A 57,671-nucleotide genomic window follows, 5' to 3' on the forward strand; every position below is an offset into this window, starting at 1 on the left:
TGTAAAACCATCTTTCAATAAACTTTCTTCGAAAACAGAAATATCAACCTGGCGACCAGCATGCCAACCCGATTCTTTTAGAATGATCAACGTTTGTGGCGAAAACGAATACATATTGACAATACAACTTACAAGCTTGTTGCCAATAAATATATGTAGATCAGGAGTAATCTACTTAGCGAAAATAAAATGCGTAAACAGCTTATCTACCAGGATAAGCGAAGCCAGGATAAGCGCGCCGCCGGCAACCTCATTTAGTCGGTGTACAAATTTGGGCGATATGCGTGCGCGAAGTTTGTTGGCGTAGAAAGCTTTGGTGGTATCCATCCCAAATTGTACAATGAGGACGGTTAAGAACATCACCCCCAGTTTTAATCCACGGTTAGGGATACCCTGGTGATAGATGGTACTGGCGGTACCGATAACGGTGATCCAGTGGAAAAGGATGGTAGGATTGAAGATGCACATCACAAATCCCTTGAAAAAGAAACCTGCTTTTTTGATGCGCTTAGGGGTATGACTGCTAAAATCAACCTCTGATTTCTTAAAGATATAGTGAATCCCGATGCCGAATAAGATGGCGCTGCCGATGATGCCCCCAATGGTTTTGGTTTCTGGCGTAACATCAAAAAACTGCGAACCGAACAAGATGGCGCCTACAAAAACAATATCGCTGGTAACTACCCCAAGGGCCAGGGCTACACCCGCATGGAAACCTTTTTCTATACTGGTTTTAATCAGCGCAAAAAACACCGGGCCGGTAAGAAACGTCAAAACTAATCCAATACCAATACCCGATATAATGGCTTCTATCATTTATTTAAGCAGGCTTTTGTTCCAGTTTAAAGTATGCGAATATGCAACTTTATAAACTAAACAACGAAAGTAATTGGCGGATTTAATTTTTTAAATAATTAAGAAAAACAAAAATTTAACCTAACTTAGTGTAATTATAACACCAATTGTAAACTAACTTTATGGAGCAAACCAATAGCAAGAACTACGGCTCTGCGCTTTACACGCTTATTACGGTCTTTTTTTTCTGGGGCTTTGTGGCCGCCAGTAATGATATTCTGATCCCTGTTTTTAAGGAGAAATTACATCTTGAGCAATGGCAATCGCAAATGATCTCGTTTGCGTTTTATGTGGCCTATACTGTAGGATCTATTCTGTACACTGTGATCTCAAAAGGCATAGGCGACGATATTTTGAACAAGGTAGGCTATAAAAATGGAATTGCCATAGGCCTGGTAATTTCTGCACTGGGAACCTTATTATTTTACCCTGCAGCAGAAAGCGCGTCGTTCTTTATCATGATCTCCGGCTTATTTATTGTTGGTATTGGCTTTTCATTACAGCAAATTGCAGCCAATGCCTTGGCTGTTGCCCTGGGCGACCCCAAAACCGGCGCCCAGCGTCTAAGTCTGGCCGGCGGTGTAAACAATTTCGGTACTACTATTGGTCCGTTGCTGGTTAGCTTAGCCATCTTTGGTCAGGTATCGGCAAAAACCCAGGTGGCCAGTATTAGTGCAGTAAAATTCCCTTACCTTATTCTGGGCGCCTGCTTTATCCTGGTGGCCATCATCTTTAAATTTTCATCTATTCCCAATAAAATTGACACCAATAAAGAGGTAGAAGACTCGCCGGTACATTCCAACTCAACTACAGCTATATCAAAACGTAAAAACGCGCTGAGTTACCTGCAACTGTCGCTGGGTATGATAGGCATATTTGTTTACGTGGGTGTAGAAGTATCTACAGCCAGTAACCTGCCTGAGTTTATGAAAGAAAAACTGCACACCGCAACAAACCAGATAGCGCCATTCGTATCGCTGTATTGGGCAAGTTTGATGATAGGCCGTTGGACCAACTCCATCGGTGCCTTCAACATCAGCGGCGGTGCCAAAAAGATTCTTAACGTAACGATGCCTTACATCGCCTTCCTGGTATTTTTAGGCGTTAATAAATTGGCTCAGCACGATGTTACCCCATTTTATGTATATGCATTTGTAATTATTGCCATGATTGTAGGCAGCTTCCTGAGCAAAGGCAATCCTGCCCGTCAGCTATTAATCTTTTCGTTAATGGCCATAACAGCTCTTTTTATAGGTATGCTCTCGCATGGCATGGTAAGCGTTTTTGCTTTCATTAGCGTCGGCTTATTTTGCTCTACACTGTGGCCATGTATCTACACCCTATCTATCACAGGTCTGGGCGAACATGCCAACGAAGGTTCGGGCTACCTGATTATGATGATTATGGGCGGAGGCTTTATCAGCTTGCTGCAGGGTTGGTTAGCCGGCAGCAATTTACTAGGCATCCAGTGGTCATACCTGGTGGGGGTAGCTTGCTTTGTTTATTTAGCATTCTATGCCGTTGTAGCCAAAGCCGAACTAAAAAAACAGGGCATAGACTTTGACAATGTAGAAATGCAGGGCAGCCATTAATTGATCATCAGTATTGTTCTGGTACTCATATAAAAAGCAAAAAGCGGCATAAGCCGCTTTTTGCTTTTTACTCTATTTTTCGGGATGACAGATTGTTTACTGCTAATGATTAATGACTAATTTGTTTTAAAATTCTGTCATTAGTTTTTTAGCTTAGCAAACGTCCACAGTCCTAATGACTATTGACTAACGACCAATGATAACAAAGCCCGGCTTCAACGATATATTTATGAATCTGGCTACCGATCTGGCCAAACGCTCGCATTGCGTAAAAGCACAGGTTGGAGCAGTACTCACTAAAGATACCCGCATTATCTCTATCGGCTATAACGGGCCGCCGTCAGGCACGCACAATTGTGATGAAGAATGGCCGGAAACCGGTTGCGCGCGCGATTCTAAAGGCAGCTGCTCGCTTGCTTTACATGCCGAAGAGAATGCCATATTGTATGCCACCAAAAACGGCGCACGTTTGGAAGGCGCTACGCTCTATACCACGCTGTCGCCTTGCCTGCCTTGCGCAAGGCTCATCTACTCTGCCGGGGTAACCAAAGTTTACTACAAGCACTCATACGCCAAATACAAAGGCTTGCCTAGTGATGAGGGGGTGGATTTTCTGAGTCGCTTTGGGGTGGATGTCGTGTTGATGGAAGACCCCTCCTAACCTCCCCGAAGGGGAGGAACCAAATACACTGCAACATTATACTCCTCCCCTTCGGGGAGGCCGGGTGGGGTAATTATTTCTTTAAAAAAGGCGTAATCTTATCAATCGCAAACTGCAATTGTTCGTCAGGCGTCAGGTCGGTATTATCTAAGATGATGGCATCCTCCGCACGGGTAAGCGGGCTTTCCTCGCGGGTGGTGTCCTGATAATCGCGGTGGGCCAGGTTCTCAAAAACATCTTCCAGGCTGATGTCTGGATTGTTAGGTGACAATTCTTTATAGCGACGCTCGGCGCGTACATAAGGATCAGCCGTCATAAACAGTTTTACCTGGGCATGTGGGAACACTACCGTACCAATATCACGACCATCCATCACTATGTTTTTTGATTTGCCCATGCGCTGCTGCTGGCGCACCATCTCATGACGCACCTCGCGAATGGCCGAAACCGCGCTCACGTTTTCTGAAACCGGCATCAGCCTGATCTCGTCAGATACTTCTTCATCATTCAGGGTGATGTGTGTCTGATAATCGCGCGAGTGGAAGTTAAGGTGGATATTTTTCAAGGCATCCATAATAGCATCATGACTATGCAGATCGATCTTATTGCGCAAAAAATAAAGCGTAACGGCACGGTACATGGCTCCGCTGTCAACATAAATAAAATGCAGTTTCTTGGCCAACGCTTTAGCCAGCGTACTTTTTCCGCAAGATGAGTAGCCATCAATCGCTACGACAATATTATTGCTCATTGTGCCAAAATTACGAAAAACCACCGACCTTTAATCCCTCAATCGCCCCAAAGGGTGAACAGATTTATGATACCTGCAAAAAACGATCTACAAAAAGATATCACCTACAAAACATCGCGCAGTGGCGGTAAAGGCGGCCAGAATGTAAACAAAGTAGCCACCAAGGTTGAACTGTTGTTTGACCTGGCCGGCACCTCGCTTTTTACCGACGAAGAAAGGCAACGTCTTACCGAAAAACTCGGTTCGCGATTTAACAAAGATGGCCTGCTGCAAATAGTTTGCGATGAAGAACGCAGCCAGTTCCTCAACAAAGAGATTGCCTTAGAAAAATTAGTACAATTGCTTACCAAAGCGCTAGAACGCCCTAAAACCCGCAAGAAAACCAAAGTAAGCAAAGCCACCAAAGCCGCACGCTTGGACAATAAGAAACAGCACTCGGCTAAAAAAGCCACCAGGAAGAAGGACTTTGATTATTGACTCTTCACCCCTCCTAACCTCCCCGAAGGGGAGGAACTTTAAAATCAAAACCATAAAGCCCCTCCCCTTCGGGGAGGCCGGGTGGGGTAACTACCACCTGTACAATAACGTAACCGATCCCCACTGATGAGCCTTCACCATTTGCTTCACGTCTTTAGTATGAAAGATGACCGAAGCATCAATCACCCAACGACCAGGCGCATAAGACACACCCAGTTGATTACTGAAAACCAATCGATTGGGGGTTAATAATATTTCATTGGGGTATTGGGTATGATCGCCAAATAAACTTCCTTGCACCGTGGCATCATAAGCCACATAGTTTAACATCGGTTTATAATAAAAGAAAATTTCTTTGGGGTGCAATAACGAGTTCTTGTTTAACCTGCTAACGGTGCTTTGCGTGCTTACGGAGTTATAAAGTTGGTTAAAGTCTCCCAATCTCAACAGCGGACCAACGCCCAACCCGTCAAAACCATTACCCAGGTTTGCATAACTGTTAAGCGTCAGGTCAATGCCTTTGCCACGTGCAAGCAGGTGATTATATTCGGCAGAAAGATTGATCTCGATACCATCATGCACCTGGTACTCCCAACCCTGGGGCGGATAAAAGCCAAACCATTTGTGTATATCCTGCTGAATCTCGTATGCGCCAGACCCTGAACCCACCACGCCTAATTGCGCGCCCAGTTTAAGATTACTTTCATTCTGATACAACAGGTTAAGATTGGCGCCAACATACAGGTAGCCGGCAAATGGCCGATCCACGTACTTCATATCCGGAATAGAGGCCGATTGCGGATTGTACATCCGCTGTCCGGCTTCAAAACCCAGCACCTTGTTCTTCAGTTTAGAACTGTCGCTAAGCTTTAGCGCATGACGATAATAAACAAATATGCCGTTAGTATAATAACGGTCTGAGCCCTGGGCCAGATAAGAATCGTTCTCTGTCTGAAACCCGGCTTCGTTAACACGCGTTTGCGAGAAAGCCGAACCGGCAAATAAAAAACAGACCAGCAGGCTAATGTATAAAGTTTTCATTCAGTTGATTGAGACCCGAAGATAAAAAAAGGCCGGAAATGTTCCGGCCCTCTAATTTATCTTGTAAAGCTATAATGGTTGTTTTGTAAAACCATTATTGTCTGACCTGTAAAGTTGCTCTTATCAATCAAAATAATCACTCCCTAAAGGTGTCTTCCGACCAAAAAAGCCCTATACTCTTATTTTTCGGCCACTTTTTCTTCCCGAACGGTCAGATCCAGCGGGTCATCAACCTGTTCATTCAGCAGCGCCAGGTCAATTACCTCGTGCATTTGCTTTACATAGTGGAAAGTGAGGTCTTTGATGTAATCTTCCTTAATTTCCAGAATATCCTTGCGGTTGCTAGAGCACAAAATGATCTCTTTGATGTTTGCACGCTTGGCTGCCAGTATTTTTTCTTTAATACCCCCTACCGGCAATACGCGCCCGCGCAGGGTAATCTCTCCGGTCATAGCCAGGTGTGGTTTTATTTTACGCTGGGTGAATGCTGACGTTAATGCGGTAAGCATAGTTACCCCGGCAGACGGACCATCCTTTGGCGTAGCTCCCGCAGGCACGTGGATATGCACATCCCACTGATCAAACAGTTTTGGATCGATATTGAATTGTGTCGCATGTGCACGCAGATAGAACAGGGCAATAGTGGCCGATTCTTTCATCACGTCACCCAAACTACCGGTCAGCGTTAGCCTGCCTTTACCCGGGCTCAGGCTCGACTCGATAAACAGGATATCGCCGCCCACCTGTGTCCAGGCCAGGCCGGTTACTACACCTGCAATATCGTTGCCCTCGTACAAATCTTTGTCAAATATAGGCGCGCCCAAAAAACGCTCTACGTCTGTTTTATTGACGTTGGTGCTATATTCTTCTTTCAGAGCGATGCTTTTAGCTACGCCACGCACCACAGAACCAATCTGCTTATCCAGCGTACGTACGCCAGACTCGCGGGTGTACTCTTCCACAATCTTCTCGATCACATCGTTCTTTAACGATACGTCTTTGGCTTTTACGCCGTGGGCCTCGCGCTGTTTTGGCAATAAGTGCTGTTTGGCTATCTCTATCTTTTCTTCAATAGTATAACCGTTTACCTCGATGATCTCCATACGGTCAATCAACGCTGGCTGTATGGTGCTTAACGAGTTAGCGGTAGCAATGAACATTACGTTGCTCAGATCAAAATCCATCTCTACATAATGATCGTAAAAAGTACTGTTCTGCTCTGGGTCAAGTACCTCTAACAAAGCTGACGATGGATCGCCGCGGAAATCATTACCTACCTTATCAATCTCATCCAGAATAAATACCGGGTTAGCTGCACCGGCCTTTTTGATAGATTGAATGATACGGCCCGGCATGGCACCAATGTAAGTTTTACGGTGACCGCGAACTTCGGCCTCATCACGAATACCGCCTAGCGCCATACGCACATATTTGCGGCCCAATGCTTTAGCGATAGATTTACCCAGCGATGTTTTACCCACACCCGGAGGGCCAACCAAACACAGGATAGGCGCTTTCATGTTGTGTTTCAGCTTCAACACAGCCAGGTATTCAATAATACGCTGTTTTACTTTATCCAGACCGAAGTGATCTTTGTCCAGAATCTTCTGGGCACGTTTCAGGTCAAAGTTATCTTTGGTAAACTCGTTCCATGGCAAATCCAGCAGCAATTCAAGATAGTTGATCTGTACCGAGTAATCGGCTGCAGCGGGGTTCATCCGCACCAGTTTTTCTATCTCTTTGTTAAAGTGATCGTTTACTTCTTTGGCCCACTTCTTCTTAACAGCGCGGTCGCGCAGGCTTTCTACCTCCAGATCGGGCGTGTTGCCGCCCAGTTCTTCCTGGATGGTTTTAAGCTGTTGGTTCAGGAAGTAATCACGCTGCTGCTTGTCCAGATCGGTACGAACACGGTTCTGAATCTGGTTTTTCAGCTCCAGCATCTGTATCTCGGTAGTCAGGTGCTCCAGAACCATCTTGGCCCGTTCACGCAGATCAAACGTTTCCAGCATCTTTTGCTTCACGCTCATATCAGCATTCATGTTTGATGAGATGAAGTTGATGAGGAACGATGTGCTTTCGATGTTGCGGATAGCAATGCCGGCTTCGCTCGGAATGTTGGGCGATAGCTGAATAATGCTCATGGCCATGTCTTTAATAGACGATACCATGGCTTTAAACTCTTTATCTTCCTTCAGTTTAACTTCCTGAAAAGGTGTGATAGTGGCTTTTATGTAAGGCTCGCTTTGCACCTCTTCGCCCAATGTAAACCGCTTTTTACCCTGCAATATCACGGTGGTATTACCATCGGGCATTTGCAGCATCTTGATGATGAGAGCGGTTGTACCAATTTGGTTCAGTTGATCAAAACCAGGGTCTTCTATACTCACATCCTGTTGAGAAACTACCCCAATTATGCGGTCTTTTTTATTGGCATCGCGAATTAGTTTGATGGATTTATCGCGGCCAACCGTAATAGGCATTACTACGCCGGGGAATAAAACGGTATTACGTAGGGGTAGAATAGATAAAATGTCAGGTATCTGCTCATTATTCATCTCCTCCTCATCCTCAGACGACATCAGAGGGAAAAACTCAGAATCTTCATTGATGATAGGGAGAGCAGCGTTTATATCAAATGGATTGAAACTCATTAATTAAACCTTTCTGTGGTTAAACGTCAAAATGTCAGCCTGAGTGTGCGCAGGCTAACTAAAACTGCATTATACCGTGTGTACGGCTGCAATTACATTATGTTTCAATTGGTATGCCAAGTTGTGCAAATCACCGGCAATTTACGTTTTTAAAATACAAAACCCTGATGAAGTGCCTTTTACAGCAAACAACCTTGACAGTGTGAAAAATTTAACGCATAATTGACGTGCAAAAAAGTCAGTAGGATGTATTGAGGGGTATTTTAGAAGAATATCTGGTAAAAAATCCGGACTGCCACATAATAATTTGCAAATACAACAGTTAATATAATTGACTTTTGTTTAACACGTTGATCTAATTGATGAGGCTCTCAGTTGTACTTTCATGTCTGATCATTACCGCGGCTGCACACAACACAGTTGCCCAGAACGCCTATGTTAAATTAGGTCAGCAGGCTTTGATGAACGGCGATTTCCGAACGGCGGCCAATCATCTGGAAAAAGCCTGCGTGGTAGACTCTACCAATGCCAACGCCCTCTGGATGCTGGGCTACTCCTACTACCATAACGAAAACTATAAAAAAGCTGTTACTGCATATACCAAAGTAATTGCTATTAAGCCGGCAGACGGCACCGCCTACTACTATCGCGCACGAGCCAAAGCCTACCTGGGTAGAGACGCACAAGCATCAAACATTGATAAAGAAAAGTGGATGCTGGGCGCTATAGCCGATTTTACCCGATCTATAGAGATTGACCCGTCTGATATGAAATACTACCAGAACCGGGCCATTGCCTACCGCGATTACGGCGTATTTAAACTACAGGCGGGCAACAAACAGACCGATCAAACCCGCGGCATTAATGCCCTCAAAGCTTCTGTTGCCGATTTAATGAAAGTATTAGCCAGTGATCCGTCCCGCGCCGATATTGAGTCGCTCATAGCGGTATCTAAAGAAAAACTGGCCACTGCGCTTGGCCATCATTGAGGCGCCTGCGGCGTTAGTGATTAGTTAATCAGAGATTAGTTTTCCCAGAATATACGTAGAGCCACATAATTGTGGCTCCGGCATGCTTTATTCACAACCAGAATGAGCCACAATTATGTGGCTCTACGGCAACAATTTCTCTTACTTTACCACCTCTCCCCTAATCTCATACCTGTTCACACCCATCAACTTCACATGCTGCCATTTCTTGATCGTGTAAACGGAGTCTGGGTAGTAAGCCAAATCTTCATAGCTCTCAAACAGCAGGTTCTTGTCATGGTTATAAATATAAATCCACACCAGCTTGCCATCCTTCTGTTTGAGGATGATTTTTTGCGTTTTCAGCCCCGGGTTATTGGCTTTGTAAACCGTCAGACCTTTACCCTGGTTAACAACATAACTCTGGCGCCAGGCAGGCTTATTAATGTCTGACTTGATAAATTGTTCAAACTCACCCTCCCAATTGCCAATCTGCACCTTCCTGGTTTGCGATGCGCCGTTGTGTATAGCCGTTTTATTTACAAACGGATTTTGCTTGGTGAGCACCGCTGTCTGGCCTTTAAAATAGCCGGCTATATCAAAGTAAGCTGCTTTACCGGTTTCTTTAATATCAGGTTTGCAGCCAGTAGCTGCCATCAAGATACCGGCAATTAACAGCAATAAAAAGCCCCTCTTGTTAGCAGAGGGGCGTATGTTTAATATTTTATACCAGCACATTGCCTGTCATTTCTTCGGGGATGGCAACACCGAGCATTTTGAGCACGGTTGGGGCAACATCGCCCAGCTTACCATCCTTCACAGCGGTTACATCTTTATCAATCACAATACAAGGCACCAGGTTAGTGGTGTGTGCTGTGTTTGGCGAACCATCAGCATTAATCATAAAATCTGCATTACCGTGGTCAGCAAGGATGATGAATGAGTAGCCATTTTTCAGGCCTGTTTCAACCACTGCTTTGGTGCAAGCATCAACTGTTTCGGCAGCCTTTACTACAGCGCTGAACACGCCTGTGTGGCCAACCATATCGGTATTGGCAAAGTTAAGGCAGATAAAATCGGCCCAGTGGCTTTCCAGTTCAGGCAAAATCGCCTCTTTGATGCCTTCGGCGCTCATCTCTGGCTGTAAATCATAAGTAGCCACTTTTGGCGATGGCACCAACAGGCGCTTCTCATTAGCAAACTCTTTTTCGCGACCGCCCGAGAAGAAGAACGTTACGTGTGGATATTTCTCGGTCTCGGCAATGCGGATCTGGTTTTTACCGGCATCCTGCAAAATTTCGCCAAGGGTTTTGGTCAGGTCATCTTTGTGGAACACCACCTGCACGTTTTTAAACGTTTCATCATACGGTGTCATAGTGATATAACGCAGATCAAGCGGGTGCATGTTCTGCTCAGGAAACGCTTTCTGCGTTAAAGCTAATGAAATCTCGCGACCACGGTCTGTACGGAAGTTAAAGCACAACACCACATCTCCCGGTTTTATTACGGCTATGGGTTGATCATTTTCATCCACCCTAACAATCGGCTCCACAAACTCGTCGCTAACCTCGTGCGCGTATGATTCAACAATACCATCTGCAACCTTCTGTACATGCACGCCCTCGCCGTTCACCATCAGGTCATAGGCTTTGCGTACGCGCTCCCAGCGGTTATCGCGGTCCATTGCAAAATAGCGACCAATGGCCGAGGCTATTTTAACATTGGTGTCCTGAGTGTAATGCTCCAGATCGGTTATATATTTCAACCCGTTATAGGGGTCGGTATCGCGTCCATCTAAAAATGCGTGGATATAAACGTTGGGCAAAGCATAACGACCGGCAACATCGCACAAACCTTTCAGGTGTTTAATGTGCGAGTGTACGCCACCGTCAGACACAAGCCCGATAAAGTGTACATCTTTATTATTTTGTTTGGCATAATTAAAGGCGTCTTTAATTACCGGGTTTTCATCCAGCTCTTTATCTTCAACAGCTTTGTGGATGCGGCCCAGCTCCTGGTAAACCACACGGCCTGCACCCAGGTTCATGTGTCCTACCTCAGAGTTACCCATTTGTCCGTCGGGTAAACCAACGGCCATGCCCGATGCCTCAAGCTTTGAATTTGGATATTGCTCCAGCAGGGAGTTAAAAAATGGCGTTTTAGCGTTAAAGATAGCGTTTGATGCGTCGTGACGGCCGTAACCCCAGCCATCTAATATAAGTAATGCGACTTTTTTCTGTTGTTCCACGGCGCAAATATAAAAATTGCTTGTCGCGTTAGGGCCTTATATTACGTTAATTATATATATTTAACGTGGATCTAGAAAAGCGCTTTGATGAAACTGCTTTATTAGCCTCACCTAAATCCTCTCTCCTCCAACGGAGTCCTTCGGACAAAAGAGAGGATTTGAATTTATCCTTGTAACTCCTTCGCCTTTTGAGAAGAGTTGGGATGAGGCCAATTAAGAGGACTACGCAACGCTTAATATTTAACCAGCCACACTAATCACTTATCAATCTTATGAAGAAACTGTTACTCCTTCTATTTATCCTGCCCGCCACGCTTACCGCCCTTGCAGATCAGGTAGACCGCACTGCCGAACTGCTTAAAACCGGCAATTTTACTGAACTGGGCAAGCTGTTTGCTGGTAGTGTAGATGTAACGTTGATGGATGACGAAAACATGCTCTCAGGCACCAAGGCACTGGCATCGGTAGAAAGTTTCTTCAAAAAAAATCCTATTAAAACGGTCAAAGTACTTCACCGGATAGACTCTAACCCTAAAATTAAATTTGGAGTAATTTTAGTGGGATGCAGCACCGGCAACTACCGCGTATCGGTATCATTTAAACAAAGCGGTGCCCAGTTTTTGCTGGATGAATTTAGAGTTGAAACTGAAAAAGCATAATAAACTCCCAATTGTTGTTATTTTTGCGCCTTTAGCAAAACAACACCTTGGATAAGCAACTCATACACCAGTTCATTATAAACGCCCTGACTGAAGACGTGGGCGATGGCGATCATACCTCGCTTTCTACCATTCCGGCGGGCACTACTGGCAAAGCCAAACTTTTGGTAAAAGACAACGGCGTATTGGCCGGCGTTGAGCTGAGCATAGAGATCTTCGCTATTGTAGATCCTCAACTAAAGGTCAACGTCCTTATTAACGACGGCGCCCAGGTAAAAGTTGGCGACATTGTTTTAGAGGTAGAAGGCAGTACACACAGCATTCTGAAAGCCGAGCGATTAGTGCTCAACTGTATGCAGCGAATGAGCGGCATTGCCACCATTACCCACGAGGTGGTTGACGTGCTGAAAGGCACCAACACCAAAGTACTTGATACCCGCAAAACCACTCCGGGCCTGCGTTATCTTGAAAAATGGGCCGTTAAAATTGGCGGTGGCGTAAATCACCGTTTTGGTTTGTATGATATGATCCTGATTAAGGACAACCATGTAGACTATTCTGGCGGCATCGCTAATGCCATCAACAACGCTAAACAATACCTGGCAGATACCGGTCGCAAGCTTGATATTGAAATTGAGGTGCGTAACCTGGAAGAACTGGAACAGGTACTGAGCACCGGCGGCGTACAACGCATTTTGCTGGATAACTTTAAGTTTGATGTATTGAAACAGGCCGTAGCCATGATAGAAGGACGCTACATTACAGAGGCATCCGGCGGCATTACCATAGAAAACGTACGCGATTATGCCGACTGTGGTGTTGACTATGTATCTATGGGCGCTCTCACCCATTCGGTTAAAAGCCTCGATCTGAGCCTCAAAGCCGTTAAACAGTAATTATTAGTAGTTTTTGAGCGATCATTTTAGTAATATTGTGGTGAGATGATATCTGTCTACTCCGTTTCAGCACTTATTTTGGCTTATCTGTGCGGCTCTATCCCTACTGCGGTGTGGCTAGGCCAGGCTTTCTACGGCATAGACGTGCGCGAGTATGGCAGCGGCAATGCCGGGGCTACCAACACCTTCAGGGTGCTGGGCAAAAAAGCAGGCATTCCGGTAATGCTCATTGATATTCTTAAAGGCTTCACAGCCACCAATCTTGCTTTCTTTTTACCCCTGTCTGCCATTGGCAGCGTTCATTCCGTAGGGTTTACTAACTATCAGTTAGCTCTAGGTATAACTGCGGTAATGGGGCACCTCTTCCCAATATTTGCAGGTTTTAGAGGCGGCAAAGGTGTTGCTACCTTATGCGGCATGGTATTGGCTATACATTTACAAGCGGCGCTGCTATGCGTTGTGGTATTTATTATTGTATTGCTCATTACCCGCTATGTATCGCTGAGTTCTATTATAGCCGGCTTTACGTACCTGATAGGCGTTACGTTTGTTTTTCAGGTGCATGTGCGTTCGGTTATTATTTATGGCATGTGTATTTGCGTACTGATATTGGTTACGCATCAAAAAAATATCGAGCGTTTGCTCAAGGGCAAAGAGTCTAAAGTAAACCTGTTTAAAAAGAAAACTACAACAGTTTAAAGTTTAGCTTATGGAAAATCTGCGCAAGGTAATGGCTATGGCCATTGTTATGCTCTTCTTATACGCCTGCTCAACCGTACCGCTTACCGGCCGCAAACAGTTGAGCTTGATCTCAGACGATCAGGTAAATCAATCGGCAGCCCAAAGTTATACTCAGCTGCTGTCTGACCCCAAAACAACGGTTATCAAAAACACATCAGATGCCGAACGCGTAAAGCGTGTAGGCGCTCAATTAGCTGCGGCTATTGAACGTTACCTGCAGCAAACCGGTTACGGCAACAGGTACCAGTTTAAATGGGAGTTTAACCTGATTAAAAGTAACGAGGTAAACGCCTGGTGTATGCCCGGCGGCAAGGTAGCCGTATATAGCGGTATTATGCCGATAACTAAAGACGACGCCAGTTTGGCCACTGTAATGGGCCACGAGATTGGTCACGCTATTGCACGCCACTCTGCAGAGCGCATTTCACAGCAACTGGCTGTACAAGCAGGCGGCGGCATTGCCGGCGTAGCCACCAGCGGACAGTCATCAGCCACCCAAGCCATCGTTAGCCAGCTATACGGTGTAGGCGGTAATCTGGCACTGCTCAAATACTCCCGCAGTCAGGAGTCAGAAGCCGACCGCCTCGGACTAACCTTTATGGCCATGGCCGGGTATGATCCGCATAACGCCATTGCCTTCTGGCAACGCATGGCCGCCCTGGGCAAAAATGGCACTCCCGAGTTTCTGAGCACCCACCCTACAGATCAAACCCGTATTAATGACATTGAGGCGCACATGAGTGAGGCGATGAGGTATTATAAGAAGTAAGTCTGAACCAGGATTTATAAGATTTTTCGTATATCTAATTGTTTTTAATAGGTGCTCAAGAAGGCTCCGCCGTTTTTAGGATTGACAGGATTTAAACGCACAAAAGCGAGATCAGCAAGTTCTTGTTTTATTGGTAGATTCCTTACCTTTCGCCTTTAACCTTTCACCTCGTCAACATGCCTAAACGTCAATTTCTCAAAGCACAATGGCTTAATTTAGTGATGATCAACTACGAGGTTGATCCTGATATTTTAATGCCTTACTTACCTCCTGGTACCGAACTTGACTTTTGGCAGGGAAAAGCCTTGGTAAGCATGGTAGGTTTCCTATTTCATCAAACCAAGGTAATCAACGTAAGCTGGCCGTTGCATACTAATTTCGAGGAAGTCAATCTACGTTTCTACGTCAGATATTTTGACGGTACCGAATGGAAACGCGGCGCTGTATTTGTAAGCGAGATTGTCCCTAAACCGATGATTGCGCTCATTGCCAATAATCTATATAAGGAACATTACCGAGCGCTCCCTATGCGACATACGATTACCCCGACCGACGCCAACCATACTCAATACCTCTACGAGTGGAAACTAAACGGCCGTTGGAATAAACTTGGTGCCACCATTAACAACACGCGCAAACCTATCCAATCTGGTAGTGCCGAGGAATTCATTTTTGATCACTACTGGGGTTACAACAAATTGAGTGATAGCGAAACCATGGAGTATCAGGTAGAGCACATCAGCTGGAACACAGGTGATGCCACCGACTATATTTTCGATGCCGACGTAACCTCCCTGTACGGCCCAGCCTTTGAGCCATGGCTGAAGCGGGAGCCTGTGTCGGTCTTCTTTGCCGATGGTAGCGATATTGCTGTGAGGATGGGTGAGAAGATAGTCTTGAATCAGGAATGTCTGAGCCAGGATTTATGAGACTCTTTAGGGTTTTACGGGATGCCAGAAATCTCAACCACGTCATCGCGAGGAACGAAGCAATCTCTGTACAGGACATTAGAAATTGCATATCCGCTTAGCGTATGCAGAGATTACTTCGTTCCTCGCAATGACGAAAAGACAAGCATCCTCATAAATCCTGGTTCAAAAAAAATCCGGAGCAAGCCTCAGCCTACTCCGGATCATATGTTAAAACAATAAAGAACGGTTACAATTTTTCGCCGTGCTGGCTAAGATCCAGACCAAGTTTCTCGTCTTCAGCAGACACACGTAACGGGTGGATCATATCGGTAATCTTTAACAACAGTAAAGACCCGAAGAATGCAAAGATAGATACACCTACCAGAGCCACTAGCTGCACCATAAACAGGTGACCTTCACCAAAGAACAAACCGTTACCGGTTGTGTTACCTGGATTGATATTCTTGTGAGCAAAAACACCGGTTAATAACATACCGGTTAAACCGCCAACGCCATGACAAGGGAATACGTCAAGCGTATCGTCAATAGCAGTACGGGTGCGCCACTCAACCACCAGATTACTTACAATAGCCGAGATAATACCGATAGCCAACGAGTGTGGTACCGATACAAAACCCGCCGCCGGGGTAATAGCAACCAAACCAACTACTGCGCCAATACAAGTGCCCATAGCCGATGGTTTACGACCGCGTACAGCATCAAAGAAGATCCATGTGATACCTGCTGCCGCACTGGCAGACATACTGGTAGCCAAAGCAGTTACCGCTAACGTATTAGCGCCAAAGGCCGAACCTGCGTTAAAACCAAACCAGCCGAACCATAACAAACCGGTACCTATAATTACATAAGTAATACGGGCCGGTGTATGGGTCACCTCGCTTCTCTTTTTCAAGTACAGCGCCGATGCCAATGCAGCCCAACCGGCCGACATGTGTACAACGGTACCACCGGCAAAGTCAAGCACACCCATTTTGGCCAGCAGGCCGTCAGGATGCCAGGTACAATGCGCCAGCGGAGAGAAAATGAATATCGAGAACAGGACCAAAAAGATGACGTATGATTTAAAGTTGATACGCTCTGCAAACGCACCGGTAATCAGCGCAGGCGTTATAATGGCAAACTTAAGCTGATACATAGCAAACAGCAGGATTGGAATGGTAGGTGCCATTTTCCAAACATGGTTGCCCAGCATACCTCTCATCATAAAAAACGTACGCGGATCGCCAATAACGCCGTGGATGCTATCACCAAAAGCTAAACTAAAGCCAAAGATCATCCACATCACGGTAACAATCACCATACAGATCACGCTTTGCAGCATGGTACTGATCACGTTTTTCTTGTTCACCATACCGCCGTAAAAGAACGCCAGACCGGGTGTCATGATCAAAACCAGCGCTGTTGCGGTGATCATCCAGGCTGTATCGGCAGGATTGATGGTTGAGGTTGCAGAATTATGTACTTCTATGCCGGGAAAGCAGAAAGAAAGCACTAAAATGCATAGTACTAAAATAAACGGTATAAATCTTTTCATATATGTGGGGTATACGATAATTTGAAGCGCGAAAATTACGAAAGTTTTTGAAATTATATGATATAGATCATCATTTTATAAAATTTGATGCCTTTGAATTGAAATATGTAAATTTTAATTAACCAAACCCCGTTTTTTACAGTCAAAATTTCACTTTTCTTAATATTGACACCCCAAAGCACCAAACAGTCGGTAAAATGGTTCAGATATTGCTATTTCTGATATACTTAAGAAAACCAATAAGTTACATTGATTAATAAGCGAAGAAACCAGAATAACGGTTCGCCTACAAAGAGTATAAGAACGCTTAAATGCAACCGAAATAACCCAAATTGGCCATCGCTTGCCTAAAAAACGCCGAAATCATCTGCTTTTACAGATACTTAGTGATTAAATCGGGGAAAAGTCCGGCAAATACCAGGAAAACCGAGATCAGAATAGCAACAATCAGCAGACTCTGGTTCATGATCTGGTATTCGTGATTGTCTTCCGTCTTTCTTACAAAGAGGTTAAGAGGAATTTTAATGTAGTAGAATAAAGCAACTACGGTAGTAAGCGCGCCTGTACCCATCAGCGCCAGTAACCATGGGTTATGCTGCAACTGCCACGCACTATAGGTAGACTTAAACAACAGCAACTTGCCAATAAAACCGGCAGTACCCGGCAAACCGGTCAGCGATATCAGCACAATAACAAAACAAACCGACGCGGCAGGCAACTTAAAGCCGAGCCCTTTGTAATCTTCTGTCTGGTTTGCGCCTGTAATATTATGGAAGTATGAGGCCAGCATCAATGCTCCAATATTGGCTACACCATAAACCAGCAGGTAGTAAACTAAGCCGGTTACTTCTTCCTGCTTGAAAGTGACAATTGCCATCAAAGCAAAGCCGGTATGACCGATACTGGAATAGGCTAACATGCGCTTCACATTGCGCTGCATCACTGCTGCAAAGTTGCCGGCAATCATCGTTACTACACCAAGGACTGATAGCAGCAACATCATGTCAAAGCCCTGCCAATGGTAATAAATAAAAGGACGAAGAAAATTAATAAGCAACGCAAAGCCCGCTATTTTAGGCAAGGTTGATAAGTAAGCCGTCACCGGAGTAGCAGCGCCCTCGTATACGTCGGGCACCCAGAAATGCATTGGCACAAAAGAAAGCTTAAAGCCAATACCAGCCAGCACCAGCGCCAGGGCTAATCCTGCGCTAAGGGCGTTAATACCAGATAAGCCATTGAAGAACTCCACAGAGAGCACCTCTGCCGATCCGGTAAATCCGTACAACAGCGAGATGCCATACAGCATCACTGCCGAGGCTGCCGCCCCAAACAGCACATATTTTAAACCAGCGCCGGCGCTTACGCCATTCTCTGATTTATAACCAACCATCAGGTAGGAGGCCAGCGACACAAATTCTATCGACAGGAAGATGGACAACAGATGCGTAGCCATCGTCATTAAATGCAACCCAAGAACCGACGCTATAACGATGCTGTAAAGATCAGTCAGCCCTTTGCGGTGGGCTTTCAATTGCCTGTCCCATACAAAATAGAACAGCAGCAAAATGGTCAATATATCAATAATCAGCTTAAACCTTGTTGCTGCAAAACCCAATACCAGCATACCGCCAAACAGCAGGTGCATCTTTTGCTGAGGGATCTGCAGTTGCACTATATCCTGAGCCAAAACGGCCAGCATACCTAAAACAGCTATAATGCGACACAGACCGGGCAGGCGTTTCCAGTAAAGCAGGTCGGTTACCATTACCAGCAAAAACAGAACGCCCAGGTAAATCTCTGGCATGAAATAATGCAGACTGTCAACCGTAAAGTCGAGCTGATTGGTGATATATGGCAGCAGTTCGCGCATTATTATTTAATCAGGTGTTTGGTGATATCGGCCAGCGCCAACACAGTATCATTAACCTTGCTAAAAACCAGCGATGGCATAATGCCTAGCCCCAAGGCAATCAGGGCCATTGGCAGCAGGGCCAGGGTTTCGCGTACGTTCAGGTCGGTCAGGGCTATTTTCCAGACCTCCCCACCTTTTAATAATTCTTTACCAAAAAACATGCGCTGCAACGTCCACAAGAAATAAGCTGCACCCAGCAAAATGCCTACCGATCCACAGACGGCCATCCACTGCGGCACAAAACCATTATAACTGGCAGATTTAAACGCACCGGCCAGCGAGAAAGCCTCGGCCACAAAAGCCGAGAAACCCGGCAAACCCAAGGAGGCAAAGAAGGCGATCATTACAAAAACAGTATAACGCGGCATCAGCGTACTCAATCCACGGAAGTTGTAGATATCCCTATCGTGCACGCGGTTGTAAACCACACCCACCAGGAAGAACAGCATGGCTGATAAGAAACCATGGCTCACCATCTGCATCATCGCACCGCTCAAACCCTCAGGCGTAGCCGAGGCAATACCCAGCAGCACAAAACCCATGTGCGATACAGATGAATAAGCGATCATTCGTTTCAGATCGCGTTGCGCCAGGGCATTCAGCGCACCATATAATATAGATACCACGCCAATCAGTCCTATCCACCATGCACCTTGGGCAGCCACATCAGGGAACATACTTACGCAGATACGGATGATACCGTAACCACCAATCTTCAGCAACACCCCGGCAAGGATGATAGATACCGGGGTTGGCGCCTCCACGTGCGCATCCGGCAACCAGGTGTGCAGCGGTACAATTGGCACCTTGATAGCAAAGGCAATAAACAGGATGATAAAGCCTAAGGTGCGTGCCGGCACGCCGAACAGCGTATAATGCGTCAGCGTTGAGAAGATCGAACCCTGCTCATAATTAGCCGGATTCATCATCTGCAGCATATTAAAGGTATGGTGACCGGTAACCGGATCTTTTACTGATAGGTACAAACCAATCATCACCAGCAACATAAATACCGAGCCGAACAACGTATACAGGAAAAACTTAATGGCCGCATACTCACGCCGCACGCCGCCCCACATACCAATCAGGAAGTATAACGGCAACAGCATCAACTCGTAGAACAGGTAAAACAAAAAGAAATCCAGCGCGCAGAACACCCCCATCACGGCCATATCCAGTACCAGGAACAGCACAAAAAAGCCTTTCAGGTTACTCTTAATCTCCCAGCTTGAAAGGGCCGCAACCACCATCACCAGGGATGACATGACCAGCAGCACGATCGAGATGCCATCAACCCCAACAAAGTAATCTACCTGCAGGGCGCTATCGGCACCCAGTTTCAGGTTTATCCAGGGCAGTTTCTGCACAAACTGATAACCGGCCTCTTTGTCAACACCGGCAAACGCAGCACCTGTTTTAAACTGGGTGTACATCCACACGCTCAGTCCCAACTGCAGCAAAGTGGCCAGCAGGGCAATGTAACGGAAGCTGTTGCGCATGGTTGACGGCAAAACCGCTATCACCAGAGCAAACAGTATGGGCAGAAATATGAGTAAGGTTAATATGTTCATTAAATCACATCAATATCTTGTAAATAAAAAAGGCAGCTATTACAGCCAGCATGCTCAGCAGGTAGTATTGTACGCGCCCGTTTTGAAAGCTGCGCGCAAAGTTGCCAATGCTGCGCACCAAAAACGCCAGTAGGTGTAAGAAACCATCTATCAGGTGTTTATCTATCCAGGCGGTTACATCAGCTAAACTTAATATCAGTTTTTGCAGCAGACCGATAAATCCGTCAATCACGTTTCTGTCTACCCCATACAACCCGCCACCTAAGGCTAATACCGGGGCAACAACGGCCCTGCGGTAAAACCTGTCTATATACCACTCGTTATAAGAAAACCTGAACAGCGGATTATGCTGCGGGAATACCAGCTTACGCTGCTGTATATAAACGGCATAAGCCCAATAGATCAAAAACACACTAAACACCGTTACGGCCACCGGCACAATGGTATGATAAATATTCATACGCTCCATGTGTACGGCTTCGCCCAACCCTTTCATCAGCCAGGCATCCTCGTATAAAAATGGGTTGCCCGAAAAAACCGGAAACAAACAGCAGGCAGCCAGAAATACCAGCGGACCTTTATAAGCCCATCCCCCATCGCTAATATGTGGTTTGATGTGTGGATTGATGCGCACAATCTCCAGCTCGCCAAAGAAAACTTTAAAGAACAAACGTGCCACATAAAACGCCGTTAACGCTCCGCTGATTAACGCAAAAACCGGGATCAGCATAAAATATCCTTCTTTGCCTGCCGCCCACTCAAAGGCCTGCACAATGATACCGTCTTTAGAAAGATAGCCCGATGTAAACGGCAAGCCCACCAGCGCACCGGCAGCAATGGTAAACACCACAAAGGTTAGCGGCATCTTTTTACGCAGGCCGCCCATGTAGAGTAAATTCTGCGGATCGATATCCAAATCGTACTCGTCCTTAATATGCTGCATCTCGTGAATGATGACACCCGCACACAAGAACAACAGACACTTAAAGAAAGCGTGGGTAATTAAATGAAACAACGACGATGAGTAAGCGCCAATACCCATAGCCAGCACCATAAAGCCCAATTGAGAGATGGTTGAATAAGCCAGCACGCGTTTCAGATCGTCCTGCGTAAGTGCTATAGTCGCTGCCATAAATGCGGTAAAACAGCCAATGATGGCCAACGCATTCAGCTCATAAGTATTGAACAATGGATAAACTCGCCCCAACAGGAAAACACCAGCAGCCACCATGGTAGCGGCATGGATCAGTGCCGAAACTGAAGTTGGGCCTTCCATCGCATCAGGTAACCAGGTATGTAACGGGAATTGGGCCGATTTTGCAGCAACGGCCATGATGATACCAACCGCAGCCACATATTGCCAAACAGCAGGCATCGCGGCAGTATGGAATACCCAAACACCACCTTGCATCAGCGATTGCGAGATCAAACCGTTCTGACGGAACAGCTCCGTCATATCAAACGTGCGGAACTGTACAAAGATGATCAGGATACCCACCAGCAATCCTATATCGCCGATACGGTTAATAATGAATGCTTTTTTGTTGGCCTGCACCGCTTTATCGCGCGTGTTCCAGAAACCAATGAGCAGGTAGCTGGAGAAACCAACCAGTTCCCAGAAACCATACAACAGCACCAGGTTATCTACCACCACCAGCGCCAGCATGCTGAAACAGAAGAAACTGAGGTAGGTGAAGTATCGACCGTAGTTAGGCTCGCCCTTCATATAGGCGGTGCCATAAATATGCACCGGAACGGCAATCAGCGTAACTAAGGCCAGCATTACAGCCGACAGGTTATTGAGCCACAGCCCAGCATAAACATTGGTTTCGCCAATAGTGAACCAGATGGTTTTGATATGAATCTCCGGCCCGTTCCAAACTTTGCTAAACAGACTTATGGCACAAACACAGCTCAGTACAATGGCCAGTACAGACACCCACCCGGCGGCTTTGCTGCCTTTGCCCAGCAGCAAAAAGTTTATCAGAAAGGCAGCAAAAGGCATTACCACGGCCCCTAAGGCCAGGTAAATTAGCTGCGTATTTGCCGGTGATAGCGCTGTTACCAATTACTTTTTAGTTTCTATTTTAATTTTTGCAGAGTACTTGCTGCCCTCAGGCTCGTCTTGCACAAAGGTTACGTTCTCTATTTTGTCTTTATCTAAGTGATAAAGTTTAAGGATACCGTCATCTTTGGCATTCTGCACTTCTTCACCATCAACATAATAATGGAACTGCGCATCGTCGGCACCGTGACTGGTCAGCCAGCTTTCCAAATCATCAGAAAACAAGCGGAAAACTTCCTGATAATGTTTAACGGCATACGGCTTGGTAGTTATAATAACAACACCATTTGCGCCTCTTTCACCATATTTGGCCTTCGCCGATTCTTTTAAAACCTCTACTGTTAATACGTCATTCGGCGAAATAGCTTTCAATGCATCCTTCGTACCTTCCTTACCATCTACAATGTAAAGCACATTATCAGGTAACGAAACATTTGCATGCCCCTGATTAGTGCTCTGCGCCCGCAAAGCGAAAGGCAGGCATAGCAATAAGATCATCAATAACTTTCTCATATATATCAGTCTTTCAATTGGTTCAATTTATCCGGATCGATGGTTTTATAACGGCGATACACATTGAGGATAATCGCCAGCGCCACCGCCGTTGTAGCTGCGGCCAATACAATGGAAAATATAGCCATCAACTGTCCGCCATTATTCATCTTATCAAAACGACCGAAAGCTACCATGTTCAGGATAGCCGCGTTCAGCATCAATTCAATACCTATCAATATTTGTATGGCGTTCTTCTTGGTAACCACCATAAACAGACCAGTGCAAAATAACACGGCGCCGATCAACAGAAAGTGAGTTAGACCGATCATCATTGTACCTGCTCCTTTCTGGACAAATGGGCCGAGCCAATCAAAGCCATCAACAATAAAATTGAAACCGCCTCAAAAGGCAACAGGTAACGGGTCATGAGATTGATGCCGATGTTATCTGTAGTAATGTCAGTCGTAGCAATCACGTTGTGAGCTTGAATATTGCGGGTAATCCATGCCTGATTATCCACATTAGCCTTTAAGATCACATTGACCAGCACGATGAGGAACATTGCCGATACCAACAATGCTGGTATCTTTTTAAGATTGAATAATTTAACCGGCGATTGTTGCAAACGCTCCAAAGTTTCCCGGCCCGAGAGCATGAAGGCAAACAGAATCAATACCAGGATACCGCCCACATAGATCACGATCTGGGTGATGGCCACAAAATCTGCCATGGCATAAACGTACAGCCCAGCCAGACCGAACAGCGTAATGAAAAACATAAAGATGCTGCGTACCAGGTTACTGCTGTAAGCAATATACAGCGCAGGCACTATGGTGATTACCGCCATTACCCAGAACAAGATGATAAACATCGTCATCAGGCTTGTCCTCCCTTGTTTTGCTGGGCGGCCAATTTAGCGGCGGCTCGTTCGGCTTGTTGTTTGTCAAAAGCTTCGCGATGCTGGGCGGCTTCTTCAGGCGACATGTCTGAGAATTTATAATTCAGCATGTCCAGCAGCGGCACGCTGCGGTCATACTGGTTGGTCATGGTAATGCATTCGGTTGGGCATACAATGGTACACAGGCCACAATACATGCACTTGGCCATGTCAATATCAAACTTGGCGGCGTAAAGGCGTTTGGTAGTACCGTCAGATGTTTGACCGATGGACTCTGTAGCTTTGATGGACTCGATGCTGATACAATCAACCGGACAGATCTTGGCGCACAAATCGCACACTATGCAATCATCCATCTCCACATCCAGTTGATAACGCCCAACTTCCGGAACCGGCAGCTCCTGTTTTGGGTACTGGATGGTGTTGGTACCCTCTTCCAGTTTTTTGAAATAGTTATCGGCCGCAACGGTTTGTACCTGGCGCTTAGCCTTGGGCGCAAAAAGGTGCCTCAGGGTTAGTGTTAAACCCTGCCATGCAGTTGTAAATCCTTTTATTACGCTCATATTGAATGTTGAATGATTGAAGGAGTGAATGAGTGAGTATTTTCACTTCTACACCGACCGTTCAATATCCTGTTATTATTTAGTCTTTAAATTCACACCCATCTAAATTGAATGCCTGAGAGTTGATCACAAATATTCACTCATTCACAACTCACTCATTCACTAATTACATTAACCACACCCGCCAGATGCCCGATATCAGCATACATAAAAATGATAGCGGGGTCAGCACCTTCCAGCACAGGTTCATCAGTTGATCTACGCGGAAGCGTGGCAGCGTCCACCGTATCCACATTTGGGCAGCTACCAGCAGCAACGTTTTCATTGCGATCCAGAAAATGCCCCAGCCCGGACCGGTAGTCCAATCGGCCAGGCGAACTGAGCCAATGTTGGGCAATGGCGTGTTCCATGATCCCACAAAAACCACTATAGCTACCATGCTCACCAGGAACATCATCGAATACTCTGCCAAAAACACAAAGGCAAAACGCAAACCGGTAAACTCGGTGTGGAAACCGGCCACCAATTCAGACTCCGCCTCTGGAATATCAAAAGGCGCACGGTTACTCTCTGCCAGCGATGCGATGAAATAGATCACAAACGCAATCAACAGATGTGGTGCCCTGAAAATATTCCACGACAGGATACCGCCAATATGGGTTACATCCCAAAAGCCAAAGAATTTAATGGTCTCTTGAGCGGTAACGCCCTGCTGGGCAGAGATCACCTGCAGATCCAGCGACTGTGCAATCATCACCACAGAGATCAGCGCAAAACCGGCCGGAATCTCATAAGAAATAATCTGCGCTGCCGAACGCATGGCACCCAGGATTGAATACTTGTTGTTTGATCCCCAACCCGCCATCAAAATACCCAGCGTTTCTACCGAGATAATGGCCAGCACATAATACAAACCCAGGTTGATATGGGCAGGCACCAATCCCGGCCCCCAAGGCAGTGCAGCAAAGCCCAGGTAAACCGCCACAAAAATAATAGCCGGTGCGGCCATAAACAGCCACTTATCTGCTGCAGCAGGGATGATCAGCTCCTTTTGCAGCATTTTTAAAAAGTCTGCAAAGGTTTGGAGCAGGCCAAATTTACCTACCTCGGTCGGACCCAGGCGGTCTTGAATAAAAGCCGAAACTTTACGCTCCGCATATACGCCAAACAGCGTAAACAAGGCCGCAAAAACAAACAGCCCTATAGCAATAACGAAGTATAAAAGGTAATTATTCAATGCCCCTGAAATCAAGCTGCAAACTTACACAAAAAGGCCATAAATTTTAGTCTATTAAATTGATAGATTTTTGTAATTATCCATGCCATTTGGTTATGGTCTTGAACCAGGATTTTTTAGATTTAAAGGATTGACAGGATAAATTAACCGCAGAGGCCACAAAGGTATGCACAGAGTACACATAGATTTAAAACCTCAGTGATCTCTGCGGTTATAACTATCAACAGGTATCCTGTCAATCCTTTAAATCTAAAAAATCCTGGTTCAAGACAATTCTAAATACTCCGATTTCACTTCGCTGCCCAAAAACAATGAAGCGTTTTTATCAAAGTCGGCAGTGTCGTCGCTGGTGGTGAAGAAACGGTGCGTGCCTGTTCTGCTCAGGCGGGTTTCCATTTCGGGATGGCGTTGCAGGTAATCGGCCAGGCTGGCGGCAATGATATCGCCCTGGGGCACTACCTTGATGTGCTGCGGCAGGTAGGCTTCGATTTTCTCTTGTAATAACGGATAATGAGTACAGGCGAGGAGCAACGTATCAATACCGGCTGATTGCGCCATTACGGCATCAAGGTATTTCTTGATAAAATAATCGGCCCCGGGTTGATTGTGCTCACCGTTTTCTACCAACGGTACCCATAGGGGACATGCCTGTTGGTATACCTGCACATCAGGAGAGAACTTGTTAATCTCTATCAGGTATGATTCTGATTGAACGGTACCCTTTGTGCCCAATACTCCTATTTGTTTGGTTTTAGAGTAGCTGCCAATAACCTCCGCCGTAGGACGGATAACGCCGAGCACGCGTTTGGTGGGATCTCCATTTGGCAGGTCTAGCTGTTGGATATTGCGCAGCGCCTTGGCCGATGCCGTGTTGCACGCCAGGATAACCAGCGGGCAGCCCATTTTAAACAGCTGCTGTACACACTCCCATGTATATTGATAGATGGTGCTAAAAGACCGGTTGCCATAGGGCGCCCGGGCATTATCGCCCAGATAAACGTAATCATACCCCGGCAGTTGTGCTGCTATGGAACGAAAAACGGTTAACCCTCCGTAACCTGAATCAAAAACACCTATGGGTTGCTGTGCCGGCATGCTGCAAAACTAAAAAAGCGCCCCATTTATTGAGGCGCTTTTTAGCTTTTAATTTTTTGTGTGCAATTATTTTTTAACCGGAGCTGGAGCAGCTGAAGCAGGAATACCAACTTTAGCTTTTACAGCAGCTAACAGGTCATCACCTTCTGGAGCAACCAGCAGGTCTGTGTTTGAAGTGTCTAACACGTAAGTGTAGCCTTTTTCTTTAGCAACCTGGCTAACAGCAGCACGCAGCTTGTCAGTCAGTGGTTTTAACAGGTCACCATATTTCTGCTGAACGCTCTGAGAAGCGGTGTTGTTATAATCCTGGATGCGTTTGTTCAGGTCTTGCAGTTCGCTTTCGGTAGCGGTGCGGGTAGCATCGGTCATGGTAGCTTTGTTTTTATCATAAGCTTCTGCTTTGGTTTGCAGTTCGCTTTGCATTGCCTGTAAACGATCTAAGAAAGTTTTTTGATATGCATCAATCTGACCTTGTACAGATTTAAACTCCGGAGCTTGTTGTACCAGCGCATTGAAGTTGCAATATCCAATTTTTGACTGTGCTTTAACTAAATTACCAGCCAGCAGTAAGCAACCTGCAACTAAAGCAACTTTTACTAATTTTTTCATTTGTACTGTTCTTGTTCTTTGTTTTATTAATTTATGCAATTATACATTTTTTTACTTTGCCAAAACCCCTGGCTTTAAACCTAATCGGGTTATTACCGCAGCGCTTTTATCATAGCGCGGATTAGCATACAACATCATCACCTCGCTGTTCTTATCAAACACCATATCCAGGTTTTCAGACTCGGCCACGGCTTGTACTGCTTTGGCTACTCTATCCTGAATTGGTTTAATCAGATCATTACTTTTTTTGGACAGATCACCATCCGGACCGAAAATCTGACGTTGAAAATCTTTGGCGGCTTTCTCCTTCTCCACTATTTCCGCCTCGCGGCGTTTCTTCATATCGGCCGTCATTAAAACCTGATCGGCCTGGTATGATTTATATAAACGATCAATTTCCTGAAAACGTGTGTCTACCTGTTTTTGCCATTGGTCTGACAGCGCTGCCAGTTGCTTTTGTGCCGATGCATAGTCTGGGATATGTTTCAGAATATACTCAGAATCAACATAAGCAAAGCGCTGTGCAAACGATGCAGTTGCGGCCAAACATATAATAGCGAGTGATAAGAGGATCTTTTTCATAAATCTGGATTTTCTCAAATTTAATTAAATCCGCCATTTAAGCTTTGAGAAATTGAAAAATGGAACTGTCCTTTATTCGCATCTGGTATACCAGGTATTTTGTCAAATCCGTAACCGTAATCAAGACCCAGCAAACCAAAGATTGGCAGGAAGATACGGGCACCTACACCCACTGATCTGCGAACGTTGAACGGATTGAACTGGCTAAAGCTGTTCCACACGTTACCACCTTCAGCAAAGGTTAGCATGAAGATTGTAGCGCTCTGGCTGGCAATAACCGGGTAACGCACCTCCATAGTGTATTTGTTGTAGATAGGGCTGCCCGGGTTGGTATCGGCAGTATAGTTTGAACCCACCGGCACGATAGAGAAGTTTTTGTAACCACGCAGACCGATGATCTCTGAACCTTGCAGGAACTGGTAGCTCTGCATACCGTCACCACCCACTTTAAAGCGCTCAAACGGCGACTGGCCCACAGCTGAGTTGTAGTAACCCAGGAAACCAAAACGCACCTGCGACATGAACACCAGCTTGCCGTAGATCTTCTCGAACCACTGGGCATCAAACTTCCATTTGTGGTACTCTACAAAGTGGTAGCGTTGCTCTGGTGTTGCAATGGCATAGTTGGTGTTGTTAAACAACGAGTATGGAGGCGTAGCCTGTACGGTAAACTTAATGTTTGAACCCGAAGTTGGATAGATAGGTGCATCCAGCGAGTTACGGCTCAACTCTTGTGTTAACTTGATGTTGTATGAAGTACCATTGCTAAACAGGTAACCGGTAAAGTTATCCAGTTTATAGTGGTCAAAGTTCAATGAGTAGTTCAGCTGGAAGTAGTTATCCGGCCATTTTAAACGTTTACCCAGGGTTACACCAATACCATTGATACGCAGGTAGTTGTAGTTAGGGTCTGTTTTTGGCAGATAATCACCGGTTGAGCTTAACTGAGTGTAGGCGCTCAACGCAAAGTAGATTGGTTTTTTACCACCTAACCAAGGCTCTGAGAACGTGAACGAGTAGTTCTGGTAGTTTTTACCGTTAGCCTGACCGCGGAGGCTCAGTTTCTGACCGTCGCCTTTTGGCAGCGGGCGGTAAGCTTTAAGGTTAAAGATATTACGCAGCGAGAAGTTGTTGAAAGTTAAACCCAACGTACCTACCAGCTGACCGCCACCAAAACCACCTGAAAGCTCCACCTGGTCTGATGGTTTTTCAACCACGTTGTAAACAATATCCACCGTACCATCGGCCTGGTTAATATTGGTAGGTTTCGGGTCAATCTTCTGCTCGTCAAAGTTACCTAACTGAGATATCTCGCGGGTACTGCGTACAATACCTTCTTTAGAGAATTTCTGACCAGGTTTGGTCGTGATCTCGCGCAGCACTACCTTGTCGTTAGTAACATCGTTACCTTTTAAGATCACCTTGTTAATGGTGTATTGCGGACCTTCATAGATACGGATATCCAGGTCAATAGTATCATTATAAACACGGGTTTGTACCGGATCTGCGTTGTAGGTCAGGTAACCATCGTTCAGGTAAAGCGAGCTTACGTCATCGCTGTTAGCTGTCGGGCCGCTCAGGCGTTTGGTCAGCTCTTCTTCGCTGAAAACGTCACCTTTTTTAATACGGACCACTTTGTTCAAAAAGTCTGCCGGGTAACGGGCGTTGCCAGACCATTTCACATTACCGAAGTAATATTTAGGGCCTTCGTAAACTTTCAGTTTAATGTTTACCGTGTTGTCGGTATTTTTCCATACAGAGTCGCTCATTACCTCGGCATCGCGGTAACCATTGCCCTGCATTTTCTCTACCAGCGTTTGCTTATCCTCAGTATACTGGGTCTCTTTAAATTTCTTTGAACCGAAAATGTTATAAAACTTCTTCTCTTTGGTTTTGCCCAGGTAGCCTTTCAGCTTGGCAGCGCTCATGGCTTTATTACCCTCAAAATAAACGTGGGCAATTTTCACTTTCTGCTTTTTATCAATCGCAACATCCAATATCACGTTGTTAGCATCTCCCGGGTCAGGGCGTTGCTTAATATCAACGGTGGTGTTCAGATAGCCTTTCTCGTTATAATGCTTTTTGATAACCGTGGTAATGGTGTTGAACAAGTTCTCGTTCACAATTTTACCCGTTTTATCATTCAGTGACTTTTGCAGGTCTTCAATTTCACCTTTACGGGCGCCGGTCATGTGCAGGCGGGAAAGGCGCGGACGCTCCTGAACGGCAATGTCCAGGTAAACTGTATCAACGTTTATTTTGGTAACGTTCAGTTTCACGTCATCAAACAGGCCCTGGGTCCACAGGTCTTTAATTACTTTGGCTGATGCATCGCCGGGCAGGGTGATCTTATCGCCTTTGTTCAGTTTTGCTATCTGTAGCAGAATGTCTTTATCAAGGTTTTTGATACCGCTAACGGTTACGCCACCAATAATATATTCTTTAGGATTAAGATAACTAAGGGTATCAGAGCCGCCACCTGTGGGTACGCGAAAACGCTGCTGATTGGGAACTTGAGCCACTACTGCTGAGCTGAGTACTAAGAAAAGAATAGCAAAAATATATTTATTCATTCGAATATTTTGGTGGCTAAAAATAGTTTATACGTTTGTTAAAAAGTGTTAAAGTTAAAAATATTAGTTAACCTGCTCGCTGGTCTTGCCGAAGCGGCGCTCGCGGCTCTGGTAATCTAAAATTGCCTCGTAAAGGTCTTCCCTGCGGAAGTCGGGCCATAACTTTTGTGTAAAGAACAGCTCGGCATAAGCTATTTGCCAGAGCAGGTAGTTACTAATGCGGTATTCGCCGCTGGTTCTGATCAGCAGTTCAGGGTCAGGCATATCGGCAGTGTACAGGTTATCGCTGAAAACTTTTTCGTCGATATCATCTACACTCAGTTCGCCTTTTAAAACTTTAGCGGCTATTTGTTTGGCCGAGTGCAATATTTCGCGGCGAGAGCCATAGCTCAAAGCCAGCGTAAGCACTAAACCGGTATTTGTTGATGTTTTTTGGATAGCGTTATTAAGCTCTTTCAGACATTTAGGCGGCAGCATATCCAAATCGCCAATGGCGTTGAGGCGCACATTGTTTTTCATCAATTTGGCAATATGCTTGTTGATGGTGCTTACCAGCAGCTCCATAATGGCCGCAACTTCCAGTTTAGGACGGTTCCAGTTCTCGGCCGAGAAAGTGTATAAGGTAAGGTATTTAATACCAATCAGGCCGGCGCCTTCAACCACATCATCTACAGACACCACACCGTTGTGATGACCAAAAACACGCAGCTTGCCTTTGCCCTTAGCCCACCTGCCGTTACCATCCATAATAATGGCAATGTGTTCGGGTAATCTTGATAAGTCTATCTGCTCTTTATATCCCATGCTAACATTAAGATGCTGCGCAAACGGCAATATCTTTTATAAAGGTGGATTTTATAATTAATCTATATCATTAAAATTCCAACTGCGCAACTGCACTTATCTGTTCAAAACCCACTGGCTGCAGCCTAATTTTTCAGGGTACAAAGGTAAAACTTACTTTCAATTTTTTTATTATCAGGCGAAAAGAAAAAAAGAACCGTCTGAACCAGGAATCGTGGGATTTTAAAGATTTACAGGATACAGGTCTCTATAGTAAATAACAAAAGCACGTCATGCCGAACTTGTTTCGGCACCCCATAGGACCAGCGATAACGTTCACTTTGCATTTGGGGTCCCGAAACAAGTTCGGGATGACCATAGGCAGACAAATGAACTGGCATCCCGAAAATCCTTCAAATCCCACGAATCCAGGTTCAGACATCCAGGTTCAAGACAAATACGCCCATCATGTGCGGGCTCAAACACAGCAAACTTCTATCCCGCTCGGTCAACCTGATGAGTTGCAGCAGCCGTTGGCGCTTCTCAGGCGATGCCCAGCTTTGGAAGAACTGGCCATCCAGCCAGGCCATACCTTCTACCGGGAGCTGATCTGTGGCTTGAAAGCCGACCGATTCAAACTCGGCTACTAATTCATCAGGGCGATGAAAATAGGCCTGGGCCAGCATACCGGGAAAATTTGACGGCGGATGATGGTTACCGCTTTGTAACTCTTCGCGGCACATGGCAAATACGTCAGGCTGGTGGATCATACCACCTTGTAAAGCGGCAATTGCAGTAGCCGCACGGGTAATGGCAAAAGCCAGCACCACCCCGTTTATCCGCAACACACGGCGTACCTCTTTTATAGTGGCAATTCGGTCTGCTTCCTCTTGCAAATGGTAGAGCGGCCCGTGCAGGATCACTACATCGGCACTGTGATCGTCCAATGGCAATCTGCGCGCCTCGCCCTGTATAGTTTTAAAAGGCTTGCCTTGTTTAGACCGGCGCTCGGCCTGGCGGATATGCTTGAGCACCGGATCTATCAGTATGACATGATGCCCCAGCCCGGCCAGCCATTGGGCGTAGTGACCTGCGCCGCCACCCACATCGGCAACCAGGCATTTACCGGGGGGCAAATGGCGGGCAATTAATTCTTTATTTCGTTCAAATTCAAGCGGACCGAGGCCTACTGTTAACCGGGTATCCTCGCTGCTTTGGCTATAAAAAGCATCTATCGATGGATCAATAAGTATCATGATAATGTTTCACTATAAATATACAAATAGGAGTTATTTGGTCCAACGCCGGATGGCGGAACCTGATAGCGGCATCGCGCTTATTGGCATGCCTTGGTGTGTATATTTAGGAAACGATTGTAATGAGAGCGAAGATAGGAGTTTTATCAGCTTATTAGCATAGTAATTGTGTCATTGCGAGGAACGCGTGGGAAGAGCGGGTAAGAGTGACGAAGCAATCTCGTCGCATGGTTAAGTAAGCGACGAGATTGCTTCGTCACGCCGGCTCACTGCCTCTACCGTTCCTCGCAATGACAATTAGTTCAGTACACCCTCTTCAGCTTCAGCAAATCCACATCCTCTTTGGCAATGTCGGCTACGGCGTAGCGCTGCGAGTTGGTAATGTTCAGTTCATCAATCATGCTTACGAGGTTGCCATATTGCGAGTGATCGCTGGGTTTGATAACGGCTATCATATCGCCGCCAGTATTCAGTTTGATCTGGGCCGTCATGCTGGTGATGGCTTTGCGCAGGCCATCTTTACCATACCCCACTACCAGCGGACCGGCCAGCGGCTTGCTCACCAAACCACGATAAAGCAACACCTGGTTATTGGCGCCAAGACAGAACGTTACCGTGCGCGATTCTGCTACCGCGCCGGGAACATCGCCATCGGGCATGGCCAGTGGCATTACTTTGGGTCTTTCCAGGCGGGTAGTCAGCATAAAGAAAGTAACCAGCAGGAAAGCAAGATCTACCATTGCGGTAAGATCTACACGGGCGCCAAGCGGACGGGTACGGCGGGCGCTGTTTTTTGCGGGGGATTGATTTAATTCGGCCATGATGGTAATATATTAAGGTGAAATAGTTTCGACACACCAATCTACTAACTCTTTAGTTTAAAAACAACTAATTATTTAGTTTTATTTATCAACGCTAATTTCTCCCACACGTCATTGCGAGGAACGAAGCAATCTCTGCATAGGATAGTGCTCCATACATGATGATTTGCATGTACAGAGATTGCTTCGTTCCTCGCAATGACGCATGAATTAATTGTTTCAAAACAACCGCTGTTAACTAAACCCGGGTGCAGCGGAAAGCCCGCGCATGCGGCTTGCAGCGGAAAACGGGGCTACAGAAACGAAGAATTGCTGACGTTCGTTTTCAAAAACACCTTTTGCTACTTGCCATTGCTGTAAGGGCGACGAAGCAAGCTCGTCACATTCTTAACAGAATTGCATAACCGACTTTCCTTCGACGAGATTGCTTCGTTCCTCGCAATGACAATGGGGTCATAAATAAGAGACAGAAACCTTTCGGCTTTATCCATTCTCTACAACAAAACAGACCTGCTTTTTACCTTCCCCCAGACAAACAGCATCTTTCGGACTTTCGGACTTCCCGACTTTCGGACTTATTTCTACCTTTGCCCTCATATGACAGCTAAAGAGATTAGACAGGCTTTTCTTGATTTTTTTGCCGCTAAGGGTCACGCTATTGTGCCATCGGCTCCTATTGTGGTAAAAAACGACCCTACCCTGATGTTCACCAACGCTGGGATGAACCAGTTTAAAGAGATCTTTTTGGGCGAAGCGCCTGCCAAAAATGCGCGCGTAGCCGATACTCAGCGCTGCCTGCGTGTAAGCGGCAAGCATAATGATTTGGAAGAAGTGGGTATTGATACCTATCACCACACCATGTTTGAGATGCTGGGCAACTGGAGTTTTGGCGACTACTTTAAAACCGAAGCCATTGCCTGGAGCTGGGAGCTGCTGACCGAAGTTTATAAATTACCGAAAGACCGTCTGTACGTTACCTATTTTGAGGGCGACGCTAAAGAAGGCCTGGAAAAAGATATTGAAACGCTGAACCTGTGGAAACAGTTTGTTGACGATAGCCACATACTGCCGGGCAATAAAAAAGACAATTTTTGGGAGATGGGCGAAACCGGTCCATGCGGCCCATGTTCCGAGATCCATTTTGATAGTCGCCCGGATAACGAGCGTGCCGAAGTGAATGGCGCTACGCTGGTAAACGGCGACCACGACCAGGTAATTGAGATCTGGAACAACGTATTCATGCAGTTTAATCGGGTTAAAGATGGTTCATTGCATTCACTTCCGGCCAAACATGTGGATACCGGTATGGGTTTTGAACGTTTGGTGCGCGTACTGCAAGGCAAATCATCAAACTATGATAGCGACGTTTTCCAGGGACTGATCCAATTCATTTCTGATAAAAGCGGTAAAACCTATAACAGCGCTGCCAAACCCGATGATGCTGATTGGAACGCTGCCGTAGCCATGCGTGTACTGGCCGACCACGTTCGCGCCATCAGCTTTACTATTGCCGACGGTCAATTACCGAGCAATAATAAAGCTGGTTATGTAATCCGCCGTATTCTGCGTCGTGCGGTGCGCTATCAGTATCAGTACCTGGGCTTTAAAGAACCGTTCCTGAATTTGTTGGTGCCGATATTGGCTGATCAGTTCAAGGGCGTGTTTGACGAGTTGTACAGCCAGAAAGACTTTGTGCAGAAGGTGGTTTTAGAAGAAGAAACCGCGTTTTTGAGAACGTTGGAAAAAGGCATCCAGGTATTTGATCAGTTTACCGGCGATATTACCGGCGAACAGGCTTTCGTGCTTTCAGATACCTTTGGTTTCCCGATAGACTTAACCGAGCTGATGGCCCGCGAAAAAGGCCTATCAGTTGATCTGGCTGGTTACGAAACTGCCCTTGCCGAGCAAAAAGCCCGCTCACGCGCGGCCACTGCTATTGATACCGGCGATTGGGTAGTATTACAGAATGACGACAGCGTAGAGTTTACCGGTTATGATGAAACCGAAACCGTTGCCCACATTACCAAATACCGCAAGGTAAATGCAAAAGGTAAAGAGCAATATCAGATAGTATTGGATAAAACACCTTTCTACGCCGAAAGTGGCGGTCAGGTGGGTGATACCGGCGAGCTGGTATTTCCTGACGGCGAGGTGATCCACGTTACTGATACCAAAAAAGAGAACGCCCTGATTGTTCACTTTACCGATAAACTGCCTGCCAACCCAACCGAAGCGCTAACGGCCATTGTTGATCAAAGTCGCCGTAACAGCATTTGCAGTAACCACAGTGCTACACACTTGCTGCATGCCGCTATGAAACAGGTGTTGGGCACACACGTAAACCAAAAAGGATCATTAGTTAATGATGATTACCTGCGTTTCGATTTCTCGCACTTTGCCAAAGTAACCGATGAGGAACTGGCGCAGATTGAAGTTATCGTTAACCAAAAAATCCGCGAAAACATCTCACTGAAAGAAGAACGTAACGTAGCTTACCAGGTGGCCATCACCAGCGGCGTTACCGCCTTGTTTGGCGAGAAATATGGCGAGTATGTGCGCGTTATTACTTTTGATGATGAGTTTAGCAAAGAGCTTTGTGGAGGTACACACGTGCAGGCTACCGGCCAGATTGGTTACTTTAAAATTGTAGCCGAGAGCGCCGTGGCAGCTGGCGTGCGTCGTATTGAAGCCATCACTGGTGTAGGTGCCGAAAACTTTATCAACGGTCAGAACCTGATTATCAAGAAAGTTAAAGAGGCGCTGAAGAACCCGAAAGATGTGGTAAAAAGTATTGAGGACCTGCTGGAAGAAAACGCCCGACTGCGGAAAGAGATTGATAAAGCCATCCTCGAAAAATCTGCCGGACTGAAAGATGAACTGGCAGCTAAAGCCGAGGCTATTGGCGGCATTAACTTTATTGCCCAAAAGGTGGATCTGCCAAATGCAGACGCGGTGAAAAACCTGGCTTACCAGTTAAAAGACATCGTGCCAAACCTGTTCCTGGTATTAGCAACAGAGGCCGACGGCAAACCTGGTTTAACCGTGATGATTGCCGAAAACCTGGTAAAAGACAAAAACCTGAACGCAGGCACCATCGTACGCGAACTGGCCAAAGAGATCCAGGGCGGCGGCGGCGGTCAGCCGTTTTATGCCACTGCGGGTGGCAAAGACGCCAGCGGATTGGATAGAGCATTGGAGAAAGCGAGAGCTTACACAGCTTAAGCCCCCCAGCCCCCTAAAGGGGGAGCGATTGTGCAAATTATAAAAGAGAAAAGGCTGCCGTTGGCAGCCTTTTCTCTTTTTACCGTCATGTCATATTTCGACGAACAAGAAAGGGCAGATGTGTGGTGGCCTGAGGAGAAACTACTCTCAATCCTGCCCGCGTGCTCATCGAAATGACATACTTTAAAGGCAAAAGGAAATGGCGGCCGATTGGTCGCCATTCCCTTTTTTTACCATCATGTCATTTCGACGAACAAGAGAGGGCATGTGTAGCGGCGTGAGGAGAAATTAATCTCTTGAGCGATAGCGAAAAATCTTGTACGGGCGATAAACCTCCATGCTAATCAAGCGGACTATCGCTCGTACAAGATTTCTCTTCCGCTCCTACGCCCGCTCCTCCCCGCGTGCTCATCGAAATGACATGAAGGGTAAAAAACAAGAGAGGTGCGACCAATTGGCCGCACCTCTCTTGTTTTCTATTATAGTTCCCCCTTTAGGGGGTTAGGGGGATTACCGCTCAAAATCTTTCCTATACTTCTTCAACGCACGCAGAATAGATTGCGCTATTTCGCTTTGACCTTCGTCTGAATCCAGGTACTTTTCTTCGGTTGGGTTATTGATAAAACCTGTTTCTACCAACACGTTGGGCATGGCGCTATGAGCCAGCACCAGTACACCTTGCTCGTGCACGCCATCGCTGCGTCGACCGTCATGCTCGGTAATTTGCTCATTAACCAGGCGACCGAAACGGATACTTTGCTCACGGTATTTTTGCATGGTCAGATTGAGCAGAATGAAATAAGCCGGATCATTACCCTTGTAACCTTCGTATTTTTTGGCGTAATCTTTCTCCTGGTAAATAGAAGCGTTCTCACGCAATGCCTCCATTTGTTCTTCTTTACGATGATAACCATAAACGAGGATCAACGCGCCTTTACGACTGCCTACCCGCTCTGGCGAGGAGTTACAGTGAATAGAAATAAACAGGTTGGCATTGGCCCTGTTGGCAATGTTAGAGCGCTCCTGCAGTTCCACAAACTTATCTGTGGTGCGGGTCATAATCACTCTAATACTCGGCATTTCGGCATTGATGGCATCGCGCAGTTTCAGGGCGATGGCCAGGGCTACATTTTTTTCTTTGGCAAAGGCGCCATGGGCACCGGGATCTTTCCCTCCGTGACCGGCGTCTATCACCACCGTTCTGAAGGCGAACGAGTTTACGGCGCCAGAGTCGACACCATTACCGGCAGCACGTGCTTGGCTGGTAATCAGCAATACAATAGTTAAACTAAAAATCAGGCGGAGAGCGCGTCTCCAGGTGTTTTTTTGCAGCATTAATTTATATACCAAATAAGCGGGCAATGGTTTAAAACAGCAATTTAAAAAACAGTTATTTACCCCTACCCTACGATGCCGCAAAAGTAAAACTAATTATCACGTTTTCGGGCGGATATTTATCTACATATTCACAAAAACAGATCGGCTCGGACTATGAATCGACAATCTCCTGTCATTGCGAAGAACGGCATGGAAAAAGCGTCGGGGTGACGAAGCAATCTCGTCGCTTGCTTAATCATGCGACGAGATTGCTTCGTCGCTCTTCCCCACTTACCTCAGTTGCTCCTCGCAATGATAATAGGTAAAAATCACATACCCACTTTAGGGTCTGAGCCGCTTTGCACCTTGGCAAAACTTTGCTTGAGATGCAGGAAACGTTTCTCAAATAACTCGTACGACGCGATTGAAACCACAATAGTGCACAAAAACACCAGCGGGTAAATAAGCAATGTGTTATGGGTAAAAAAGCGGATCACGCAGTTAATCATCAGCACGTGTATCATGTACATGCTGTAAGAAATCTTGCCAAGGTAATCCATCCACTTAAATTCAAGACTGATGACAGAGGTATTGGTATTAACCAGGTTAATGATGATGATCCCGAACAACACCCCATAAATCTCCCAGTAAAAATAACCAAACATGGCACCGGCTGATATCAGGGCTAAAGTAACTACATAAACTACCACCTGCAGCACTTTACCGGTTAGCAGTTGTTTGGCTTTTGCATCAAAATTAAACAGACCAAACAGTGCGCCTATCATCATACAATCAATCTGGAAAATATCTGAGATGTAATAAGCCATATCGTCCAGCTTATGGTAACGATGGGTGATGGCTGGAATCAACACCAGCGCCGCTTTAATCAACAGATAGCCGGCCAGCAGCACAGCTATGGTATTGCGAAACTTCCGCTTATCTTTTGCCCAGTTGGCAATAAACGGCCATACCAGGTAAAACTGCTCCTCCACCCCGATTGACCATGCCTGCGCCTGGTAAGGAATAGCCCTGAACAGCAACAACTGCACGTTGGGCAAAAAGAAAACCACCAGCAGCAGGTTCTCCCAGAAATGTGCACGCGGATCTGGCATTTGGCTAATGTGCAGCGCAGGCACATGCGGCCACACAAAAAACGACAGCCCCGCAATCAAAAAGTACAACGGCCAGATGCGCAGGATACGACGCATATAGAATTTTTTGATGGCGATACGACCGAAACGTTCTTTCTCAATAACCAGTAACGAGGTAATCAAAAAACCACTCAGCACAAAAAAGATATCTACCCCCAACTTGCCAAATAGAATGATAACCGGATGATTAAAATAATGCGGGAGTCCGTTAAACCATTTGTACTGCTCGGTGTGGTGAATAATAACCAATGCAGCAGCAATAAAGCGAAGCGAGTTAAGGTTCTTGTAAAATACCTTCATTAATAGCTGGTGGGCTTTTTTGCACTATTTAACGATAAATAGGCATATTAGTTTCATTTGATACGGGGAAAATATTAAAATCAATAGTATTTAGACAGCCACAATATAAATAAAAAGAGCAGCCACTTTAACAAGGGCGGCTCTTTTTTAAGAGGTTGTTTATTATCTGCGTCCGCTCATAGCTTTCAGATCGGTCAGGCTAATGCGCTGATAGTCGTCGGTAATTTTAAACATACCGGCAGGCACTTTCTCATCGCTTATAGATTTAACCACAACGTGGGCTTTACCTTGCTGAAAAGAGTAATAATCAATAGGCACGCCGCCCGCTTTGGCATAAATATCGGCAGCAGAGCCATGCTGTGGCAGGCTGATATCGTTGGTTACCCAAATATCAAAAGTGTCGTTAGTTTTGGTGTTTTTGGCAGTAACCTTTGTGCAATTGAAACCAGAGATCTGCTTGGTTTCGGTAGTTGGCGTAAAGGTAAGCTCTGGCAACTGCGACATCGTCTCCTCAATTTCGGCAGGAGTGGCAACGGCAGCCAGTTTTTTACCAGCTACCGGTACGTCTACCAATACAGCAAAATAAGTATCGCTCACACCAATTACCTTGATATTGGCAGGCCCCTGCTGAAGGGTTACGCCGGTAGTATCATTTTTAAAATACACTTTAGAGTCTATCTGCCCCATTGGCGTAGTGGTTGTAACAACCAGGCTTCCTTCTTTATAAACTTTTTGTGCGTTGGCATTTAAAGTGGCAGCCGATACGGTGATGGCGGCAGCAAAAGCTAATTTTTTGAAATTCATATTTAAATTCTATCAGTTAATTCAACCTTGTTATTTGTAACAAATATATTATTTCCGCTACAATTATCTTTTAGACACAATTATTATGGATTTGTTACGCTTCAGCGCATTTATTTTTATTTCCGTCCCTGCAGCACCTTTCGCCAAAGTATCCAGCAAGCGCTCTGAATTGTTTGATGCTGCGATAACCTGCTGATAACTAAACTGGCGGCGCAGATATTGCCAATCTGGATGAGGGCTGCCCGCTACAAACAAATAATCAACATTAGCCGTACGGCCTTTATCAATACCAACCAGTGTAGGTGTTACCATCAAAATATTTTTGTCCAGAAACCGTAGCAGATTTTTCTTTTTGCAAAGAAAAGCGATTGCGATATCCCTATCCAACCCAATGACGTTAACCTGCCTGATACCGCTGCTATCCAGGTAGGGTTGAACGGAATACTTAAACGCTTTATCGGTATCGGCCAAATCAGTCAACACCACTCCCCTGTTGCCCTGCCTGAAAACAACGCCAGTATGTTTCTTTAAATTCAGAAATGTTAAGGCTGATGATTGCTGCATTTCTATCTTTCGCCAACTTACACTTGCGCTGAAAAACAAGAGGCAAATCAAAGCCAGATGAAGAAAAACCGACTTTTTATAGTAAAACAAACAGCATACCAATACGGTCAGCAAAAATAGCAGCCATTGCTCGGCATTGGTTATCCATAGTTTGGAGGTGTAGGCATAAGGCAGGTGCGCAATAAACGCCAAGCCATGGTCCATCAGCAAAATGCTTTGCTCAAACAAAAAAGCAATGGGTTTAATAAACAGCGGTACGCCAATGGCCGACACCAGCAGGTAATGCATGCCACCATACATAATCAGCACCGATGGTATAGCGATGAACAAATTACTCGCCAGGAAATAAACCGGGAACTGATGAAAGTAATAGACGCTAAGTGCAAAGGTAGCCGCCTGCGCCGCCAACGATGCCGAACAAGCTATCCACAATTTATCTAACCAACGGTTCTGCACATCAAACCTGTTGTAGATTACAGGCTGAAAAACAATCAATCCGGCAACAGAGAGATACGAAAGTTCAAAGCCTACATCGGCTAGTAAAAACGGATCTATAAGTAACAATAAGAAAGCTGATGCAGCCAGCAGATTTAGCGTATTGATTTGCCGGTTAAAATTTTGACCGATGATGAGAAAGCTGATCATCACAGCAGCCCGACAAACCGCGGGCGATAATCCGCTCAGCAACGCATAATACCAAATGAGCAGAAACGATACCGTAGCGGCCGTTAACCGCCAGAAACGCCCGCGACCAAGAAAACCCAATACCCAACTGATTAACCAGAAAACAATAGCCACGTGCGTACCCGAAACCGACAGCACATGGATGGTGCCCGTTTGTGCATAGGCCTGCAGCACCTGATCGTCCAGCTCGGCCTTGTAGCCTAATATCAATGTTGAGGCTACGGCAATGGCTTCTTTACTATGCATGTGTTGCTTAAACAGGCTGATCATCCGCTGACGCAAGTGCAATGAGTAAGCTACCAACTGATTACCGGTATTGTGTGCAATTACCACTATCTCGCCGGGTTGCAGAAAAGCCTGCGCATAAATATTTTGGCGAGACAGGTATTGCTTATAATTAAACTCAGCCGGATTAAAAGGAGGATCAATAGCGCGATACTGCCCAGGAATCACCACCTCATCGCCATAATTGTATTGCGCTGCATGCGCACTATCTACCGGCTGACTGACCAGCAAATTCCCAGAAGTGGCCCGTTTACCAACCGCTTTAACTGATGCCGTAAACCTTATAAAGCCATTTTTAAACTGCGGTTCGCTATTAATGCGCAGCAGCATTTTGCCGGCCGGCAGTTTTTCAAAATAGGTTGATACCTGCCGATCATCAAATTTAACCGTGGTAATGATGCCGGCTGTAAACAGGACAATATGCAGCAGCAGGCCACCGGTCCAAGTAAACCGGTAAACTTTAAAACTTCGATAAAAAAGATTGAAGCCGATGAAAACAACCGTGGTAAACAGAAAGATGATATGGGCAGCTTTTAACCACGGCAGCATCGGCACATTTAAAGCCAGTGCCACACCTGCCATAAATGGCAGCAGGTAAATGAGATAAGGTATTTCGCCTTTGTGCGTGGCCAGCATAAAAACCAGGATTAGAACCAGGATTGAACGAATTTATAGGATTTTCAGGATATGGAGAAACAATAAATAAGTATATCAAAAGATATGTCATCCCGAATGAATGTGAGGGATCTTTTCGGTCATACATCCCGGCATTTTGCTCCGAAAAGATCTCTCCCAACGGTCGAGATGACATATCTTCGTATAGTTAGCAACTTAGGACATAAGTTCCCGTACATTCAAAATCCTGTAAATCTTAAAAATTCGTTTAATCCTGGTTATCTTTGCCGTCTATATATATGAGCAAAACCGTAACGCCCTACCAGGATGAACAGGCTACCAAGAAAGAACAGGTAGCTGATATGTTTAACAACATTGCCAAAACGTATGATTTTCTGAATCATTTTCTGTCGTTAGGCATCGATGTTATCTGGCGCAAAAAAGCTATCAATGAGTTAAAGGCCGATCAGCCCCGGCATATTCTGGATGTGGCCACCGGTACCGGCGATTTCGCCTTCGAGGCGTTATCCATCCTTCGCCCCGAAAAAATTACGGGCGTGGATATCTCGCAGGGCATGCTCGACATCGCGAAGCAAAAAATTGCCAAACGCGGATTGAGCGATCGCTTCGAGGTTAAACTGGGTGACTCAGAAAAACTACCTTTCAGCGATAGTACTTTTGATGCCATTACTGTAGCTTACGGCGTCCGTAATTTTGAAAACCTGGAAAAAGGCATGGCCGATATGTTTCGCGTGTTGAAACCGGGTGGTAAAGCGGTAGTGCTGGAGTTTTCTAAACCAAAAGCATTCCCTATCAAACAGCTATATAACTTCTACTTTAATTATATTACGCCAGGCATTGGCAAGCTATTTTCTAAAGATGCACGGGCATATACGTATCTGCCAGAGTCGGTAGCGGCTTTTCCGGATGGAAAGAATTTCACCGCAATTATGGATAAGGTTGGCTTTAAAAATACCAAAAACAGGCCTTTGGCGTTTGGTATCTGTTCCATTTATACAGGCGTTAAATGATCAAAAGATTTACCCCGCTATTATTAACCTTACTGATGCTTTGCGGCAAGATTTCGTTTGCGCAGCAAGTGGTACCAGCATGGGGCGGCGGGGCAGATCAACGCGATTTAAGCTTTGGCTTTACTTTTCAATACGTTTCTAATGATTACAAGATCATTAAAAACCCTAACTGGCAGGCACCTTACCCAGATCCCGTAACGGGGCAAACGTTGGTTGGCCCGCTGGCCAGCATCACGTCAAAAAGCAGTCCGGGTTTAGCAGTGGGTTTTATCTCTCGCTATAGTTTAACAGAACATCTGGAAGTGCGCTCTACGCCGCTGCTGGTATTCTCAGACCGTTCATTAATGTTTGGCTATTATAGCGCAAACGCCAACCCCAGCTCTGAGGTAACAAAAGACGGCTTTCTGGAACGCCAGGTGCAAACTACAATGGTAGAGGTACCGCTGACGCTGAAACTAAAGTCAGACCGGTTGGGCAATTTTCGCATGTATGTAATGGGTGGCCTTAAATACTCTGCCGCCATCTCTACCAAAAAAGCCGAGCGCGATCTATCGCCGGAGGACAAACTGATTAAAAATGCCAGTCACTTTGCCTCTTACGAAGCCGGTATAGGTTGCGATATTTATTTCGAGTTCTTTAAGTTCTCGCCAGAGCTGCGCATCTCCAACTCGCTCGGCAACATCATCGTTCCGGATGACACCCCCTATTCCCGACCAATAGATAAGCTGTTTTTACATAGCTTACGGTTTAGTTTTTATTTTGAGTAAGTCTTGAACCAGGATTTATAGGATTTTAAAGATTTACTGGATAATTATTTAAACACAGAGAGTACTGCGTTTTTATAGAGCCTAGGGAGATACAAAGATCATTTGTATTTACTTTATTAATATATCCTATAAATCTTTAAAATCCTATAAATCCAAGTTCAGACAATTTTTCTAATTTCGTTCGCATATTTCTATATCACCTATGGCTAAAATTGCTTTGATTACCGGGGCAACCTCGGGTATTGGCGAGGCTTGCGCCAACGTTTTTGCACGTGAGCGTTATGACCTGATTATTACCGGTCGCCGGATGGACCGACTGGAAAAACTGGCTGATTTTCTGAAGTTTGAGTATAACGTTAACGTACGCATCCTCAATTTTGATGTGCGCGACCGCGAAACCACCGTCGGCAACCTGGAGAACTTGCCGGAAGAATGGAAGAAAGTAAACGTGCTGATTAACAACGCCGGCCTGAGCCAGGGATTGGAGCCCATTAACGAGGGCAGTTATGACGATTGGGACCGCATGATTGACACCAACGTAAAAGGCCTGCTGTATGTAAGCAAAGTAGTATCTAACTGGATGATTGCTAACGGTTTCGGGCACATCATCAACCTGGGATCAATAGCCGGCAAAGAGGTTTATGCCAATGGTAACGTGTATTGCGCCACCAAACACGCGGTTGACGCACTGAACAAAGCCATGCGTATTGACCTGCTGCCACACGGAATTAAGGTAACCGCTGTGCATCCTGGCGCTGTAGAAACCGAATTTTCTGAAGTGCGTTTCAAGGGTGATAAAGATCGCGCTAAAAAGGTATATGAAGGTTTTGAACCCCTGGTAGCTGCCGATGTAGCCGAAACCATCTGGTTCTGCGCCTCGCGCCCACCACATGTAAATGTGAATGATTTGTTGCTGATGCCAACAGCACAATCAGGCGGAGCAAATATTTTCAGGAAGCAGGAGTAACAGCAAATGAGTGAAGGAAAAAATTATTAAAACATGTGTCATGCTGAGGCACGAAGCATCTCTGAGGACGGTCCAAATTACTTGTCCGCAGAGATTCTTCGCTATCGCTCAGAATGACAATATCTTCCGGACTTTCCGACTTACGGACTAAGAAATCATGAGAAAACTAAAAATTGTACTGGGCGTATTAGTGGTAGCTGTTATGACGGGCGCCTTTATTTATGCCAACATGCGCACCATCAGCTACAACAAAAAAATACAGGATGAAGTTATTGCCGGCGTGGTCACTAAACTGGAGGGTGCGCCTGGCAACTATAAGATCAGTTACACCGCCCTGCAAAAAGATGGCAAGCCAGGCGTAAGTGCTATTTCTGCTGCAACTTTTAATATCGATAAAGAAGTATCTGCGGGCGATAGCCTGAGTAAGGCATCAAAAAGCGCAAATCTATCGGTCTACAAAAAGAAAGACGGCGTGTGGCAATTGTACAAAACCTTTAAGGCGGAGTAGCACTCGTCCACACAAAACAAAACCTTAACTTTTATACTATACAACAATCATTACCTTTGTCGCTTCGGTTGTTGTAAACGATTCAGCATCCACGCACTAAACATAAACTAACATGTCACTCATTAACCAGATAGATCAGGATATTAAACAAGCCATGCTGGCTAAACAAGAAGCCCGCCTGCGCGGTTTACGTGCTATTAAATCGGCCTTATTGCTGGCCCGTACAGAAAAAGGGGCGTCGGAAGATTTAAATGCCGAGACCGAAATTCGCGTACTGCAAAAACTGGTAAAACAACGTAAAGAATCGGCAGATATCTATCAGGCTCAAAACCGTGAAGACCTTTATAAAATTGAGGCAGAAGAAATGGAAGTGATTGAAGCCTACCTACCCAAACAAATGAGCCGCGAAGAAATTGAGGCTTTTTTGAAAGATCTGATTGTACGCGTAGGCGCATCATCAGTTAAAGACATGGGTAAGGTAATGGGCGCTGCCAACAAAGAGCTGGCCGGTAAAGCCGATGGCAAAACCATTTCTGAACTGGTAAAACAATTACTGGCATAATTTTGCTTTTGTTATTGTAAGTAAACCGTAATCATCTAATTTTATAGGCGATGGCCCGTTTAACATTTCAACCGAACGGCCCGTTGCATTATTTTTTTTAAAGGACAACTTTAGCACTATGGATCTCGTACTTAAAGAAGAAAACGGGTTTAAATTTATTGACGAAGGCGAAGGCGAGGTTCTGTTATTATTGCACGGCCTGATGGGCGCGCTGAGTAACTGGGAGCACGTGATCGAGAAATTCAGGCATAAATACCGCGTGGTTATACCCATGTTGCCTATTTATGATCTGCCGCTGCTCACAACTGGCGTTAAAAGTTTGTCTAAATACGTAAACAAGTTTATCAACTATAAAAAGTTTGATAAAGTAATTTTACTGGGCAACTCGTTAGGTGGGCACGTTGGTTTAATTTATGCCCTGGCACACCCCGAGCATGTAAAAGCTATGGTGCTTACCGGCAGCTCTGGTTTGTATGAGAACGCCTTCGGCGGATCATTTCCGCGCCGTGAGAACTATGATTTTGTGAAGGAGAAGGTGGAGTTTACGTTTTATGACCCTGCAACGGCCACTAAAGAGCTGGTTGATGAGGTATTTGAAACAATTAACGATCGTAACCGTGTTATACGTATCCTGGCTATGGCAAAATCGGCCATCCGTCATAACATGGCAAAGGAAGTGCATAAGATAACCGTCCCCGTTTCGTTAATATGGGGTAAAAACGATAAGATTACGCCGCCTGATGTTGCGGTAGAATTTAGCCAGTTGCTGCCCAATTCAGAGCTGCACTGGATAGACAAATGCGGACACGCCGCCATGATGGAGCGCCCGCATGAGTTTAATGAGCTGCTTGAACCATTTTTAGAAAAACTAAAATAACAACCGCCATGCTTGCAATTGAAATGGTTGCCCAAACAATTCACCCCGTTCACACTTCTGACACGATACAGAAAGTGCTTGACCGTATGGTAGAGTTTAGGGTAAGACACCTGCCAATTGTAAACGAAGAGCAGTTTCTGGGCCTGATTTCTGAGGACGATTTTCAGAAGGAGACCGATTATGAGCAGCCTATCGGCGCACTGGCGCTCTCGCTCATCAATCCTTACGTACTGGAAGATCAGCATATTTATGATGTGATCCGTCTGTTCTATGAGCAGAAGCTAACCATTGTGCCTGTGCTCAATACCAATAAGAATTACGCTGGCATGATTTGCATCAATGCCATGACGGCGTACTTTGCGCAGCTCACCTCATCGGCAGAGCCAGGCGGCATTATTGTGCTGGAGATTAGCAACAAAAACAACTCGCTGGCGCACATGGCGCAGATTGTAGAGTCTGACAACGCACAGATCCTCAGCTCCTACATCCGCTCATTTCCAGACTCTACCAAGCTGGAGGTTACGCTGAAAGTAAATAAACTCGACATATCAAATATTACGGCCACCTTCTTACGTTACGACTACGAGATCAAGGCCACCTTTAATCACTCAGACCATGATGACGGCTCTAAAGACCGTTACGATTCGCTGATGAATTACCTGAACATATAAACGCATGAACATAGCTATATACGGCAGGCAGTTTAACGATACCACTTTACCATACATACAACAGGTTTTTGATAACCTGGCCCAGCACGAGGTGGAGATTTACGTGCACCACCAACTGCATGCCTTTCTGGCCGACAGGGTGACCGCCCCCAACTACCATATTTTGGAAACCGGCGTTGCACTGAAAGGACTGATAGATGTTTTTCTGACCATTGGCGGCGACGGCACCCTGCTAGACATGGTGACGCTAATTGGCGACACCGGCATCCCGGTTATTGGCATTAATTTCGGTCGACTGGGCTTTTTGGCCAGTGTGAACCGTAATGATATTGCTGCCGCGATTTATGCCGTGGTACACCGCCAGTTTACACATGATAGTCGCCAGTTGCTGAGCATCAGCTGTGATTCGCCGGTATTTGGCAATGACAACTTTGCGCTGAACGATATCACCATCCACAAGCGTGATGACTCGGCTATGATTACCGTTCACGTTTACCTGGATGGCGAGATCCTGAACTCTTACTGGGGTGATGGCATCATCATCTCTACCTCTACCGGTTCAACCGCTTACTCGCTAAGCTGCGGCGGACCAATCATCTTCCCGCAATCAAACAGTATTGCCATTACCCCTATTTCACCGCACAACCTTAACGTGCGCCCGGTGATATTGCCGGATAACGTAGTGCTTACTTTTGAAGTAGAGAACCGAAGCGCCAACTACCTCATCTCGTGCGACTCGCGCACCTACGTACTGGAAGAACGCGTACGCTTTAAAATTGAAAAGGCCGGCTTTCAAATGAATCTGCTGCGCCTGAACAATGAAAGTTACCTCTCTACGTTAAGACAAAAACTGTTGTGGGGCATTGATGTGCGCAACTATTAATATTTGAGGCGAAAGGATAAAGGCGAAAGGTAAAAGGCATTTACTTCATTAGTTCGCATAACTGCCAATGTGCTTTCCTGTTAACTCAAAATAAACGACCTTAGTAATCTGGTAAATCTTTAAGTTGAAAAATAGCGGTAAAAACAGGTATGGAGTAAAGGCTTGCTTAAAAGACGCAAAGCAAAAATCTTTTGTCTTCCCTAAAACGCTTTTTGCTTTCTGCTTTCTGCTTTCTGCTTTTACCGCAAACGCCCAAACCTGGGAGCCCGGTCTGTTTATCGGCGGCGCCGGTTACCAGGGCGATCTGGATACGCGCAATCTGTATAAAACTTCGGGACTTGCGGGCGGGGTATCTATTCAACGCAATTTCAACCCATACTTTGCTTTTAAGCTGGCCTATACGCATGGAAAAATTGCTGCGGCAGACAGCTCTTCAAAAGCCGGACAACCTGAGCGCAACCTGAGTTTTCACAGCCAACTGGATGAGCTGAGTTTGATGGGCGAGTTCAACTTTATGAAATACATGCCGGGATACGATCCTTACAAATATCGCTTCTCTCCTTTTGTGTTTTTGGGTATTGGCCTCACCAGCTTTAATCCGCAGGCAGAATATCAGGGCCAAACTTATGATCTGCGTCCGCTACGCACCGAAGGCCAGACCGGCGATTACGCCCGATCTACATTGGTAATACCCTACGGCGGCGGCATCAAATACAACTTTGCATCGAGCTGGAACATTGCCCTGAGCGCCGGCTACCGTTATGTACGTACCGATTACCTGGATGATGTGAGCGGCACCTATGCCAATAAAGCTTTATTTACTAACTCAACCGCCCTTGCCCTGTCGGACCGATCGGGCGAGCGCACCGGCGTTTATCTGGGCACTGCCGGCTCACAGCGCGGCGACTCTCAGAAAAACGACACCTATTTCTACATCGGTTTCACGCTGACCTTCACCATTCTGACCAGCAACTGCTACTACTAAGAGCAACAGTACCATAGCCCCCAAATTTGGACTTGCCGACTTTCTGACTATATTTGCGTGTATGCCTTATAAAGAACGCGAGATCAATAAAATGTACTACACCATGGGCGAAGTATCGGCCATGTTCGACGTTAATCAGTCGCTGATCCGCTATTATGAAAAGGAGTTTGATATTCTTCAACCTAAGAAGAACAAAAAAGGCAACCGTTATTTTACCCCCGAGGACGTAGAGAACCTGAAGATCATCTTCCACCTCATCCGTGACAAAGGTTTTACCCTGGCAGGCGCCAAAGAGCACCTCAAGAAAAACTCAAACGATACCAAAGACACCCAAAGCATGATTACCACCCTGGAGAATCTGAAAAAGTTTCTGCTGGAGGTAAGGGATCAGATGTAGTGAGTGATAGAAGCACCCTATGTCATTTCGATGAGCACGAGCGGAGGCTTTTGTGTGGTGTGGGCGCGGAAGAGAAATCTTAGCCCCCAAGTCAGGCAAGTGGCTTATCAAGCGTCTAAGATTTCTCCTCACGCCCTTCATAATCCCACGCGCTGTTCGTTCGAAATGACAGGAGTGGAATTGCCTACTCCGCGCTCCTTACTGTCCGCTTTTCAATCCGTTTCTCATAATCCTTCCCCTGAAAAATACGATGCACATAGATGCCCGGCGTATGGATATAGTTGGGATCAAGCTCACCGGTAGGTACCAATTCTTCCACCTCGGCAATAGTAATTTTGCCGGCCATGGCCATTACGGGGTTAAAATTGCGTGCGGTTGAGCGGTAGATCAAATTACCTGCAGCATCGCCTTTCCAGGCTTTTACAATGGCAAAATCAGCATTAAAAGCCATTTCCATCAGGTAATCTTTACCGTTAAAGTTACGCACCTCTTTACCTACGGCTACCTCGGTACCAATGCCTGCGGGAGTAAAAATAGCCGGCATACCATAACCTGCCGCCATGCAACGGGTGGCCAGCGTACCTTGTGGGATGAGTTCTACCTCTAACTCACCGGTTAATAGCTGACGCTCAAACTCGGCGTTTTCGCCTACGTAGCTCGAGATCATCTTTTTTACCTGGCGTTGCTTCAGCATCAGGCCAATACCAAAATCATCAACCCCGGCATTGTTAGAGATGCAGGTTAAACCTTTAACGTTTTTTCTAACCAGGGCAGCAATACAATTTTCGGGCAATCCGCACAAACCGAAACCGCCCAGCATCAGCACCGCGCCATCCTGAATATCTTTTATAGCCTCATCAGCATTGGTTACTACTTTGTTCATGTCGTTGGTTTATGGTTTATAGATCACGGTTTATGGAAAAACATGACCGATGTATTGGTTATTTCAAATGTAATAAGTTGACTAATATCCCCCTAACAACTGATACAAAATATTGTGTCTGTACACGTACAATTTGTACTTTGCACTCAGCATGATCTATGAACCATCAATCATAAACTAAAATGACGCTCCATACCATCGATACCGGCTTTTTTAAACTTGACGGCGGCGCCATGTTTGGCGTGGTGCCTAAAACTATCTGGCAAAAAACCAATCCTGCCGACGAGAACAATATGTGCACCTGGGCCATGCGCTGCTTGCTGGTAGAAGACGGCAACCGGCTGACGCTGATTGACACCGGTATTGGCAACAAGCAGAGTGAAAAGTTTTTTAGTTTTTATTACCTTCATGGCGAAGCCACACTGGATAAATCACTGGCCAAATTGGGTTTTCATCGCGATGATATTACAGACGTGTTTCTAACTCACCTGCACTTTGACCACGTGGGCGGCGCGGTAGAGCGCAACGGAGAGACACTGCAGCCTGCCTTTAAAAACGCCACTTACTGGAGCAACAACCGCCATTGGGACTGGGCAGTGAACCCTAATGAGCGCGAGAAAGCATCCTTCCTGAAAGAAAACATTATGCCGATCCAGGAGAGCGGTCAGCTAAAGTTTATTGATGCACAGGACGATGTGCAGCTAACGCCCGATTTCAAGATCCGCTTTGTACACGGCCATACCGACGCCATGATGCTGCCGCTGATTAATTACAAAGGCAAACAAGTACTTTACGCGGCAGATCTGCTGCCGTCTGTCGGCCATTTGCCCATCCCTTACGTAATGGGTTATGATATGTTCCCACTCACCACAATCAGCGAGCGTCACAAATACTGGAACGAAGCACTGGATAACAACTGGATACTTTACCTGGAGCATGACGCTGTGAACGAGTGTTGTACCTTACAGCAAACCGAAAAAGGTATTAGAGTGATGGAAACTTTCAAGTTGAGCGAATTGTAGGAAACATGAAAAGGGGTGTCATGTTGGGCTTTGTCGAAACACGCGCTGTGGGTTAACAAGGCCTTTGCGCGCCCTTCGACAAAGCTTAGGATGACACCCAGCGCTCAATTATTACTGGTACTCTCTACTACTCCTTCTCCTCGGCCCGATATTCCAAAATATCTCCCGGCTGGCAGTCCAGCGCTTTGCAGATAGCCTCCAGCGTTTCTATACGGATGGCCTTGGCCTTGCCTGTTTTAAGAATGGAAAGATTAGACAGCGTGATACCCACCCGCGCACTCAACTCATTCAGCGACATTTTGCGCCGGGCCATCATTACGTCTAAATTAACTATTATGGGCATGCTTAGATGGTTAAATCTATCTCCCGGCGATTGTTTATTGCCTTTGCATAGAGAGATAATATGGTTGAGAATACAGCTACATAAAACGCATAGCTGTACCAATAGGCATTTGCCAAATCATGGAGGTTATAAGGAACCTGATATGCCTTGCTGCCGTGAAAATAGTTTTTCACCCAATAAGAGGTATAACATTTGGATAGAAAATCTACCACCCAATAAGCAATGTATAATTTAAAAATCAGATACCCCAGTTTGAAATATTTCACATTAAAAGGGCTATCAAAATCAAACCTTTTTATAAACAAAGCAATTGAAAAAGCGATGGTAAGTTTCATAACGATGGAGGCTAAACTATCGTCTAAAAATTGACTGCCCTGTATCAAAAAAATATAATCCAGCGGGTTGTGGGCCTCGGTTTGCAGCGAAGCATTGTTCCACCTGGATGCTGTAGGGTATTTTATATGGTCAATCTGAATAACCCCAAATTCCTGAGTTTGGCTGACGACAACCACATGCCTAGACGGTTTTAAATACACAAGAAAAAGAAGAAGAATGTACACAAACAGGTAAATGATTAAACCAAAGGAAAGCACCTGCTTTATACTTTTCGGGTTAATAAAAGAATCATTCATGTGATAAGGTATAGGTTATATGGTTAAATCCTGTTCTTTTTGCAAATCAAGGCCGCTTTTGGGTATGCGGGCTAAAACCAGCATCAATCCAAGCACCATGAAGTAGTATGAATTTATTTTATAATCATAATTAACCCGAAATTGTCCGTTGGTAATATAAGGCAGGTAGTTTTCTGCAAGAATGTCTCTCCCCACCGTGCTTAGCATCCCTTCCCATACAAAAACAAAAATAACTAACTTAAAACCAGTCGCCATTTTTGGGGTAAACACCACATCGCCTCTTGAATCCATAAAAGTGTAAATCACGCAAAGCATGGTTATTAGCACACCAACAATATCAAACATATCTAACCCATAACCAGGTTTTATACAATTCAGGATCATAGCTTCCGTTAGGCTTTTGGGTTTCCAGTATAAATTACCGTCTCTCCCTGATACAAAACTTCCCCGCTCTTTTAGATCTGCATGTTTATCCATAATACCCGGCCCAACATTTGTAACCTTTAGGGTGATGCCGGAAGATAGCGTTACATGAGAGCGCCAATAAAAAAATGCCACCGACAGTATAAGAGCCAGCACCATTAGCGGATAACGTTGTTTAAACTCTGCGATCGACTCGTTCATAATCTATTGTGTTAGGTAAAGGTTAAGTATATTAAATGGCTAATGCCTGTTCCAGCTTGTTTTTAACGGCGCATTTGTATAAATAAATGCCCACGGTTAATAACACAAAGAGTATCAAAAACTGAGCTACGTTGTATTGGATAAATTATTCATAACAGATTAAGGTTTCGGTGAACAAATAAAACAAACATTTATCATTATTCAAAACTTATTTATTGATTTTCAATAAATTTTATCTAAATATCGAGTTAAATCAAGAGCTTTGAACCCCAAAACAAGTACAGTGACAGCACCCCAGACAGCAGAAACTTCGATCTGCACAACCTTTAAAAGACCCTACGGTCCTTATTTTCAAAAAATCAGTAGGCAGACAGAAAGAATTGCCTACTTTTACGGCCACAACAAACCGGGTTCGGCGTGCGTGGTGTAAAAGCCTGCTGTTAAGCAGATTTTTATTTAGTCATTTTGTTGACATAATCAAAACGAGTTGTTATTTTTCGTAACAAAATCGTACCTTTGCACGTTCTATTCTAAATCAAAAGAATCGAGGTAGTATTAATAGATGAGACAACTCAAAATAACCCAATCCATTACCAACCGTGAGTCACAATCACTTGACAAGTATCTGCACGAGATTGGTAAGGTTGACCTGATTACCGCCGAAGAAGAAGTAATTTTAGCTCAAAAGATCCGCGAGGGCGACCAGGCGGCATTAGAGCGCTTAACCAAAACCAACTTAAGGTTTGTGGTATCGGTAGCTAAGCAATATCAAAACCAGGGCCTTACACTGGGCGACCTGATTAACGAGGGCAATTTAGGCCTTATAAAAGCAGCCAAGCGTTTTGATGAAACCAAAGGTTTTAAATTCATTTCATACGCAGTATGGTGGATTCGCCAGTCTATCCTGCAGGCTATTGCAGAGCAATCGCGTATTGTGCGTTTGCCGCTTAACCAGGTAGGTTCACTAAGTAAAATCAGCAAAGCTTTTTCTAAACTGGAGCAGGAGTATGAGCGCGAGCCATCACCAGAAGAACTGGCAGACATTCTGGAAACAACGGTAGACAAGATCAGCGATACGCTGAGCAACTCTGGCCGCCATGTATCTATGGATGCCCCGTTTGTTCAGGGCGAAGAAAACACCTTGCTTGACGTACTGGAAAACAAAGAGCCGAATACTGACTCTATCCTGATCAATGAATCATTGTCAGAAGAGATCAAACGTTCGCTTTCTACCCTTACCGAGCGCGAGCGCGAAATTATCGTGCTGTTCTTCGGTCTGGGCACCAACCACCCGCTGTCACTGGAAGAGATTGGCGAAAAATTCAATCTTACCCGCGAGCGTGTACGTCAGATTAAAGACAAGGCCCTGCAACGCTTGAGACATACTTCGCGCAGCAAGATCCTGAAATCATATTTAGGATAAGCGTTAGTCCGGAAGTCAGAAAAGACCGAAAGTCAGAAAAAAAGAAAAAAATTGAGAAGCGACGAGGAGGACTCGTCGCTTTTTTTATTTGAACCAGGATTTAACGGATTTCTCAAGATTTTCAGAATACTGGTTTCAGGTATGCCAACAAGAGACACCTGACGCGTTTCGTAGAGCCACATATTTGTGGCACCCCCATGCAAAACCCTCACGCAAATATCACTCACCAAAAAGAGCCACAAATATGTGGCTCCCCTATGCAAAACCCTCACGCAAATACCGCTTACCAAAAAGAGCCACAAATATGTGGCTCTACAGATAAAAAAATAGCGATGGGTTTGAAACCCATCGCTATTAAATATTAAATAAACCCTCCGTCTTTCGGACTTCCGGTCTTTCCTGTCTTTCGGATTAAGAAAGTTTACCCAGCGCTTCTTTAATTCTGCGGCAAGCCTCGCGCAGTTTGTCTTCAGCAGCAGCGTAACTCAAACGCATTGATTTAGGATCGCCGAATGAATCGCCACCTACGGTAGCAACGTGGCCTTCTTCCAGCAGGTACAGGCTCAGATCGTCAGAGTTGTTGATCGTGCGACCGTTGAAGCTTTTACCAAAGAAAGCAGTAACATCAGGGAAGAAATAGAACGCGCCTTCTGGCAGGTTCACTTTCAGGCCCGGGATCTCGCTCAGCAGAGCGTAAACAATGTCGCGACGTTTTTTAAACTCGTCGCGCATTTTGTATACGGTTTCCAAACCACCTTCATAAGCGGCAGTACCGGCACGCTGAGTGATAGAACAAGTAGCCGAAGTTACCTGACCCTGTAGTTTATCAAATGCCGAAGCCAGCTCTTTGGTAGAGGCAGTGTAGCCAATACGCCAGCCGGTCATAGCATAACCTTTAGAGAAACCGTTAATTACCACAACGCGATCTTTGATCGACTCAAACTGGGCAATAGACTCATGGCCACCTACAAAGTTGATGTGCTCATAAATCTCATCGCTCATAATATATACATGCGGATGTTTTTCAAATACTTTAGCCAGGCCTTCCAGCTCTTCTTTGCTGTAAACGCTGCCAGTAGGGTTACATGGCGACGAGAACATGAACAGCTTGCTGTTTGGTGTAATAGCTGCTTCCAATTGCTCAGGCGTAATTTTGAAGCTGGTTTCTACCGTGGTGTCAATGTAAACGCTTTTACCTTCGGCCAATTTCACAACCTCAGAGTATGATACCCAGTAAGGTGTAGGGATAATTACCTCTTCGCCCGGGTTAACTAAACACAACACGCAGTTGGTAATGGCTTGTTTAGCACCGGTGGCAACTACAATCTGGCTTGGATCATAATCCAGGTTGTTCTCACGTTTTAGCTTATCAGTAATGGCTTGGCGCAGCGCAGGGTAACCCGCAACAGGAGTGTAATAGGTAAAGTTATCATCCATCGCCTTTTTAGCGGCGTCTTTCACATACTCAGGGGTATGAAAATCGGGCTCCCCGAAACTTAAACTGATCACGTCGACACCTTTGGCGGCCAGTTCGCGGCCTAGTTTAGCCATTTTTATAGTGGCCGACTCCGAAAGGTTCTGTATACGGTTACTTAATGCGCTCATATCCAATTTTTTTAAACTGGCCGCAAATATAGGCGATAGAGGTGAAAGGATAAAGGTAAAAGGTGAAAGGTTTTAGAAATTTAGCATCGAACCCAGATTTGATGGATTGGCAGGATAGATATTACCGCTGCCTTCTCTGGGCAAAACGCTGTGCACTCTATGGTTAAAATCCTGTAAATCTTAAAAATCTAATAAATCATGGTTCAAGACTAAGGCCGGGCGTTCCCCTGCGGGTCGGGCTATCCGCTCATACTGCACGGGCATTAGCCACGGGCCGGTATCCGCTGCTATCCCTAACGCAAATGGCAGGTTGAGTATTATTCCTCTTCCTCAAACTCGAATTGTTCGTATTCCCAGTTGTCATCAACGCTATCGCGCCAAGCGCACCAGCCATATGCTAAATGATAAACCTTGTTAAGGGTTGGATCAAGTTTAACCAGCTCTTGCAGGGCAACCAATTTGCCGTCGTTTATTTGAGGCTCTTCGCTGGTGTGGAATTGCCAATCTCCGTCAATATTATGATAAACAAACAAAATGGGGTCACCCTCAAGCGCCTGTTTGGTTGTATAAGCACAAACATTTCTTTCTTCATAAAACCAGAAGTCTGTGTTCCGGTCTAACAAGGGTTGCTTAAATTTCCATTTTGCATTAAAATCCGCATCCCATGGAAAATGACGTTCTTTATCAGGCCAAACTAACTGTAAAACCGGGAATTCGAAGTTGCCGTAAAACCATCCGGCATATCCTAAATAAGATGCAAAGGCTTTATTGACCTCGATGAATTGTACATCAAAACCCTTAAGGAAGTCGACAGAACGTTCACCAGCAGAAAAACTTTTTCCGGCCTGTATCTGCGCTTTTGCATCATTTATTAACGTTGCCATCAGGTTAATATCCAAACCAAAGCAAATAATTTCCGGATGCCCGTAAGCCTTAAAAAGCCCTATCGAGTAAACAAATGCAGGCAGGTGACCAGTAGCTTCAAACATGGCTAAATGACATCCATATTTTTCAACATTGGCTATAATCAAATCCTTTGTTTCCTGATCATGTTTTTCGTGCTCGTCTGTCATTTTTCCCGGTTTGGTAAACTTGTCCTAAGTTAAGATCAGTAATCAAATATTAAAACATAATCATGCGGAGCTCAAAACCTCACCTCATAAAATCCTTTCACCTTTCACCTCCCAAACCCTACATTTGCCATCGTCTACTTAGATTTTTAAAAACATGTATAATTTCAACGTACGCGTTTATGGTCTGCTCATTAACGACCAACAGGAAGTGTTGCTGAGCGACGAGCAGGAATACGGCCAC

56 protein-coding genes (2 of these 56 cut by a window edge) are annotated in these 57,671 nt (G+C 45.5%); 23 read left to right on the forward strand and 33 right to left on the reverse strand.

Annotation, left to right across the window (positions count from 1 at the left end; all coding sequences use genetic code 11):
- Window positions 1-114, reverse strand: the 5' end (the start) of a protein-coding gene (locus tag ABZR88_RS15635; RefSeq protein WP_107826438.1) for an SUKH-3 domain-containing protein. The gene continues 336 nt to the left of window position 1, outside the view; the window shows 114 of its 450 coding nt (coding positions 1-114); the start codon lies at window positions 112-114; its stop codon lies off the left edge, out of view.
- A 57-nt stretch (window positions 115-171) separates the two neighbouring features.
- Window positions 172-816, reverse strand: a complete 645-nt coding sequence (locus ABZR88_RS15640; protein ID WP_107826437.1) for a LysE family translocator — start codon at window positions 814-816, stop codon at window positions 172-174.
- A gap of 161 nt (window positions 817-977) precedes the next feature.
- Between ABZR88_RS15640 and ABZR88_RS15645 the strand changes: the two genes are divergently transcribed.
- Complete coding sequence (locus ABZR88_RS15645; RefSeq protein WP_107826436.1) at window positions 978-2,447, forward strand: MFS transporter; 1,470 nt, start codon at window positions 978-980, stop codon at window positions 2,445-2,447.
- Between the two features lie 196 nt (window positions 2,448-2,643).
- Window positions 2,644-3,108: a dCMP deaminase family protein gene (locus ABZR88_RS15650; RefSeq protein WP_107826435.1), complete on the forward strand. Its 465-nt coding sequence runs from the start codon at window positions 2,644-2,646 to the stop codon at window positions 3,106-3,108.
- 73 nt (window positions 3,109-3,181) lie between these two features.
- Here the strand turns inward: ABZR88_RS15650 and cmk are convergent, their stop codons facing one another.
- Window positions 3,182-3,859: a (d)CMP kinase gene (gene cmk, locus ABZR88_RS15655; RefSeq protein WP_107826434.1), complete on the reverse strand. Its 678-nt coding sequence runs from the start codon at window positions 3,857-3,859 to the stop codon at window positions 3,182-3,184.
- A 66-nt stretch (window positions 3,860-3,925) separates the two neighbouring features.
- Here cmk and arfB point away from each other — a divergent pair, with 66 nt between their 5' ends.
- On the forward strand, window positions 3,926-4,336 hold the full coding sequence (arfB, locus tag ABZR88_RS15660) for an alternative ribosome rescue aminoacyl-tRNA hydrolase ArfB (protein WP_107826433.1): 411 nt from the start codon (window positions 3,926-3,928) through the stop codon (window positions 4,334-4,336).
- A gap of 90 nt (window positions 4,337-4,426) precedes the next feature.
- Here the strand turns inward: arfB and ABZR88_RS15665 are convergent, their stop codons facing one another.
- Both ABZR88_RS15665 and lon read right to left on the reverse strand, forming a co-directional pair.
- Complete coding sequence (locus ABZR88_RS15665; protein ID WP_107826432.1) at window positions 4,427-5,377, reverse strand: lipid A deacylase LpxR family protein; 951 nt, start codon at window positions 5,375-5,377, stop codon at window positions 4,427-4,429.
- A gap of 179 nt (window positions 5,378-5,556) precedes the next feature.
- Window positions 5,557-8,028 carry an endopeptidase La gene (gene lon / locus ABZR88_RS15670; protein WP_107826431.1) on the reverse strand — a complete coding sequence of 824 codons (2,472 nt, stop codon included), beginning with the start codon at window positions 8,026-8,028 and terminating at the stop codon, window positions 5,557-5,559.
- Window positions 8,029-8,390: 362 nt separating this feature from the next.
- Between lon and ABZR88_RS15675 the strand changes: the two genes are divergently transcribed.
- Window positions 8,391-9,017 (forward strand): tetratricopeptide repeat protein, encoded by a 627-nt coding sequence (locus tag ABZR88_RS15675; protein WP_107826430.1) that lies wholly within the window; start codon window positions 8,391-8,393, stop codon window positions 9,015-9,017.
- Between the two features lie 141 nt (window positions 9,018-9,158).
- On the opposite strand, the gene ABZR88_RS15680 is transcribed toward ABZR88_RS15675, so the two are convergent.
- The gene (locus tag ABZR88_RS15680) at window positions 9,159-9,653 is read right to left on the reverse strand and encodes a hypothetical protein (RefSeq protein ID WP_146166440.1); all 495 of its coding nucleotides are present in this window, start codon (window positions 9,651-9,653) and stop codon (window positions 9,159-9,161) included.
- 67 nt (window positions 9,654-9,720) lie between these two features.
- The gene (gene gpmI, locus ABZR88_RS15685) at window positions 9,721-11,244 is read right to left on the reverse strand and encodes a 2,3-bisphosphoglycerate-independent phosphoglycerate mutase (RefSeq protein ID WP_107826428.1); all 1,524 of its coding nucleotides are present in this window, start codon (window positions 11,242-11,244) and stop codon (window positions 9,721-9,723) included.
- Window positions 11,245-11,516: 272 nt separating this feature from the next.
- Between gpmI and ABZR88_RS15690 the strand changes: the two genes are divergently transcribed.
- The 5 genes from ABZR88_RS15690 (at window position 11,517) to ABZR88_RS15710 (ending at window position 15,238) form a co-directional block, all read left to right on the forward strand.
- Complete coding sequence (locus ABZR88_RS15690; protein WP_107826427.1) at window positions 11,517-11,903, forward strand: DUF4783 domain-containing protein; 387 nt, start codon at window positions 11,517-11,519, stop codon at window positions 11,901-11,903.
- A gap of 47 nt (window positions 11,904-11,950) precedes the next feature.
- Window positions 11,951-12,799 carry a carboxylating nicotinate-nucleotide diphosphorylase gene (nadC, locus tag ABZR88_RS15695; RefSeq protein ID WP_107826426.1) on the forward strand — a complete coding sequence of 283 codons (849 nt, stop codon included), beginning with the start codon at window positions 11,951-11,953 and terminating at the stop codon, window positions 12,797-12,799.
- A 45-nt stretch (window positions 12,800-12,844) separates the two neighbouring features.
- Window positions 12,845-13,498, forward strand: coding sequence for a glycerol-3-phosphate 1-O-acyltransferase PlsY (gene plsY / locus ABZR88_RS15700; RefSeq protein WP_107826425.1), 654 nt, complete (start codon window positions 12,845-12,847; stop codon window positions 13,496-13,498).
- Between the two features lie 10 nt (window positions 13,499-13,508).
- The gene (locus ABZR88_RS15705) at window positions 13,509-14,309 is read left to right on the forward strand and encodes a M48 family metallopeptidase (RefSeq protein WP_107826424.1); all 801 of its coding nucleotides are present in this window, start codon (window positions 13,509-13,511) and stop codon (window positions 14,307-14,309) included.
- A 176-nt stretch (window positions 14,310-14,485) separates the two neighbouring features.
- A complete protein-coding gene (locus ABZR88_RS15710; RefSeq protein ID WP_107826423.1) occupies window positions 14,486-15,238 on the forward strand; it encodes a YqjF family protein in 753 nt (250 codons plus the stop codon).
- Window positions 15,239-15,467: 229 nt separating this feature from the next.
- On the opposite strand, the gene ABZR88_RS15715 is transcribed toward ABZR88_RS15710, so the two are convergent.
- The 16 genes from ABZR88_RS15715 to ABZR88_RS15790 all read right to left on the reverse strand — a co-directional run bounded on the left by ABZR88_RS15715 (window position 15,468) and on the right by ABZR88_RS15790 (window position 33,235).
- Window positions 15,468-16,775, reverse strand: a complete 1,308-nt coding sequence (locus ABZR88_RS15715) for an ammonium transporter (protein ID WP_107826422.1) — start codon at window positions 16,773-16,775, stop codon at window positions 15,468-15,470.
- A gap of 373 nt (window positions 16,776-17,148) precedes the next feature.
- Window positions 17,149-18,645, reverse strand: coding sequence for an NADH-quinone oxidoreductase subunit N (locus ABZR88_RS15720; protein WP_107826421.1), 1,497 nt, complete (start codon window positions 18,643-18,645; stop codon window positions 17,149-17,151).
- A gap of 2 nt (window positions 18,646-18,647) precedes the next feature.
- Complete coding sequence (locus ABZR88_RS15725; protein WP_107826420.1) at window positions 18,648-20,258, reverse strand: NuoM family protein; 1,611 nt, start codon at window positions 20,256-20,258, stop codon at window positions 18,648-18,650.
- Window positions 20,259-20,262: 4 nt separating this feature from the next.
- A complete protein-coding gene (locus ABZR88_RS15730; protein WP_245916955.1) occupies window positions 20,263-22,326 on the reverse strand; it encodes an NADH-quinone oxidoreductase subunit L in 2,064 nt (687 codons plus the stop codon).
- Window positions 22,327-22,836 (reverse strand): TonB-dependent receptor, encoded by a 510-nt coding sequence (locus ABZR88_RS15735; protein ID WP_107826419.1) that lies wholly within the window; start codon window positions 22,834-22,836, stop codon window positions 22,327-22,329.
- Window positions 22,837-22,841: 5 nt separating this feature from the next.
- Window positions 22,842-23,147, reverse strand: coding sequence for an NADH-quinone oxidoreductase subunit NuoK (gene nuoK, locus ABZR88_RS15740; RefSeq protein WP_107827085.1), 306 nt, complete (start codon window positions 23,145-23,147; stop codon window positions 22,842-22,844).
- A complete protein-coding gene (locus tag ABZR88_RS15745; RefSeq protein WP_107826418.1) occupies window positions 23,147-23,695 on the reverse strand; it encodes an NADH-quinone oxidoreductase subunit J in 549 nt (182 codons plus the stop codon). Before ABZR88_RS15745 ends, nuoK begins: the two co-directional genes overlap by 1 nt.
- On the reverse strand, window positions 23,695-24,279 hold the full coding sequence (locus ABZR88_RS15750) for a 4Fe-4S binding protein (protein ID WP_107826417.1): 585 nt from the start codon (window positions 24,277-24,279) through the stop codon (window positions 23,695-23,697). The genes ABZR88_RS15745 and ABZR88_RS15750 overlap by 1 nt, the downstream gene beginning before the upstream one ends.
- 166 nt (window positions 24,280-24,445) lie before the next feature.
- Entirely contained in the window at window positions 24,446-25,516 is a 1,071-nt protein-coding gene (gene nuoH / locus ABZR88_RS15755) for an NADH-quinone oxidoreductase subunit NuoH (protein WP_107826416.1), read from the reverse strand.
- Window positions 25,517-25,780: 264 nt separating this feature from the next.
- Window positions 25,781-26,611 (reverse strand): glutamate racemase, encoded by an 831-nt coding sequence (murI, locus tag ABZR88_RS15760; RefSeq protein ID WP_107826415.1) that lies wholly within the window; start codon window positions 26,609-26,611, stop codon window positions 25,781-25,783.
- Between the two features lie 66 nt (window positions 26,612-26,677).
- Window positions 26,678-27,220, reverse strand: coding sequence for an OmpH family outer membrane protein (locus ABZR88_RS15765; protein ID WP_107826414.1), 543 nt, complete (start codon window positions 27,218-27,220; stop codon window positions 26,678-26,680).
- Window positions 27,221-27,271: 51 nt separating this feature from the next.
- Window positions 27,272-27,802: an OmpH family outer membrane protein gene (locus tag ABZR88_RS15770; RefSeq protein WP_107826413.1), complete on the reverse strand. Its 531-nt coding sequence runs from the start codon at window positions 27,800-27,802 to the stop codon at window positions 27,272-27,274.
- 20 nt (window positions 27,803-27,822) lie between these two features.
- Complete coding sequence (gene bamA / locus ABZR88_RS15775; RefSeq protein WP_107826412.1) at window positions 27,823-30,375, reverse strand: outer membrane protein assembly factor BamA; 2,553 nt, start codon at window positions 30,373-30,375, stop codon at window positions 27,823-27,825.
- A gap of 63 nt (window positions 30,376-30,438) precedes the next feature.
- On the reverse strand, window positions 30,439-31,179 hold the full coding sequence (locus tag ABZR88_RS15780) for an isoprenyl transferase (protein ID WP_107826411.1): 741 nt from the start codon (window positions 31,177-31,179) through the stop codon (window positions 30,439-30,441).
- A 413-nt stretch (window positions 31,180-31,592) separates the two neighbouring features.
- On the reverse strand, window positions 31,593-32,414 hold the full coding sequence (locus ABZR88_RS15785; protein WP_107826410.1) for a class I SAM-dependent methyltransferase: 822 nt from the start codon (window positions 32,412-32,414) through the stop codon (window positions 31,593-31,595).
- Between the two features lie 302 nt (window positions 32,415-32,716).
- On the reverse strand, window positions 32,717-33,235 hold the full coding sequence (locus tag ABZR88_RS15790; RefSeq protein WP_107826409.1) for a biopolymer transporter ExbD: 519 nt from the start codon (window positions 33,233-33,235) through the stop codon (window positions 32,717-32,719).
- Between the two features lie 597 nt (window positions 33,236-33,832).
- Here ABZR88_RS15790 and alaS point away from each other — a divergent pair.
- Window positions 33,833-36,457, forward strand: coding sequence for an alanine--tRNA ligase (gene alaS / locus ABZR88_RS15795; RefSeq protein ID WP_107826408.1), 2,625 nt, complete (start codon window positions 33,833-33,835; stop codon window positions 36,455-36,457).
- 510 nt (window positions 36,458-36,967) lie between these two features.
- On the opposite strand, the gene ABZR88_RS15800 is transcribed toward alaS, so the two are convergent.
- From ABZR88_RS15800 to ABZR88_RS15815, 4 genes are all read right to left on the reverse strand, one after another.
- The gene (locus ABZR88_RS15800) at window positions 36,968-37,792 is read right to left on the reverse strand and encodes an N-acetylmuramoyl-L-alanine amidase (protein ID WP_107826407.1); all 825 of its coding nucleotides are present in this window, start codon (window positions 37,790-37,792) and stop codon (window positions 36,968-36,970) included.
- Window positions 37,793-38,103: 311 nt separating this feature from the next.
- Window positions 38,104-39,225, reverse strand: coding sequence for an acyltransferase (locus tag ABZR88_RS15805; protein ID WP_107826406.1), 1,122 nt, complete (start codon window positions 39,223-39,225; stop codon window positions 38,104-38,106).
- 162 nt (window positions 39,226-39,387) lie between these two features.
- Complete coding sequence (locus ABZR88_RS15810) at window positions 39,388-40,029, reverse strand: DUF4412 domain-containing protein (RefSeq protein WP_107826405.1); 642 nt, start codon at window positions 40,027-40,029, stop codon at window positions 39,388-39,390.
- Between the two features lie 63 nt (window positions 40,030-40,092).
- Window positions 40,093-42,198 (reverse strand): ComEC/Rec2 family competence protein, encoded by a 2,106-nt coding sequence (locus ABZR88_RS15815; protein ID WP_107826404.1) that lies wholly within the window; start codon window positions 42,196-42,198, stop codon window positions 40,093-40,095.
- A 278-nt stretch (window positions 42,199-42,476) separates the two neighbouring features.
- Between ABZR88_RS15815 and ubiE the strand changes: the two genes are divergently transcribed.
- The 10 genes from ubiE (at window position 42,477) to ABZR88_RS15865 (ending at window position 49,825) form a co-directional block, all read left to right on the forward strand.
- The gene (gene ubiE, locus ABZR88_RS15820) at window positions 42,477-43,208 is read left to right on the forward strand and encodes a bifunctional demethylmenaquinone methyltransferase/2-methoxy-6-polyprenyl-1,4-benzoquinol methylase UbiE (protein WP_107826403.1); all 732 of its coding nucleotides are present in this window, start codon (window positions 42,477-42,479) and stop codon (window positions 43,206-43,208) included.
- Window positions 43,205-43,975, forward strand: a complete 771-nt coding sequence (locus ABZR88_RS15825) for an outer membrane beta-barrel protein (protein ID WP_107826402.1) — start codon at window positions 43,205-43,207, stop codon at window positions 43,973-43,975. The genes ubiE and ABZR88_RS15825 overlap by 4 nt, the downstream gene beginning before the upstream one ends.
- A gap of 202 nt (window positions 43,976-44,177) precedes the next feature.
- On the forward strand, window positions 44,178-44,942 hold the full coding sequence (locus tag ABZR88_RS15830; protein WP_107826401.1) for an SDR family NAD(P)-dependent oxidoreductase: 765 nt from the start codon (window positions 44,178-44,180) through the stop codon (window positions 44,940-44,942).
- A gap of 157 nt (window positions 44,943-45,099) precedes the next feature.
- Window positions 45,100-45,450, forward strand: a complete 351-nt coding sequence (locus tag ABZR88_RS15835) for a hypothetical protein (protein ID WP_107826400.1) — start codon at window positions 45,100-45,102, stop codon at window positions 45,448-45,450.
- 112 nt (window positions 45,451-45,562) lie between these two features.
- Window positions 45,563-46,012 (forward strand): GatB/YqeY domain-containing protein, encoded by a 450-nt coding sequence (locus ABZR88_RS15840; protein ID WP_107826399.1) that lies wholly within the window; start codon window positions 45,563-45,565, stop codon window positions 46,010-46,012.
- Window positions 46,013-46,130: 118 nt separating this feature from the next.
- Window positions 46,131-46,889, forward strand: a complete 759-nt coding sequence (locus ABZR88_RS15845) for an alpha/beta fold hydrolase (RefSeq protein ID WP_107826398.1) — start codon at window positions 46,131-46,133, stop codon at window positions 46,887-46,889.
- 8 nt (window positions 46,890-46,897) lie between these two features.
- Complete coding sequence (locus ABZR88_RS15850; protein ID WP_107826397.1) at window positions 46,898-47,560, forward strand: CBS domain-containing protein; 663 nt, start codon at window positions 46,898-46,900, stop codon at window positions 47,558-47,560.
- 4 nt (window positions 47,561-47,564) lie between these two features.
- On the forward strand, window positions 47,565-48,443 hold the full coding sequence (locus ABZR88_RS15855) for an NAD kinase (protein WP_107826396.1): 879 nt from the start codon (window positions 47,565-47,567) through the stop codon (window positions 48,441-48,443).
- Between the two features lie 124 nt (window positions 48,444-48,567).
- Window positions 48,568-49,428 carry a DUF6089 family protein gene (locus ABZR88_RS15860; protein WP_170113513.1) on the forward strand — a complete coding sequence of 287 codons (861 nt, stop codon included), beginning with the start codon at window positions 48,568-48,570 and terminating at the stop codon, window positions 49,426-49,428.
- A 61-nt stretch (window positions 49,429-49,489) separates the two neighbouring features.
- On the forward strand, window positions 49,490-49,825 hold the full coding sequence (locus ABZR88_RS15865) for a MerR family transcriptional regulator (protein WP_107826394.1): 336 nt from the start codon (window positions 49,490-49,492) through the stop codon (window positions 49,823-49,825).
- Between the two features lie 184 nt (window positions 49,826-50,009).
- Here ABZR88_RS15865 and ABZR88_RS15870 read toward each other — a convergent pair whose 3' ends face one another.
- Window positions 50,010-50,708 carry a CoA transferase subunit A gene (locus ABZR88_RS15870; protein ID WP_107826393.1) on the reverse strand — a complete coding sequence of 233 codons (699 nt, stop codon included), beginning with the start codon at window positions 50,706-50,708 and terminating at the stop codon, window positions 50,010-50,012.
- A 182-nt stretch (window positions 50,709-50,890) separates the two neighbouring features.
- On the opposite strand from ABZR88_RS15870, the gene ABZR88_RS15875 reads away from it, so the two are divergent.
- Complete coding sequence (locus ABZR88_RS15875) at window positions 50,891-51,730, forward strand: MBL fold metallo-hydrolase (RefSeq protein ID WP_107826392.1); 840 nt, start codon at window positions 50,891-50,893, stop codon at window positions 51,728-51,730.
- Between the two features lie 127 nt (window positions 51,731-51,857).
- On the opposite strand, the gene ABZR88_RS15880 is transcribed toward ABZR88_RS15875, so the two are convergent.
- From ABZR88_RS15880 to ABZR88_RS15890, 3 genes are read right to left on the reverse strand one after another with little or no spacing between them, the layout of a single operon-like run.
- A complete protein-coding gene (locus ABZR88_RS15880; protein ID WP_107826391.1) occupies window positions 51,858-52,073 on the reverse strand; it encodes a helix-turn-helix transcriptional regulator in 216 nt (71 codons plus the stop codon).
- A 2-nt stretch (window positions 52,074-52,075) separates the two neighbouring features.
- Window positions 52,076-52,705 (reverse strand): hypothetical protein, encoded by a 630-nt coding sequence (locus tag ABZR88_RS15885; protein WP_107826390.1) that lies wholly within the window; start codon window positions 52,703-52,705, stop codon window positions 52,076-52,078.
- Between the two features lie 15 nt (window positions 52,706-52,720).
- Window positions 52,721-53,287: a hypothetical protein gene (locus tag ABZR88_RS15890; protein WP_146166439.1), complete on the reverse strand. Its 567-nt coding sequence runs from the start codon at window positions 53,285-53,287 to the stop codon at window positions 52,721-52,723.
- A 604-nt stretch (window positions 53,288-53,891) separates the two neighbouring features.
- On the opposite strand from ABZR88_RS15890, the gene ABZR88_RS15895 reads away from it, so the two are divergent.
- The gene (locus ABZR88_RS15895) at window positions 53,892-54,752 is read left to right on the forward strand and encodes an RNA polymerase sigma factor RpoD/SigA (RefSeq protein WP_107826388.1); all 861 of its coding nucleotides are present in this window, start codon (window positions 53,892-53,894) and stop codon (window positions 54,750-54,752) included.
- 411 nt (window positions 54,753-55,163) lie between these two features.
- Here ABZR88_RS15895 and ABZR88_RS15900 read toward each other — a convergent pair whose 3' ends face one another.
- Window positions 55,164-56,357 carry a pyridoxal phosphate-dependent aminotransferase gene (locus ABZR88_RS15900; RefSeq protein ID WP_211309725.1) on the reverse strand — a complete coding sequence of 398 codons (1,194 nt, stop codon included), beginning with the start codon at window positions 56,355-56,357 and terminating at the stop codon, window positions 55,164-55,166.
- Between the two features lie 317 nt (window positions 56,358-56,674).
- Window positions 56,675-57,430: a DUF4262 domain-containing protein gene (locus ABZR88_RS15905; protein WP_107826387.1), complete on the reverse strand. Its 756-nt coding sequence runs from the start codon at window positions 57,428-57,430 to the stop codon at window positions 56,675-56,677.
- Window positions 57,431-57,584: 154 nt separating this feature from the next.
- On the opposite strand from ABZR88_RS15905, the gene bioA reads away from it, so the two are divergent.
- Window positions 57,585-57,671 carry the 5' portion of an adenosylmethionine--8-amino-7-oxononanoate transaminase gene (gene bioA, locus ABZR88_RS15910; RefSeq protein WP_107826386.1) on the forward strand. The gene runs 1,692 nt beyond the window's last position, so the window shows 87 of its 1,779 coding nt (coding positions 1-87); it begins with the start codon at window positions 57,585-57,587; its stop codon lies off the right edge, out of view.

The sequence above is a fragment of the Mucilaginibacter yixingensis genome (assembly GCF_041080815.1).
Classification (GTDB): domain Bacteria; phylum Bacteroidota; class Bacteroidia; order Sphingobacteriales; family Sphingobacteriaceae; genus Mucilaginibacter; species Mucilaginibacter yixingensis.

Excerpts from the sequence above, each read along its gene's own strand:
- ABZR88_RS15835 (WP_107826400.1), top strand. The coding sequence starts at position 45,100 with ATGAGAAAACTAAAAATTGTACTGGGCGTATTAGTGGTAGCTGTTATG.
- arfB (WP_107826433.1), top strand. The coding sequence starts at position 3,926 with ATGATACCTGCAAAAAACGATCTACAAAAAGATATCACCTACAAAACA.
- ABZR88_RS15680 (WP_146166440.1), bottom strand. The coding sequence starts at position 9,653 with ATGGCAGCTACTGGCTGCAAACCTGATATTAAAGAAACCGGTAAAGCA.
- lon (WP_107826431.1), bottom strand. The coding sequence starts at position 8,028 with ATGAGTTTCAATCCATTTGATATAAACGCTGCTCTCCCTATCATCAAT.
- ABZR88_RS15850 (WP_107826397.1), top strand. The coding sequence starts at position 46,898 with ATGCTTGCAATTGAAATGGTTGCCCAAACAATTCACCCCGTTCACACT.
- ABZR88_RS15790 (WP_107826409.1), bottom strand. The coding sequence starts at position 33,235 with ATGGCCGAATTAAATCAATCCCCCGCAAAAAACAGCGCCCGCCGTACC.
- ABZR88_RS15900 (WP_211309725.1), bottom strand. The coding sequence starts at position 56,357 with ATGAGCGCATTAAGTAACCGTATACAGAACCTTTCGGAGTCGGCCACT.
- plsY (WP_107826425.1), top strand. The coding sequence starts at position 12,845 with ATGATATCTGTCTACTCCGTTTCAGCACTTATTTTGGCTTATCTGTGC.
- ABZR88_RS15865 (WP_107826394.1), top strand. The coding sequence starts at position 49,490 with ATGCCTTATAAAGAACGCGAGATCAATAAAATGTACTACACCATGGGC.
- ABZR88_RS15690 (WP_107826427.1), top strand. The coding sequence starts at position 11,517 with ATGAAGAAACTGTTACTCCTTCTATTTATCCTGCCCGCCACGCTTACC.
- ABZR88_RS15645 (WP_107826436.1), top strand. The coding sequence starts at position 978 with ATGGAGCAAACCAATAGCAAGAACTACGGCTCTGCGCTTTACACGCTT.
- ABZR88_RS15830 (WP_107826401.1), top strand. The coding sequence starts at position 44,178 with ATGGCTAAAATTGCTTTGATTACCGGGGCAACCTCGGGTATTGGCGAG.
- ABZR88_RS15715 (WP_107826422.1), bottom strand. The coding sequence starts at position 16,775 with ATGAAAAGATTTATACCGTTTATTTTAGTACTATGCATTTTAGTGCTT.
- nuoK (WP_107827085.1), bottom strand. The coding sequence starts at position 23,147 with ATGATCGGTCTAACTCACTTTCTGTTGATCGGCGCCGTGTTATTTTGC.
- ABZR88_RS15650 (WP_107826435.1), top strand. The coding sequence starts at position 2,644 with ATGATAACAAAGCCCGGCTTCAACGATATATTTATGAATCTGGCTACC.
- ABZR88_RS15765 (WP_107826414.1), bottom strand. The coding sequence starts at position 27,220 with ATGAAAAAATTAGTAAAAGTTGCTTTAGTTGCAGGTTGCTTACTGCTG.
- ABZR88_RS15725 (WP_107826420.1), bottom strand. The coding sequence starts at position 20,258 with ATGAACATATTAACCTTACTCATATTTCTGCCCATACTGTTTGCTCTG.
- ABZR88_RS15890 (WP_146166439.1), bottom strand. The coding sequence starts at position 53,287 with ATGGTGCTGGCTCTTATACTGTCGGTGGCATTTTTTTATTGGCGCTCT.
- ABZR88_RS15805 (WP_107826406.1), bottom strand. The coding sequence starts at position 39,225 with ATGAAGGTATTTTACAAGAACCTTAACTCGCTTCGCTTTATTGCTGCT.
- murI (WP_107826415.1), bottom strand. The coding sequence starts at position 26,611 with ATGCCGGCACAGCAACCCATAGGTGTTTTTGATTCAGGTTACGGAGGG.
- ABZR88_RS15815 (WP_107826404.1), bottom strand. The coding sequence starts at position 42,198 with ATGCTGGCCACGCACAAAGGCGAAATACCTTATCTCATTTACCTGCTG.
- cmk (WP_107826434.1), bottom strand. The coding sequence starts at position 3,859 with ATGAGCAATAATATTGTCGTAGCGATTGATGGCTACTCATCTTGCGGA.
- ABZR88_RS15870 (WP_107826393.1), bottom strand. The coding sequence starts at position 50,708 with ATGAACAAAGTAGTAACCAATGCTGATGAGGCTATAAAAGATATTCAG.
- ABZR88_RS15705 (WP_107826424.1), top strand. The coding sequence starts at position 13,509 with ATGGAAAATCTGCGCAAGGTAATGGCTATGGCCATTGTTATGCTCTTC.
- ABZR88_RS15745 (WP_107826418.1), bottom strand. The coding sequence starts at position 23,695 with ATGACGATGTTTATCATCTTGTTCTGGGTAATGGCGGTAATCACCATA.
- ABZR88_RS15840 (WP_107826399.1), top strand. The coding sequence starts at position 45,563 with ATGTCACTCATTAACCAGATAGATCAGGATATTAAACAAGCCATGCTG.
- bamA (WP_107826412.1), bottom strand. The coding sequence starts at position 30,375 with ATGAATAAATATATTTTTGCTATTCTTTTCTTAGTACTCAGCTCAGCA.
- ABZR88_RS15665 (WP_107826432.1), bottom strand. The coding sequence starts at position 5,377 with ATGAAAACTTTATACATTAGCCTGCTGGTCTGTTTTTTATTTGCCGGT.
- ABZR88_RS15880 (WP_107826391.1), bottom strand. The coding sequence starts at position 52,073 with ATGCCCATAATAGTTAATTTAGACGTAATGATGGCCCGGCGCAAAATG.
- ABZR88_RS15875 (WP_107826392.1), top strand. The coding sequence starts at position 50,891 with ATGACGCTCCATACCATCGATACCGGCTTTTTTAAACTTGACGGCGGC.
- ABZR88_RS15735 (WP_107826419.1), bottom strand. The coding sequence starts at position 22,836 with ATGAGAAAGTTATTGATGATCTTATTGCTATGCCTGCCTTTCGCTTTG.
- alaS (WP_107826408.1), top strand. The coding sequence starts at position 33,833 with ATGACAGCTAAAGAGATTAGACAGGCTTTTCTTGATTTTTTTGCCGCT.
- ABZR88_RS15845 (WP_107826398.1), top strand. The coding sequence starts at position 46,131 with ATGGATCTCGTACTTAAAGAAGAAAACGGGTTTAAATTTATTGACGAA.
- ABZR88_RS15770 (WP_107826413.1), bottom strand. The coding sequence starts at position 27,802 with ATGAAAAAGATCCTCTTATCACTCGCTATTATATGTTTGGCCGCAACT.
- ABZR88_RS15640 (WP_107826437.1), bottom strand. The coding sequence starts at position 816 with ATGATAGAAGCCATTATATCGGGTATTGGTATTGGATTAGTTTTGACG.
- ABZR88_RS15675 (WP_107826430.1), top strand. The coding sequence starts at position 8,391 with ATGAGGCTCTCAGTTGTACTTTCATGTCTGATCATTACCGCGGCTGCA.
- ABZR88_RS15905 (WP_107826387.1), bottom strand. The coding sequence starts at position 57,430 with ATGACAGACGAGCACGAAAAACATGATCAGGAAACAAAGGATTTGATT.
- ABZR88_RS15825 (WP_107826402.1), top strand. The coding sequence starts at position 43,205 with ATGATCAAAAGATTTACCCCGCTATTATTAACCTTACTGATGCTTTGC.
- ABZR88_RS15800 (WP_107826407.1), bottom strand. The coding sequence starts at position 37,792 with ATGCTGCAAAAAAACACCTGGAGACGCGCTCTCCGCCTGATTTTTAGT.
- ABZR88_RS15750 (WP_107826417.1), bottom strand. The coding sequence starts at position 24,279 with ATGAGCGTAATAAAAGGATTTACAACTGCATGGCAGGGTTTAACACTA.
- ABZR88_RS15785 (WP_107826410.1), bottom strand. The coding sequence starts at position 32,414 with ATGATACTTATTGATCCATCGATAGATGCTTTTTATAGCCAAAGCAGC.
- ABZR88_RS15780 (WP_107826411.1), bottom strand. The coding sequence starts at position 31,179 with ATGGGATATAAAGAGCAGATAGACTTATCAAGATTACCCGAACACATT.
- ABZR88_RS15895 (WP_107826388.1), top strand. The coding sequence starts at position 53,892 with ATGAGACAACTCAAAATAACCCAATCCATTACCAACCGTGAGTCACAA.
- ABZR88_RS15720 (WP_107826421.1), bottom strand. The coding sequence starts at position 18,645 with ATGCGCGAACTGCTGCCATATATCACCAATCAGCTCGACTTTACGGTT.
- ABZR88_RS15855 (WP_107826396.1), top strand. The coding sequence starts at position 47,565 with ATGAACATAGCTATATACGGCAGGCAGTTTAACGATACCACTTTACCA.
- ABZR88_RS15710 (WP_107826423.1), top strand. The coding sequence starts at position 14,486 with ATGCCTAAACGTCAATTTCTCAAAGCACAATGGCTTAATTTAGTGATG.
- ubiE (WP_107826403.1), top strand. The coding sequence starts at position 42,477 with ATGAGCAAAACCGTAACGCCCTACCAGGATGAACAGGCTACCAAGAAA.
- ABZR88_RS15810 (WP_107826405.1), bottom strand. The coding sequence starts at position 40,029 with ATGAATTTCAAAAAATTAGCTTTTGCTGCCGCCATCACCGTATCGGCT.
- ABZR88_RS15885 (WP_107826390.1), bottom strand. The coding sequence starts at position 52,705 with ATGAATGATTCTTTTATTAACCCGAAAAGTATAAAGCAGGTGCTTTCC.